30 protein-coding genes, 2 tRNA genes and 5 pseudogenes (1 of these 37 cut by a window edge) are annotated in these 57,671 nt (G+C 32.2%); 18 read left to right on the forward strand and 19 right to left on the reverse strand.

Features of this window, described 5'->3' with window-relative positions:
- The 4 genes and pseudogenes from HSX44_RS00165 to ruvA all read right to left on the reverse strand — a co-directional run.
- Positions 1-170, reverse strand: a 170-nt coding sequence (locus HSX44_RS00165; RefSeq protein WP_275602389.1) for a DNA-3-methyladenine glycosylase, incomplete at its 3' end; no start/stop codon positions are given.
- A 22-nt stretch (positions 171-192) separates the two neighbouring features.
- Complete coding sequence (locus tag HSX44_RS00170) at positions 193-1,008, reverse strand: hypothetical protein (protein ID WP_275601785.1); 816 nt, start codon at positions 1,006-1,008, stop codon at positions 193-195.
- Positions 1,009-1,305: 297 nt separating this feature from the next.
- Positions 1,306-2,082, reverse strand: a pseudogene (locus HSX44_RS00175) (AAA family ATPase).
- Positions 2,079-2,601, reverse strand: a pseudogene (ruvA, locus tag HSX44_RS00180) (Holliday junction branch migration protein RuvA). Before ruvA ends, HSX44_RS00175 begins: the two co-directional pseudogenes overlap by 4 nt.
- 857 nt (positions 2,602-3,458) lie before the next feature.
- Here ruvA and uvrA point away from each other — a divergent pair.
- Both uvrA and HSX44_RS00190 read left to right on the forward strand, forming a co-directional pair.
- Complete coding sequence (gene uvrA / locus HSX44_RS00185) at positions 3,459-6,284, forward strand: excinuclease ABC subunit UvrA (protein WP_275601786.1); 2,826 nt, start codon at positions 3,459-3,461, stop codon at positions 6,282-6,284.
- Positions 6,285-6,756: 472 nt separating this feature from the next.
- A complete protein-coding gene (locus HSX44_RS00190) occupies positions 6,757-6,912 on the forward strand; it encodes a hypothetical protein (RefSeq protein WP_275601787.1) in 156 nt (51 codons plus the stop codon).
- A 1,499-nt stretch (positions 6,913-8,411) separates the two neighbouring features.
- Here the strand turns inward: HSX44_RS00190 and plsY are convergent.
- Positions 8,412-8,990 carry a glycerol-3-phosphate 1-O-acyltransferase PlsY gene (gene plsY / locus HSX44_RS00195; RefSeq protein WP_275601788.1) on the reverse strand — a complete coding sequence of 193 codons (579 nt, stop codon included), beginning with the start codon at positions 8,988-8,990 and terminating at the stop codon, positions 8,412-8,414.
- A 138-nt stretch (positions 8,991-9,128) separates the two neighbouring features.
- Entirely contained in the window at positions 9,129-10,595 is a 1,467-nt protein-coding gene (locus HSX44_RS00200; RefSeq protein ID WP_275601789.1) for an alanine/glycine:cation symporter family protein, read from the reverse strand.
- A 521-nt stretch (positions 10,596-11,116) separates the two neighbouring features.
- Here HSX44_RS00200 and HSX44_RS00205 point away from each other — a divergent pair.
- Entirely contained in the window at positions 11,117-11,293 is a 177-nt protein-coding gene (locus HSX44_RS00205) for a hypothetical protein (protein ID WP_275601790.1), read from the forward strand.
- 554 nt (positions 11,294-11,847) lie between these two features.
- Here the strand turns inward: HSX44_RS00205 and HSX44_RS00210 are convergent.
- Positions 11,848-12,618 (reverse strand): CDP-alcohol phosphatidyltransferase family protein, encoded by a 771-nt coding sequence (locus HSX44_RS00210; RefSeq protein ID WP_275601791.1) that lies wholly within the window; start codon positions 12,616-12,618, stop codon positions 11,848-11,850.
- The gene (locus HSX44_RS00215) at positions 12,615-13,307 is read right to left on the reverse strand and encodes a phosphatidylserine decarboxylase (protein ID WP_275601792.1); all 693 of its coding nucleotides are present in this window, start codon (positions 13,305-13,307) and stop codon (positions 12,615-12,617) included. The genes HSX44_RS00210 and HSX44_RS00215 overlap by 4 nt, the downstream gene beginning before the upstream one ends.
- A gap of 2,639 nt (positions 13,308-15,946) precedes the next feature.
- Between HSX44_RS00215 and HSX44_RS00220 the strand changes: the two genes are divergently transcribed.
- The 5 genes from HSX44_RS00220 to HSX44_RS00245 all read left to right on the forward strand — a co-directional run bounded on the left by HSX44_RS00220 (position 15,947) and on the right by HSX44_RS00245 (position 26,407).
- Positions 15,947-16,666: a triosephosphate isomerase gene (locus HSX44_RS00220; protein ID WP_275601793.1), complete on the forward strand. Its 720-nt coding sequence runs from the start codon at positions 15,947-15,949 to the stop codon at positions 16,664-16,666.
- Positions 16,667-19,662: 2,996 nt separating this feature from the next.
- Positions 19,663-20,988, forward strand: coding sequence for a cbb3-type cytochrome c oxidase subunit I (locus tag HSX44_RS00230; RefSeq protein ID WP_275601794.1), 1,326 nt, complete (start codon positions 19,663-19,665; stop codon positions 20,986-20,988).
- A gap of 444 nt (positions 20,989-21,432) precedes the next feature.
- Positions 21,433-21,933, forward strand: a complete 501-nt coding sequence (nuoE, locus tag HSX44_RS00235) for an NADH-quinone oxidoreductase subunit NuoE (RefSeq protein ID WP_275601795.1) — start codon at positions 21,433-21,435, stop codon at positions 21,931-21,933.
- Positions 21,934-23,151, forward strand: a complete 1,218-nt coding sequence (gene tgt / locus HSX44_RS00240; RefSeq protein ID WP_275601796.1) for a tRNA guanosine(34) transglycosylase Tgt — start codon at positions 21,934-21,936, stop codon at positions 23,149-23,151.
- Positions 23,152-24,910: 1,759 nt separating this feature from the next.
- Positions 24,911-26,407 (forward strand): proton-conducting transporter transmembrane domain-containing protein, encoded by a 1,497-nt coding sequence (locus tag HSX44_RS00245; RefSeq protein ID WP_275602390.1) that lies wholly within the window; start codon positions 24,911-24,913, stop codon positions 26,405-26,407.
- 32 nt (positions 26,408-26,439) lie between these two features.
- Here HSX44_RS00245 and HSX44_RS00250 read toward each other — a convergent pair whose 3' ends face one another.
- Positions 26,440-27,345: an FKBP-type peptidyl-prolyl cis-trans isomerase gene (locus HSX44_RS00250; protein WP_275601797.1), complete on the reverse strand. Its 906-nt coding sequence runs from the start codon at positions 27,343-27,345 to the stop codon at positions 26,440-26,442.
- A complete protein-coding gene (locus tag HSX44_RS00255) occupies positions 27,338-28,069 on the reverse strand; it encodes a polyprenyl synthetase family protein (RefSeq protein WP_338063360.1) in 732 nt (243 codons plus the stop codon). The genes HSX44_RS00250 and HSX44_RS00255 overlap by 8 nt, the downstream gene beginning before the upstream one ends.
- 151 nt (positions 28,070-28,220) lie before the next feature.
- On the opposite strand from HSX44_RS00255, the gene HSX44_RS00260 reads away from it, so the two are divergent.
- From HSX44_RS00260 to HSX44_RS00270, 3 genes are all read left to right on the forward strand, one after another.
- Positions 28,221-28,493, forward strand: a complete 273-nt coding sequence (locus HSX44_RS00260; RefSeq protein ID WP_275601799.1) for an acyl carrier protein — start codon at positions 28,221-28,223, stop codon at positions 28,491-28,493.
- Positions 28,490-29,755, forward strand: coding sequence for a beta-ketoacyl-ACP synthase II (fabF, locus tag HSX44_RS00265; RefSeq protein WP_275601800.1), 1,266 nt, complete (start codon positions 28,490-28,492; stop codon positions 29,753-29,755). Before HSX44_RS00260 ends, fabF begins: the two co-directional genes overlap by 4 nt.
- Positions 29,756-30,061: 306 nt before the next feature.
- Entirely contained in the window at positions 30,062-30,991 is a 930-nt protein-coding gene (locus HSX44_RS00270; protein WP_275601801.1) for an AEC family transporter, read from the forward strand.
- A gap of 62 nt (positions 30,992-31,053) precedes the next feature.
- Here the strand turns inward: HSX44_RS00270 and gatA are convergent, their stop codons facing one another.
- The gene (gene gatA, locus HSX44_RS00275) at positions 31,054-32,529 is read right to left on the reverse strand and encodes an Asp-tRNA(Asn)/Glu-tRNA(Gln) amidotransferase subunit GatA (protein WP_275601802.1); all 1,476 of its coding nucleotides are present in this window, start codon (positions 32,527-32,529) and stop codon (positions 31,054-31,056) included.
- A gap of 512 nt (positions 32,530-33,041) precedes the next feature.
- On the opposite strand from gatA, the gene HSX44_RS00280 reads away from it, so the two are divergent.
- Positions 33,042-33,113 (forward strand) — tRNA-Glu (locus HSX44_RS00280).
- Between the two features lie 115 nt (positions 33,114-33,228).
- Here the strand turns inward: HSX44_RS00280 and rnc are convergent.
- The 6 genes and pseudogenes from rnc to HSX44_RS00315 all read right to left on the reverse strand — a co-directional run bounded on the left by rnc (position 33,229) and on the right by HSX44_RS00315 (position 39,233).
- Complete coding sequence (gene rnc / locus HSX44_RS00285) at positions 33,229-33,936, reverse strand: ribonuclease III (RefSeq protein WP_275601803.1); 708 nt, start codon at positions 33,934-33,936, stop codon at positions 33,229-33,231.
- Between the two features lie 81 nt (positions 33,937-34,017).
- Positions 34,018-35,096 (reverse strand): annotated as a pseudogene (locus HSX44_RS00290) (quinone-dependent dihydroorotate dehydrogenase).
- 828 nt (positions 35,097-35,924) lie between these two features.
- Positions 35,925-35,996: transfer RNA gene (locus HSX44_RS00295), tRNA-Cys, on the reverse strand.
- Positions 35,997-36,001: 5 nt separating this feature from the next.
- The gene (locus HSX44_RS00300; protein ID WP_275601805.1) at positions 36,002-36,898 is read right to left on the reverse strand and encodes a class I fructose-bisphosphate aldolase; all 897 of its coding nucleotides are present in this window, start codon (positions 36,896-36,898) and stop codon (positions 36,002-36,004) included.
- A gap of 125 nt (positions 36,899-37,023) precedes the next feature.
- Positions 37,024-37,221 carry a hypothetical protein gene (locus tag HSX44_RS00305; RefSeq protein ID WP_275601806.1) on the reverse strand — a complete coding sequence of 66 codons (198 nt, stop codon included), beginning with the start codon at positions 37,219-37,221 and terminating at the stop codon, positions 37,024-37,026.
- A 1,682-nt stretch (positions 37,222-38,903) separates the two neighbouring features.
- Positions 38,904-39,233 carry a hypothetical protein gene (locus tag HSX44_RS00315; RefSeq protein WP_275601807.1) on the reverse strand — a complete coding sequence of 110 codons (330 nt, stop codon included), beginning with the start codon at positions 39,231-39,233 and terminating at the stop codon, positions 38,904-38,906.
- Between the two features lie 1,505 nt (positions 39,234-40,738).
- On the opposite strand from HSX44_RS00315, the gene priA reads away from it, so the two are divergent.
- Both priA and sdhA read left to right on the forward strand, forming a co-directional pair.
- Positions 40,739-43,021 (forward strand): replication restart helicase PriA, encoded by a 2,283-nt coding sequence (gene priA / locus HSX44_RS00320; RefSeq protein WP_275601808.1) that lies wholly within the window; start codon positions 40,739-40,741, stop codon positions 43,019-43,021.
- A gap of 993 nt (positions 43,022-44,014) precedes the next feature.
- Positions 44,015-45,820, forward strand: coding sequence for a succinate dehydrogenase flavoprotein subunit (gene sdhA, locus HSX44_RS00325; protein WP_275601809.1), 1,806 nt, complete (start codon positions 44,015-44,017; stop codon positions 45,818-45,820).
- On the opposite strand, the gene HSX44_RS00330 is transcribed toward sdhA, so the two are convergent.
- A complete protein-coding gene (locus HSX44_RS00330; RefSeq protein WP_275601810.1) occupies positions 45,792-48,098 on the reverse strand; it encodes an ankyrin repeat domain-containing protein in 2,307 nt (768 codons plus the stop codon). The genes sdhA and HSX44_RS00330 overlap by 29 nt on opposite strands.
- Positions 48,099-48,481: 383 nt before the next feature.
- Here HSX44_RS00330 and HSX44_RS00335 point away from each other — a divergent pair.
- Positions 48,482-49,814, forward strand: a pseudogene (locus HSX44_RS00335) (dihydroorotase).
- Between the two features lie 189 nt (positions 49,815-50,003).
- Here the strand turns inward: HSX44_RS00335 and gltX are convergent.
- Entirely contained in the window at positions 50,004-51,335 is a 1,332-nt protein-coding gene (gene gltX / locus HSX44_RS00340; RefSeq protein WP_275601811.1) for a glutamate--tRNA ligase, read from the reverse strand.
- A gap of 787 nt (positions 51,336-52,122) precedes the next feature.
- On the opposite strand from gltX, the gene miaB reads away from it, so the two are divergent.
- The 3 genes and pseudogenes from miaB to HSX44_RS00355 all read left to right on the forward strand — a co-directional run.
- Positions 52,123-53,451 carry a tRNA (N6-isopentenyl adenosine(37)-C2)-methylthiotransferase MiaB gene (gene miaB, locus HSX44_RS00345; RefSeq protein ID WP_275601812.1) on the forward strand — a complete coding sequence of 443 codons (1,329 nt, stop codon included), beginning with the start codon at positions 52,123-52,125 and terminating at the stop codon, positions 53,449-53,451.
- A gap of 487 nt (positions 53,452-53,938) precedes the next feature.
- Complete coding sequence (locus HSX44_RS00350) at positions 53,939-57,217, forward strand: class I tRNA ligase family protein (protein ID WP_275601813.1); 3,279 nt, start codon at positions 53,939-53,941, stop codon at positions 57,215-57,217.
- 59 nt (positions 57,218-57,276) lie between these two features.
- Positions 57,277-57,671 (forward strand): annotated as a pseudogene (locus tag HSX44_RS00355) (hypothetical protein) (it continues 2,345 nt past the right edge of the window).

Raw genomic sequence — 57,671 nt, forward strand, 5'->3', positions numbered from 1 at the left:
GTATAGCCTTGTGCTGCGTGACAAGCTGGATCGTCCGTTCCTATATAGGCTTCAACTTCAGTTATTATCCCACTAAAGCTGGAAAACTTTAATGTTTTTCCTAACAACTCTCCGGCAACAATTAAAGTTGGCTGTTCATAGAAATTTCTTGGTAGTATTATATTATTCATTATAATGTTTTTGTTTCCCTATTTAATTAAGAGGGTATATACATCTCTGGGAAACAGGAGCTTGATGTTCTTGTGGTTTATCTATACCTGTCACATTTGTTGAAGGATGTTGCAAAACTTTGATTAATTCAGAGCTTTTTTGTTGTAATTGTGATGCTAATGCTTCATGTAAAAATTTTGCTTCACATTTCTTGCCTATTTTTACTTCTTTATTTGCACGTAATTGTTCTTCAGTAATGCCATTATCTTTGATAAGCTTTATGGAGCCATCGTCGTTAATGTTAATTTTAATGTTACATTCTTTTTCTCCGGCATACCATTTTATAGTCATTTGATATGATCCATTAATTACTTCATAAACTCTTTTTCCATTATCATTAATATAGCAACATGCTCCTCTTGTCTTTTTTTGATTAGGGTAGCAAAATGTGATTGTTTTTACATTGTATTTTCTACATATGTTGCCACTTAGAAGTTTGGTTACATTTACTTCTTTTTCACTATCATTTAACACAACTCTTATAGAAGGGTAAACGATATCGTTTTCCCTTTTCGCTTCTTTGAGTCTTATAGATTCTATAGTGTTATTTACTATATTTTTGGATATCTCCTTTTTGATTTGTTCAGATATTTTGCCTGTAATATCTCTGCCATTATACTTATTTTTACCACGAGCGAAGGGTTTTGAGTTTGTGATATTGGTGGAAAGGTTATTTTGTAATGAAAAAAACTTATTCCATGCTTCGTCATCATCAAGAGTGATACTATGCTCGCCTTTATCTAATATTGATTTAGGTATATTTTGATTGCTCGAATTACCAGAAAGTTCTTCTTTCACAGTTATATCAGGATTATCATCTCCCCTTACTTTCTTATTCAGAAAAATAAGATGCTCCTCTTGTTTTTTTNNTTGTTTGGTTTTAAATCTGTCTCATTAAAAGAAGGTTCTTCTACCATAAGTGCATAAGGACTTTCGACTTTGCCCTTAATTGTAGAACAGATAGCTTTCCAAAGTTTTCTAATCTTGTCTAACATATACTCCTCCATTAATATTGACATATAACTAGTATAAGAGCATATATCAGTTAGTCAATATTTAAGCTGTTTAATCTTGAAGGCTAAAATACTTTTCTGCTTAGTTAGTTAGAACATGTTCCCATGGTATGCACTTTATAAAAGTGATTTTTATCAAATAAAGCTCTATCATTTCTTTAATATACCGCTATTTTCAGATAACGCAGTGGGTATGGTGTTAATTTCAATGCTTCTGGAATATTACCTTAAATAATTCATATCTAATTTATTTAGTCTCATTTTATCTATGCTTAATTTTTGATAGCGCGGAGTGAGAAATTTCGTGAGTATTTTTTTATCATCTTTCATTTCGACGAAATTTTTTGTTCTTCTGAGTAATCTCAAAGCAATTCTGGAGTGCCACGTACACGATAAGCAATTTCCTGTATTGTACCCTTCCTGATTTCATCAGGAAGAACTCTTGCGCCTCTTTATTATAATGTTAACTAGCTTTTCAAAAGGATGAATTCGAGATGCAAAAGGATGCCAAAACGTTCTTTCAACGATGCGGAAAGTAGTCTAAGGCGTGTTATTGCTCCAATCAACATAAAATGGTGGTAGGTCTATTTTTAGAGTGCGCAAGGTGAAAAGTTGCACGAAAGCTGACTCTTAATTTTTTAGAAACAATTTATGCTAAAGTTGTTTTTCCAATTCCTGGGGAGACCATACAATAGAATGTGATCCAAAGCTTCAGTTCTTGTCTGTGTGTAGCATTTATAAACACTCTTAAATTTTGTATTAATTCTTTTTGTTAGACAAAATCATTAAGCCGCTTGGCTCTAATATTTAAATTCCGTATACCTTCAGTATATTCTTTATTAAATAGTATTATTTTTATAATGTTGAAAGTTCCTTAAGCGCCATACAAATAATGTCCTTGATATTCAGGTTTAGGGATTTGTCTTGTGTTTTTTATTATATCGTAGGCTTTCNTTTTTTTTATATCCAAGATCTATCAAAGCTGAAACGTAATCTTCTTTAATCGGATGAAAGTTATTGTTATTTATTTTCGATTTATTCACTTTGCTACTCAGTTTAGTAATAATTTGATTTATGAGCTTCAAACCGAGTTCACTTATTTTGAGTGCAACTTTCTCCTCGCTCATAATTGCTAAAACATCTGTTTTGGAGTTAATTTGCTCAAAATTATGTTGCAGTTCTATAGCTAACACAGCTTATATTACAACTAGCAAACTTGCTGCTCCTCTTTGCTTATAAAAGCATATAGCTGAATAATGTTCTCTCTATTATTCACATAGTTTCAATAAACAATTTGATTTTACCTTCAATGGAAGCCTTTATTTAAGGCTTTAGATGAAAGCTACTATATAGCAACATCCTTTGCATTCAATATTATATGGTTGCTCTAAATTTTATCGACTGTTCCATTTAAATTTCCTATCATTTTTAGTCTGTCTAGAGTTTAGTTTAAAAACTTCTGGATACTAGGTCAAGTTTTGGTCCCAGGAAGTCCAATTCTTGTTTTATTATTTTAGTATTCTTCCTTGTTATTTAGTTATTTAAGTGTCCTTTCAATATTATTTTAATTTTTTATGATATCATCTCCTGGTTTTTTATGGTTGTCATTCTAATGTCTATGTGGTGTTATGAAAGTATCTGACGTTAAGATCTAGAAAACTTGATTTTAACTAAATGGCTTGTATAATAAAGACTAGATTCTAATGTCACACATAAAATAACACTTCTCTAGGTTACTCAGGTAATACTTTGCTTGCTAGTTTAGTGATTGCTTTAATTTTTAAGAAATTTACTAAACAGAAAAAAGGCAAGGGACCATGATAAATAATTGTTTACTTTCTCAAATTGATGTTCTACGCTATGCTGTGCTTAAAAAACTTTATAAGCACTCTCAATTTAAGAAGTTAAGAATTTAGATAAAATTAATAAAGATATAGGCACACATAGTACGAGAAATTAAACATAAGACATCAACTATATAGAATCACCAATCGTTTTAACCTTACATGGGTTGAAGACAATTAAACATCCTCAGTATTGTAAGAAGAGAGCTAAAAAGTTTGTTAAATGTTTTTTTATTTCTGTGGCTGGAAAAGTCTGAATGCATTAGCTATTTGTGTGATATTTTTCTTGTAAGCCTATATTCATATTATTTTCCATAATAATTAAAAATTTGTAAAAAGTTACTGTAAATTCATGTATTTNGAGGCTATAATACTTAAAAATGCTTGGTTTATGGAAAATTTTATTAGAGTTAAGGGTGCGAGAGAACATAATCTACAAGGTATAGATGTTGATATACCAAAAAATAATCTAGTTGTTATAACTGGACTAAGTGGTTCTGGTAAATCCAGCCTTGCATTTGACACAATTTATGCAGAGGGTCAACGCCGCTACATTGAAAGCCTATCAACCTACGCACGTCAATTTCTTAACGTAAAAGATAAACCAGATGTTGAGTCAATTACAGGCCTCTCTCCAACAATATCCATTGATCAGAAATCGATCTCAAAAAATCCAAGATCAACAGTTGGGACCATTACTGAAATTTATGACTATCTGCGCTTAATATATTCCAGAATAGGAGTTCCTTACTCACCTGTAACTGGATTACCGATAAGGAAACAGACTATGTCTCAAATTGTAGATACTATAGTGGCGCTACCTTTGGAAACTGAAGTATATATACTTGCTCCTATTGTACGTGGTAGAAAGGGGGAACATCTTAAAGAGATATTGGAAATTAAAAGGCAAGGTTATGTAAGACTAAAAATAGATGGCAAAATATATGATATAAATAACTTACCAAAGCTTGACAAGGGCAGAAGACATGATATCTTTGTGGTTACAGATAAGATATTAATATCAGATGATATAGGAAATCGATTGCCAAGCAGTATAGAGTCAGCATTGAGGCTTGGTCACGGGTTAATGTATGCAGAGATAATAGGCTTGCCTAACAATCATGATTCCAATTATAAAAGTGGTCATATCCTAACNTTTTCTGAGAGTTTTGCATGTCCGGAATCCGGCTTCACTCTTGAAGAAATAGAACCAAGATTCTTTTCTTTCAACAGTCCTTACGGTGCATGTGGATCATGTAATGGGCTTGGTAAGAAACTAAGTATTGATGTAAAGCTAATAGTGCCGGATGAAACACTTTCAATATCTGAAGGCGCTTTAAAGCCAGTAGGGTCAGTATTCCATCAAATGCACGTAAATTATGGGTTTATAAAAAATGCAATACTATCATTGGCTGAAAATTTTAAATTTAGTCTTGATCTTCCATGGAAGGACATGGATCGAAAAGTAAAAGATATGGTACTCTTTGGTTCTAGAGAAATGAAATTTCAAGGTTTGGTCAATATATTGGAAAATCAAATAGATTATGATGAAACACTTATTGAGCGATATTGTTCTGTTACTCACTGTAAAGAATGTAATGGCTACAGATTAAGAGAAGAAGCACTTACAGTGAAAATTGATGAAAAACACATAGGTGAAATATCTAAGCTTGACATTGATGAATCTCTTAAATGGTTTGGAGATTTGCCAAATAAACTTACGGAACAACAGAAGCAAATCTCAATTAGAATACTAAATGAAATAGTTAAGAGATTAACATTTTTAAAGAATGTAGGATTGAATTATCTTACACTTGATCGTGAGTCCAGCACTCTCTCTGGTGGTGAGAGCCAAAGAATTAGGCTTGCTTCACAAATAGGTTCTGGTTTAACAGGTGTGCTGTATGTGCTTGATGAACCTTCGATAGGTCTTCATCAGTGTGATAATTATCGATTAATTGCTACACTCAAAAACTTGAGAGATATAGGCAATACTGTAATTGTTGTTGAGCATGATGAAGATACAATAATGGCTGCTGATTATGTAATCGATCTTGGTTCTGGAGCTGGTGTAAATGGAGGAAGAATTGTTGCAGAAGGAACACCAGGTCAGGTGCGAAAAAGCTTAGAAAGCGTAACAGGACAATATTTAAGCAGAAAGAAACAGATTTTGATTCCGAAGAAGAGGAGAAAACAAACAACTCAGTTTATAAGGGTAATTAATGCGTATGAGAACAATTTAAAGAATATAAGCGTTGAGTTTCCTATAGGGAATTTTATTTGTGTTACTGGGATATCAGGGGGAGGAAAATCAAGTTTAGTTGTAGAAATACTATATAAATACTCAGCATATAAAATATATCGTTCATCTGCAAAGTATGGTAAGTGTGATAAAATAGAAGGCCTTGAGTATATAGATAAAGTTATAGAAGTCGACCAATCACCAATCGGTAAGATTCCTGCATCAAATCCAGCAACATATATAGGTATTTTTACTCATATAAGGAATTGGTTTGCAGGTCTTCCAGAATCAAGAGCACGAGGTTACAGTATAGGCCGATTTTCATTTAATATTAAGGGAGGAAGGTGCGAAGCGTGTAAAGGTGATGGATATTTAAAGATAGAAATGCATTTTCTACCGGATGTTTATGTAAAGTGTGAGCAATGTAAAGGTCAACGGTATAACCGGGAAACATTAGAGATTACCTATAAAGGTAAATCAATTTCTGATGTGCTTGATATGACAATAGATCAAGCTTGTGATTTTTTTGGAAATCTTCCAATGATAAAAGAAAAGTTAGTTTCTTTGCAGGAAATAGGGCTTGGCTATGTAAAACTCGGGCAACCATCAACAACGTTGTCTGGGGGAGAAGCACAGCGAATAAAGCTATCTAAAGAGCTGTCAAAACGATTTACTGGTAAGACATTATATATTCTCGATGAGCCAACAACTGGATTGCACTTTGAAGATGTAAATAACTTATTGAAAGTGCTTCATAAATTAGTCGATTTAGAAAACACTGTTATAGTTATAGAGCATAATTTACACGTTATAAAAACTGCAGATTATATAGTAGATATTGGACCAGAAGGCGGAATAAAAGGTGGAAAAGTGGTTGCTACAGGCACTCCGGAAAGTATAATAGATATACCAGAGAGTATTACAGGTAGATATCTTAAGCCATACTTACTCAACGGTATAAAATCATCACAATAACTGCAGTATGTGAGACGGTGAGATAGATGTTCATGATAAAGAAATGTGAAATTTTTTTGTCAACTTACCTGCTATTTATGGTGAAGTACTAGCAAAAAGTTGGTGAAAGTGATAATCAATACAGTTTAGATAAAAGATTGCTTGATGTTTTAAATGAGTTAGTGACCGACATGCATCATTAGGTAATTTTAATTATGCTAAATATATAATTCCTTTTCTAAAGACAGGATCTGATTCAAATGTGCAAGATCGGAGTGAAGGTTTCAGTTGAAATATATTACTAAAAATAAGTGCTTTTGGTCTATTCAGGACGCTTTTTTCACTAATCTAAAGTCAGAAAATGGTTACATTACCTGTAGCAATTAGGTACTTTATGATGATCTAATGTATGGCTCTGATAGTAATGGCAAGGTGATTTTTGATAGATTAAGTAATTTTAGCTTAGAAGATGAGGATTTGAACTGTAGTTCAAGTGGATTATCTTTTTCTAAAAAACTCACTTTCGGTGGAGCTAAAAATAGCATTAATTACAATAGATAAGAAGTCTGAGAAAAGTGTTTTAGGAAACATTGAGAAAAAGGTAAAGGATTTCTTAAAGAAAAGAAACAAGACTGAGTTTATATTGTAGTTATTGTGGAAAAACTTTAATTAATTAATATTAAAAGAAATGGAAAGAGCTATTATTCAGCTTTATATAAATTTATTCTCTTCAAGCCGTAATGCTTAATGTGTTCTATTATGTTGATAAAAGTGGTGGTGACGAATGTAAGGCTTTAGGCTAGATCATAAAGGGAGCATGAGTAATCTGTTGTTAAAGAGTGGAATATGATAAGGATTTTTCTTCAGTGATATCAAGCTTACAAAACGAGTATTATAACTTTGATTGTTTAAATAACCTTAGTAAACAATGTTAGAGTAGAGAAGAAGAACTAAAAGTATAGTATATAAAGGTATTGTAAGTAGAGAATAAACTCAAGAAGGGAGCTAAAAAAAGTAGAAATAGATAATGGGTATTTTTATGTAAAATACCTATAAGATAGTACTATTAAACCTATGAAAATTTTGAACAATAAAGAAGCTTAAGATTTAAATATAAGAATTAGCCTACTTTAAATAGAGAAAAGTGTAGTAAAAATTGAAAATAAGAAAGGGAAAAAGAAATTATATGATGTCTTGCATAAGTTGGTATTGAGATATCTTTTATTAAATTAGGAAAGATAATAAAAAAATAAAGGTAGAAGTTAGTGATAAAAACAAAGCAAAGTTTAGTAAGTTNAAAAATAGATCAAGTTTAAGTAAAAGCTGTTTCTTAGAAGAAGAAGGTGTTTTAGAGGTGCCCGTAGTTAAGAGTGTTAAGAAAAGTGGCTATATATTTAGCTATAAAGTTTGCAAAAGTATAGGTGATTCTATTACTTTTATAAGTAAAGTTTTCTCAAGATTATTTCAAGAGACAAGTGGAATGTTATCAAGGATATAAAATTACATCTATGGCTAAACTAGTAATAAGAATTCACTTAAATTTACTTTTATTCCTGATTAAGGAAATGCAGTTACCTGATTAATTGAGGTATTTGTAACTCTGATATCTAGCAGCTGACAAGAACTCGGTATAATGTTTTTATTACAAGTGTTAAAGGCAAGGGATATATAGTAGTTATTCTGTCAAAATTTATTAGAAAAGGGTAGAGGTTTACAGTGAGCATATCTGTAAAAAGAGTCGTTTAGTTAAGTGTTTTTTCGGTAAAATCGAATATATTTTTTCTAGATTTAGTAAAACTGTTGAGGTTTTTATGGATTTTCTTGTTGTTATGCTTTTGTTTGGCTTCTCTAAAATTTTGTCCATATGTCCTATGGGCTTTCTACCATTTGATAGATAGTAGTTCATTTACAAATTTTTCTTCTATAAATTTACAGAAATCATCAACTAAGCAAAAATAGCTTCATTGTATCTTTAATTTATGGATAACTTATTTAAATTTGGTTTCTCAATATTAACTAGGTTTATCTTGTTTTCTATCTTTTCTATTCTTTTTTAATCTAGGGTTTAGGTCTCTAATACTTATTATGTCATTTTAACCTATTTTGCACCACATAATCCTTTCTGCATTAGCTATAGAATATAGATGTTTACTGTTTAAAAAACTTGTATTCCTTGCTTTGTAGAAGATTTGCGATGTTTTTGTGGTGCTTTAAGAAAATTAATATTGCTACAATTAATAGTACAAAAAATAGCTCTCTTTGAAAAAAGAAAGTTGCTATAACAGCTACTGTAATAGAAGTTAAAGAAGCAAGGGAAGAATATCGAAGAGTAGAAAATGCTACTAGCCAAATAAGTACGAACAGCAGCGCCACACGGTTATTAAGTGCTATTAAAATTCCTAAAGTTGTTGCAACTCCCTTTCCTCCATTGAACTTTAGCCAGATAGGGAACATATGTCCTAGAACTGCTAAGATTGCAGATGTATATATAATAATGCCATTATTGAAAAATTGTTGCGCTGCGTAAACTGCAATAAACCCTTTCAAAGAGTCCAGAAACAATGCCAGAGCAGCAAGCTCTTTATTTCCTGTTCTTGCAATATTTGTAGCACCAATATTTCCAGAACCTACTTCTCTTAAATTTATTCCTTTTATCTTTGTAATAATTGAACTAAATGGTATTGAACCCAATACATATGATGATATAAGGACTATATATTTCTCCATTACGCTTACATCTTTGGTGCTATCCTTAATACGTAGTAAGTACTAAACTTCAGAAAAAATAAGTATAGATTCAAGCACCAAGTACTGAAGTGATAGCGGCTTGTGTTTACCTGATATGGCTGCATACTAAAGAGGAACCTAATTAATTTTATTATCCTTTAATCTTTTTAGGTAATATTGAGCTTCATCGTTAATCTGATTACTGAATAGTATAAGTGCTGTCATATTAATAAGAGCTAAACAAGAGAATAAAGTTCCACCAATATTGGCAATAGTCATTATATCTTTAGAAAGACCAGAGAAAAACGCCACAATTATTACCGCTATGCGGTATATTACTATACTTTTTGTACCAAACAAATATAGCCATCCCATTTCACAGCAATACACAAAAGAAATTATTGAAGAAAATGCAAATAAAGGTGCAGCTATAGTTAAGAGTATAGGAAACCAAAAAGAAACTGTTTCAAATGCTTTTTGAGTAATCAGTATTCCCTCACCAACGCCGGTTTGGTATGCACCTGTTATTACTATTGTTATTCCTGTTAAACAACAAATTAACATTGTATCAAAACATGGTTCTATCATTGCAACTAATCCAGTTCTAACTGGTTCCTCATCTTTAGCCGCTGCATGCGTAATTGAGGCAGAGCCAATACCTGCTTCACTAGCAAAAATTGCTCTTTGAATTCCGCTAACAAATGCTCCTACTACTCCTCCACCAGCGGCATTGAAGTCTATCATATTAGAAAATAATATTTTAAGTGCATTACCAAGATTGTTAATATTAAATGCAATAATTGTGATACAACTGAAAATATATATAAGCGACATGACGGGCACTAATGCAGAGGATACTATAGCTATTCTTCTAATTCCACCGATAATTACCAAAGCAAGCAACACAGAAATTATGGAAGAGATTAACCAGAGGTGACTATCTACCCAATTTGAATGGCCAGACAATATTGAAACCATCTGGTTAGTTTGAAATGCTACACTTCCACCAAGACCAGATAATACGAAAAATACTGCGTATACTGCAGCTAAGATAATACCGAGTTTCTTAAATCCAAATTCCTCCAGTCCGTTTCTAATATATTGAAATGGACCACTAAATAACTGTTTCTGACCTTCTGTTCTATGTCTGAACGCTAAAGTTACTTCAGCAAACTTCGCTGACATGCCGAAAAGACCTGTAATCATCATCCAAGGCACTGCTCCTGGTCCTCCAGTTGAAATTGCAATTGCAACGCCAGCAACAGTTCCAAGCCCTACTGTACTTGAGAGTGCAGTTATAAATGCCTGAAAATGCGTAATGTGACCATCGTGGTGATCTGTGTCATACTTCCCACATAGGATAGCAAATGCATGCTTAAACATTTTTATATTGAGAAATTTAAAACGTAATGTTAGAAACACGTAACTGAAGGCCACTAGGAAAATTGTAAATGGTATGTAGAAAATTTTAAAAAACAATACTTTATTCATGAAGTTATTTACTCCGTCTAATACAGCATCGTAGCTTTTATAAAGACCCGAAGTAGCATATGCGTCATTAAATAATAGGCAAAATAGTACTACATACAGTAACCTATAAATCATGTTTAATACCTCTTAGAATTGTAATAAGAATCTATTATTGTATTTATGGCTTTCCTTCTTAGGAGATATATTGTAATAGCATTTGGAACCATAAAGCACATAAACAAATCATTGCCTAGATAAGATATAAGTTTTGTACCTTTTGATATACACTGAAACTACTGCAAAAATTTGAAGTAACACTAGTACTTTTTATTACCAAATAAGTGCTATTTTATGTAGCAATAATAAGCTATTGTTGTGGGGAATGCAAAAGAAAACATTATTAGTGAAGGAACTGACTTGTTAAATAAAGGTAAGACTGTTGGAAACGCTGAGTTAACAACGCGATATTACCCCTTGTCATGGTGCTATTGAATACCAGTATATTATCATATACAACTGAATGTGTTATACTGTTGTTCCGGTGCCTGCTTTATTAGTAAATAATAACTTCTCACGTACTATTAATCTATTTAATACTTTGCCTCTATAGCTAATTTGTTAGAGATATTTTGGAATGTTGTAGAGTAAAATATTCAATGAATTATCTCCGTCTACATAGGTTAAATACGCAAGCATACCTGTATACAGAATTATCAATAGTGGGTAGTAAAACTATTGAATTAAAAGCAATTTGTTTTGCTTTCCTCAGTATTACAATTAGAACAAGCGTCAAATATGATAAAAGACATGTTGTGTTTGAAGAGGGCATTTAGTTTGTTTGAAGTAGTATATCATATGAAATCATTGCAGTAAGTAGGTTAATTAAATAGGTAAATGCAGGTAATTTACCAGTTTTTATAAATCTAATTTTTGCAAGTTCATATTTTATGTTATAAAGAGATTTGCCAGTTTTAAATTTTCAGAACGATAAGTGAATACAAGCACTACTTTGGCAAACCTTGTAGCATACTAAGCATTACGATGACTATTATCTAAAAATTGCACGTGAGTTTATTGCACAACAATCGCAACTTCTTGGTATTATTCTAAGTCCTAAGACCAACTGTTTCCGAAATTGCTGCTACAAATACCTATGAATGATTATATGTTGTTATAATTATACATTTTAGGTNTTAGATAGCGTCTGTATTCCATGCTTAACTGAGCTAAAGTTAGTAAAATTAAATTAGACATAAAAGAATCCAGTTGCAATTACTTAAATAAGTAAAACGGAACTAAGATATCTTTGTATACAGAAATGAACTCAAAAGTTTACTTATTTTTGAATTATGCTCTACCACTTACTGCTTTTTATTGTAATTTACAGCTAGCGAGCTTTATAGGTATAATATATATAAAATCCAGTACTTATTGGAATGGTAAGTGCGTACACCATGCCTAAAATTGGTAAAGTAACCCAAGGCTTGCTGACAAAAAATACAATAAACACTCCAAAAAGCGATACAAATATATAAGATAAGTTTCTGGGAATATAAATATATTTTGCGGAAAAAGTTGGAATATGACTGACTGAGAAAAATGAGATAGCAAAAAAGTAACAAGCAGTGTTCCTTATGTTGAAAAACTGCTCTATAAGAAGTAAATGTTCACTTTCTTGAGAGTGAAAGGTACCAATTATTGGTAACAAGGAAAGTAAAGCACATATTGGTGCTGGTACTCCAGAAAAGAAAAACTTTTCCCAGTCAAATTGCTCTACGTTTAATGATATATTAAACCTTGCAAGTCTTATCGAGATGCAGATTACATATATCATTACCAATATCCATCCTATAACTTTGATTTCTTTTAATTTCCAAAAGTATAAAAGAAATGCAGGTGCTGCACCGAAGTTCAGAAAATCCGCAAAGGAATCAAGTTGTGCTCCAAAATTGCTAGTTAATTTTAAGATTCTGGCTATTTTGCCATCCATTCCATCTATAATTGCTGCAATGATGATAAAAATTACTGCAAACTCCCACTGTTCATTAAATGTGAATTTAAGTGAAGTAAGACCAGAACATAGACCTAATAAAGTTATAAAATTTGGAAATAATTTAGCAACAGGCAGAAAACTATTGTTATTACCATTATTGTTCATATAATATCAAAAGTAAGCTTTTCTTGAGTATTTTTCTTATTTAAATTTGCTATAATTGTTTCACCACTGATAACAGTTTGTCCTTTTGAGACTCTTATTTCTGCATCAACAGGTACATAGATATTTACTCTACTTCCAAACCTTATAATTCCAAACCTTTCACCTGCTTTTACAGCCTGGAGAACTTTTAGGTTACAAACGATACGGCGTGCAACTAGCCCAGCTATTTGTTCTACAATAATTTCTTTTTCCTTTTCGTATTCGATTACAATAACTTGTTTTTCATTTTCATTGCTAGATCTATTACTTGTTGCAAACATAAATTTGCCTTTTTTGTAGTGCACTTCTTTTACTGTACCAGATATTGGTATGCGATTCACATGTACATCCAAAATGCTCAAGAATATACTAATAAGTATGAATTTTTTCCCCTCTTCATTTTCCGTTGGTAAAGGATAACTTGCTTCTTCGATTTTTGAAATTACACCATCGGCAGGACTTAGTATAAGATCTCTATTGCTTGGCACGACCCTTGTTGGATCACGAAAGAAGTAGATGCATAGTAATGTTGGAAATAAGCATGTAATACCACCCCCCCAAGATAAAGAGAATGCTATACACGTCACTATAAAAGAAATTGCTATAAATAAGTAACCTTCTCTGTTTATATTAGGTAACCAAAAGCACATAACCTTACTAGCAATAATCTGTTATTAACAATTTATCACTTATCGCTTCTAATGGAAAGTCTTTTTTAACCGCTTCAAGAAAAAAACTCTTGATCGATGTAAAAGTTAAGTAGTTTTTTGACAAAGGTTTTACTCTAAGTTAGGTTTCTTTTGGACGCAAGAAGTAAGGAGAAGTATAGAGGATAAAACTTTAGAAAGGGATTGTCAGAATAAATGGACTTTTGTTTAGAGGATATGGGCNAAACAAGAGTAAAAAGGCATGTGTTGTATGAATTTGTCGGTGATTTTATTATATAAAAATAGTATAAGTAAACGAATATTCTATGAGTAGAATAATAAATATAAAACAGTAGAATGAAAAAAAGCTTCTTGCTAAAAAAAAGAAAGCTAAGGTAACAGAGTAAGAAAGCAGAAATTGGAATAGGAAATTCAGTTATAAGGACGAAAGAAGGGTATAAATAGATAACGAAATTTGTACTTAAAAAGTGGTATAATGGAACACATGTTAGCGGTAGTATATATAATTTTTTTAAAGCTCTAATATAGAGTATAAGAGAAAGTAAAAAAGAAAAATAATTAGAGAAATAGCTTTTAGTAAAAAAAGGTGAAGGTTAGCATTATATTTTTATTTGAGTAAAAATATGATGGTAAATAGAGACAAAATTAAGCATTTATAAATAGACAATATAAGCTGCATAGTGTAGAGGAAGTTGTAAAAGGATACTTATATAGTGTTGAGGTATTTTAATTACATAAAACAAAATTACAGCATATGCTTGATGAAGTAATGACGAGTAGTAGTTCAAAACTTGTATTAGAAGTAATATGAATGAGCATCCTTTTGAAAGAATGTTGATTTAAATGAAGACAAAGTATTGATATGTAAAGTCATATAGGTTGCAAGAAAATAATAAGATGGAGCTCTTTTGAAGAACATTAAACAATGATTTGACTGAGGGTATGTCATTTAAGACTTTTAAAGAATTTAAGAATAAGCTACTTAATTTATTATAATGAGTACATTAAGATCTTAATGATCTTGTGATTGAATTTTTTGTAAAATTTTTGTCAATGGATTAATTGTTCTTTATAAGATGGTTTATCGAAACTGAAAAAAGGTAGAGAACCGTATTNTGAGTATGGCTAAAAAACATGTTATAGTTTCAGAAGTCTATTTTTCTTATTGGATTTTATAAAATATTAAGAAGTGATTACATTTTTTCTAAGTTTAGCCTACCTATTTTAACAATTGTGCTTGTTTAGTTTTTTTTTATTACATCTCTGAATAGAGATGTTTTTTTTAAAAAGTAATGTGCTTAGTATCTAGAAAAGTCTGCATGGATATTCTTCATAACAATATTTTTTCTTAAGGAAAGCAGTTGTCTCATTATAAGAATATAGCACCTGATCAACATTTACTTATAAATTTTCTAAAGAATTGTGAATTAGTTTTCTCTGAAAAGAATGTGGTAACACTTATCTTACATAGTTTCACGGAATCTTATACACATACCATTTATTTATGTGGAATTGGCTTTGTACTAAAATGGTTAATGTTTCTAGTTCCAAATATAGCTGATAAAATATGGTTTTTAGGCTTGCTACAATATTTTATACTTCTAATCAGTTAGAGTTTATAATAATGAAATTTTATGCTCATTGAAAAGTGAAATGACTCTGTCGTCGAGAAAATCTATAGCCATATAATAGCTGTTTTGTTTATATACAATTTGGTAAGTTTAAGTTATGAATAAGTATCAATAAATGTCTGCTGATAAATTGGTCGAGTGCACTTGGTATTACCTGCATGAAGTATCTTGATTGCTAAATATTTTGAATATTTTATCTCAATTTTCCTTATGCTTCTTTTTGTACTTTAGTTATTTCTAGAATAGCAAATTGTCTTCTGTTAAGTTTTTAAAAAGCTCACCTTGAACTGTTTTTGCTTTAAGTGCTTTTTGATTTTTTTGTAAAAGTTTCAAGATTATACTTATTTCCATATTAACCTTATCCCATCAGGAGATATTAAAATACCTCTTTTTTTAGTTTCTTATCTGTACTTAGCTTATCCATACACCAAAAAACTCTCTACTGCTATCATTGTCCTTTCTATATTTTTCAATACCTTATTTGCAAGCGTAGTGACTTTCTTTTTTTCATATAGGCTTCTTTTCCTTTTTTGTATAGCTCATTATGCTAATGAAATGTCTTCTTATGAGAATCCATAAAAGAGCTCTGTAAATTCATACTCTTTTCTAATTGTTTACTCTATGATGTTGGTACTTATTTCTCTTGCAATCACCGGTAGTTTTGGATAATGGGAAGCTCTGTTAAAATAACTGTTTAAAGAGTGGAGACAGAGGCTGAATGGGTTACAAGTTGGATAAGTGGAATTCAGGAAAGCTCCAATGAAAGAAAAATTTAGTAAAAGTGAGTAATGGTAAAAAATTTTTTGTTGACTTAATTCTATTTAATAGACTTGATTTGTTTTTGTTACTTTATATAACTAAGTATATGCCTTTAATTATAAGTAAAGGTAATGAGGTTACACCTTACGTATAGTCAATTTCGTTAAATTAACAATTAAGCATGAGGAAAGTTAGCTTTAATATTGTTCGTTATCTATATAAGTAAAGTTGATGTCTTTCTTAATTGTAGCAAATTGGAAAATGAATGGAACGCGGTCTTTGTTTGTTGACTTTATAAATAAACTTAACAATAAGAGCAATGGAATTACCTCTAAGATCGTGGTTTGTCCACCTTTTACATCATTGCCAGATGCCATAGAGCTAAGCGATAATATTAATATAGGAGCACAGAATTGCCATCATAAAAAATATGGATCTTACACAGGTGAGGTTAGTGCAAGGATGTTAAAAGAATTAGAATGTACTTATGTAATACTTGGACATTCTGAAAGAATCAACGAAACAGATAGTGAAATAAAACTTAAGTCAGAAATAGCAATAGAGTCTGGTCTACACCCAATTATTTGTGTAGGTGAAAATGCAGAAAATTATAAGAGTAGGAGAACAAAGGAAGTAATAGTATATCAATGCAAAAACCGCTTATTAACACATAGTGAATATACTGTAGCATACGAACCGTTGTGGGCAATAGGTACAGGGTATGTACCAAGCAATGATGAAATTGCTGAGGTAATAGAGGTAATAAAATCCTGTATTGGTGAAAAACAGGTTATATATGGTGGTTCAGTTAGTTTGGAAAATATAGGAAGTTTGCTTAGGATCTCAAATTTATCAGGAGTTTTAATTGGTAGTGCAAGCCTAGATTTTGATTACTTTTATAAAATTATACAACAAGTTGAAGAAACCTACAATTCTGAAATCAGTAATTAGGAAATCTGTATACATACTAACAGATTTAAGGAGTACAAAATAGCAGCATTAATAATTGCAGCGGGAGGAGCAATAAATGCAAAATAGTGCAGTTTCTAAGCAGTGTATANNACTACAGGTAAACCTATTTTATCTCATACAGTCAGAAAATTCTTAGCTAACCAGGATATAGATTATGTAATAGTGGTCATTAACGAAAATTATGAAAATTTCTATAAGAAAGCTATATCATCAATTATAGATACTAAATTCTGAGCCCAGTATATGGGTGAGAAATTAGGTAAAACTCAGTTAAATTGGGACTTGAGAGTTTGCAAAAGAAATGAACCATGATTTTGTCATTATGGTAATAGAAGTATATTCGCGATGGTGATGCGATAATACATGCAATATTTGATGCAATATTGGGAACGCTAGAATATGATGATATAGGGGTTTTCCTTCTAATTTTGCTAGTTGGAAAGATTGTGACTCATCTTATTTCCTATAAGCTTTGCTGCTACAAGGGCTAAAGAAAGAGGATCGTGTATCTAATTTAAACAATTACTATAGTTTGTGAAGAGCCTAAAATATTGCCTTATATTGATTGTAAATTTGTAAATATAAAAACAACAGCTGCAGAAAAGTTGGGTTCTATTGAAAGAAGTGAAAGAATAGCAGTGGCATGCTTCCATATTATTGGACAAGTTAGCGTCTTGTGTTAATTTTCCCTTAACGCTTATGACCATATCTATTAAGTAGAACCACTTAAGGTAGTTTAAAACCTGCTCCTAAAAATTAATTTAAAAAAAAATCCTCTTTCATCTTCAATGAAAGTTCTCACGAACATTGCTCTGTCTATTGCTGTAGCATATAATCAAGTTTTGGATCGAGGAATTTTATAAAGCCATAAAAAATTAATTTTAAAAATGTTAGTAATGATACAATATTTTCGCAAGTACTCAATCCTCTTATATCTAAATTTTAAGTCTTGGATGTGTTGATCAAAGAAAATGACCTCTTCCACACAGGTCTAAGATTATGTCTTAGTCCAGCTTCATTTGATAAATCCACTACACAGTTTATGGACGTAGTAGACATTATCCAAATTAAAATGTCTTACTTTTACTTTTTAGTATACTTTTTTTAGCGCTATACATATTCACTTTTCATTTCTCTTTTTATTTGGTAAAAATCTTCAATTTATGCATCCTATAGAGTTTTATACATTCCATCTTTATCAAGAAATTTTTAGTTCATGCAGTTTTCTATAATCTTGTCATATAATTAAGTAATTAAGTACTGAAATGAGGTCTATATGCAAAAACATAGATAGGAGATGTGTTATTACTATGATAAACTTCATCTTACATATGATTCATATAGAAATTTTTGGATATTATTTTCACTTGCAGAATTGAGTTGTGATGTTGTCTAATCTAGAATTAATATAGGTGCAATTAAAAAAATTGCTCTTACAATTGTAATGCGTTGCCTCTACCAATCCAAAAATTTTACACCTCTTCTCTCAACAAGTGACTCGTAACCTTGAGGCAATTTTAAAATAAATCCATCGGCGTGTGGACATTTAATAGCCTCTACAACTTCATCATCACTAGCCTATATTTTGTCATAATGAGTATTTTTAACAGAGTTATATGAAAAAGTGATGAATCTTGTGGAATCGTTTTTGCTCTTTTGTGTAAAGAACTCTGGGTTATGTTGGAAATATCTTGCCGTTAATTGAAATTTTCTAGACTTTACATCGTAAAACCTGAGAGGTTAGGTTTACAGAATGTTGATTTGCCTTTGCCCGAATAATCAACAGGTTCTACTTTTTGGTCAGATTCAATTATCATGAGCTTGTTTCTAAATATTAGTATTGCATTATTCATAATGGAAATGAATTTTATCAAAAGTAATTTTGTTTTTTTTAATGGCTAGACCTATAATATTTGGCTGATCTTAAATTTTATGAGTGGAAGTAATTGTTCTTAGAGCTTGAGTAATTCTTACTTCCGATTGGAAAATCATAAAAAGTTTTTTGCTATCATCCAAAGGGAATTAGCTATTGCTATGTTAATTATCAAATAAAGGAAAAAAGTATTCGGTAGTCATTGATCCTTAACTCTTTCTCTAGTTAGAAAATAATAAATTAAGTATTTGTACAGTTATAAATGAGAAGGCATAGAAAGTGAAAATTGGCATGCCTAGCTATTAAGGTCCTCTGTTTTGCTTTAATAATTTTGCTATGAGGATCCATAAAGATGGTTTTTCCTGGTATCTATTTGAAAATTATCTTATAAAGATNNTATTTAAGAATACATCTATCATTTTGCCAGTAAGTACTTGAGCCAAGTTCTAATTATGTATCTGTAAAATAAAGCTGATATTTGCTTACAAAAAAATAAACTTTGATATAAAGTACTAGCATGCGGCTTAAAGCTATTAGTTATAATTTGTACAATATTTAGAACATAGTTTATCAAATTGTTAACCTTATTAATAAAACTGCTATAGGAGTTATTTTTATAGTAACTATTACCTTGCTTTAATAATATAGTAATACTTAATTCAACAATATTTTTACGAAGGTGTAACCTATCTTAATTTCAAAAATAGTTGTGTAATTTGATAATTCATTTAAGTGAGCATGATATTAGTATATATAGAATATGAAGGGAATTGCTGTTTTATGAAAAGAGTTAACTACATTTGATGTTATAAAGCACAATCTACAATAATTTTTATTATTAAATATGCTAAGCATGGGCTGCTAAAAGGAAATATCTACGGCCCAGACTAATGCTAATAGCAACGCTATTGTAGTATTAACCAAAGGTGGATACGGTATTTTCATGATGAAAGATACAACCTACTTTGTTGTGATATTATTTGTATTTCACTTAAATTATTAGTGGAACGAACTGATATAGAGTTATATTAATCATCGAAAAATTACTCTATATTAATGTTATAGTACCTTATCGATCAAAAAATAAAAAGGGGAAATAGCTGTGCTTATACAAGATAACATTCCACTTTGCAAACGATGGATATTTTTGGCAGTATGCGCTCTTGCTTGTTCTGGGCTACTGTCGATAATTATTGTTTTCCTGCGGTTGCCTTTTGTTTTCTCTCTCATTCCCTCTGCACAATATATCTTTGATAATGCACTAGTGATACATGTGAATCTATCAATTTTGGTATGGATGTGCTCTATAATATCTTTACTTTTTATTATAAATTTACAAAACACTAATAATTGGCTTAGCTTTTTATGGGTTCTATCAAGCCTTTCCATGCTACTGATATTTGTATCAGCATTTGTTCCAGGTACTGAAGTTATTAAGAGCAACTATATTCCCATATTACAAAACAAATTATTTTTGTTTGGGCTTAGTTTGTTTATTATCAGCATATTGATAAATGCAGCTTTTACCTGTATGTTAAACAGGCAAGTCTCATGCTTTTTCATTGGGCAAGTTGGGCTAGTTATTATATTTGTATCGTCGTTCCTTTGCTTTGTTCTAGCTCACAAAAACATGCCTGTAGANTTATATCACTCAGATAAAAATTTATTTTACGAATATCTCTTTTGGGGAAGTGGACATTTGCTGCAATTTGCTTTTACTCAAGGAATGTTTTTAGTTTATTTGATAATGTTGAGTTCCAATGTCAATCTAGCTTCAAACAATAAAATTGCTATTTTGCCACTATTTATAAATATGATCTTGGCTGTATGTGGACCATTTATATATTCTATTTACTCGGTGAATAGTGTTGAATTGATGCAGTTTTTTACTTGGCATATGAGAACTGCTGGAGCAATTTTGCCGTTTTTTTTGACAATATTAGTGTGTCGTAGTATAAAAAGCTTACTTAATGATAAGAACAGTTATTTATTACACTCATTTGTGTTGTTCACTTATGGAGGCATACTTGGAGTACTAACTGTTGAAGGAAATGTTACCATTCCTGCTCATTATCACGGTTCTGTAATTGGCATCACTATAGCTTTTATGAATTTTGTTTATTGGTTATTACCAAAACTGAACTGTAAAGAGGTAGAAAACTTTGTGGTAAAATTGCAAATTTATGCTTATGGCTTTGGACATTTTCTTCATATTACTGGTCTTGTTTGGCTTGGTGGATACAGTGCCTTAAGAAAAGTTGCGGGTTTGCCAAGTATTTCATCAATATTAGCACGTACCTGCTTTATCGCAGGTGGAGCTATATCAGTTATTGGTGGAGTGTTGTTTGTAGTAATTGTGCTTTTATCTCTGTTTAAAGGCAGAGCGTGTAGCTGTGCTTCTTGGAATAACTATAGAAAAATTCTTTAACAAATCTCTTGCTAACTCTATTATTATACTGATAAAGGTATTGAATTATCTTCAACCTTTGCAGGTCAAGTGATGGAGGTATTACGAAGTTAGTGTCTTATATTTTATTTTTTGTACTATATGGCTTTATGTCTTTACTAGATTTTAGTTTTTATCTATACAAGCTGAAGTGCACTTATAGAATGTTAAAAACAGTGAGAACATCAATTTATAGGATTAGAGAATAATAAATAACTGTCTACATGAGGATTTCTTCTGCCTTTTTCTGCTTATTAAAGCTTTTGATATTTCATTATTAAGTGAATTTAAGAACAGCTGAATCGCAGTGTTGTAGAAAATACGATATTTAAAATATCTACTTCTTTCTAGGTTATACAAGAAGTTTAATTGCAATTATTGATCATTCAAATATATAATCTGTTGAGACTTATGTAATCTTTATAGATGAAAGNAAAAGAAAGGCAATTTAGTTTTACATCAGAAAATCTTGAGAAGGCAAAAAAGTTTATAGAGATGTACCCAAAAGGGAGAGAAGGTAGTGCTGTTATGCCTTTGCTATACCTGATTCAAGAACAATGTGGATGGGTTCCTAGATCTGCAATGTGCTACATTGCTGATATGCTTTGTATTCCACATATTCGTGTGTACGAGGTAGCAAATTTTTATACTATGTATAATTTAAAACCAGTGGGTAAATATCTTGTACAAATTTGCAGAACAACTCCTTGCTGGTTATGCAGTAGTGAAGAAGTTCTGGATACCTTTAAAAAGAAACTAGGAATTGATGTTGGTGAGACCACTAAAGACAATCTGTTTACTTTAAAGGAAGTTGAATGTCTTGGTGCATGTGTTAGTGCTCCTGTTGTACAGATCAATAATGATTTTTATGAAAATCTTACTCCTCAAAAAGTAGAGAACATTGTAGTAGAACTTTCAAATAAGTAGATGAAAGGAAAGTTTTCATTTAAAATAACTAAGCAATCAGGTTCTGCAAGAGTTGGTATTATTGAAACTCCAAGTGGAAATATAGAAACACCGGCATTTATATTTTGTGCGACAAAGGCTGCAATTAAAGTTTCAGACATAGAAAGAGTCAGCGAAGCTGGCACTCAAGTAATACTGTCTAACACATATCACCTAATGCTTCAACCAGGAGAGGATACTGTAGAAAAACTTGGTGGGTTGCACAAGATGATAGGATGGAACGGGCCGATACTAACTGATTCTGGTGGATACCAGATATTTAGCTTAGGACACGGATCAGTTTCAGAAGAAATAAAGGGAATAAGAAAAAAACAAAAAACTCTAGTCAAAGTTGATGAGTATGGAGCAGTTTTTCGTTCTTACATCAATGGTAAAAGTTATTGTTTAACTCCTGAAAAGTCTATTCAAATTCAACAAAAGTTAGGTGCAGATTTAATCTTAGTTTTGGATGAATGTACCCCGTTTCACGTTAGCAAAGAATATACACAAAAATCAATGCTTATGAGCCATAAATGGGCTGAGCGTTCTTTGAATGAGTTTAAAAGAAATAATAATGGTAAACAAGCACTATATGGAATTAGTCAAGGCGGAGTGTATCAAGATTTGCGTAGAGAGAATTGTGATTTTATTAATGATTTACCATTTTTTGGTCAAGCAATAGGTGGATCTCTTGGTCAGAGTAAGGAGCAAATGCATGATGTAGTTTCTTTTACTATGGAACATTTAAAAAGAACGAGACCTACTCATTTGCTTGGTATTGGTGGAATTGTGGATATCTTTCATGCAGTAGGGCTTGGAATCGATACGTTTGATTGTGTACATCCTACTCGTTTAGCAAGACATGGTGGTGCGCTTATTAAAGTGAAAAATAGGAATTCTATTATTTCGAAGTGCAAAGAGCATATTAATTTACGAAATCAACAATTTAAACTGGATAATGGTCCAATTGCAAGTGACTGTTTATGTTTCACTTGCAGAAAGCATTCAAGAGCTTATATATACCATTTGTTAAAAGCTAAAGAACTGCTAGCCTACACTCTTATTACTATTCACAATATTTTCTTTATGAATGAACTGATGAAATCAATAAGACAAGCGATATTGAATGATAGACTAAATCAGGAAAGGAGTAACTGGGTTAGTGAAATACCGTCATTTTGTAACCTTGTTTCTTCTTAAGTTTTTTCTTCATGCTGTTAGCTTTTTTTTCTTATTATTGATTTTGAAATTGTTATAATAGATAATTAACCTGTTAGGTATTGGCTTTTTTATTCTTGACTGATGAAATTATGAGGTGAAGATATGGCTAAAGGAGATGATACTTTATTAATATTGAATTTTGGTAATACTGTTACTAATGGATGCATGTATAGTTGTTTCACTAGTAAATGGAGAGAGATTATGATTTAAAAAGTGGAGTATCTAATAATGACATAGGAGGGTTTTTAAAGGATGAAGGTGAAATAAAAAAAGGCTGAAACCTGTACTGTAATCTGCTACTTTTAAGTAGAGTAAAGGTCAATATTGTATTGTCATATGGTACCCAAATATGCTATGAAAGAGAATAACTGAAGATTATTTAAATTTGTTTAAGGAGCAAGCAGTTGGTATTTTTATGTTTAGTGATTTCTAAGAGAATTATTATATTATGTTTTCAAAAAAACTCATAGAACAACAGAGTTAAGTTAGAGAAGATTTACGCTATCTATAAGGTAATTGTGAAACATAAAAACAAGCATGAAGTTACTAAAGATCTGTTTTGGTTAATAATAGTGTAGAAGTATAAAGAAAATTAATAGAATTATTAAATTAGTAAGTAAAAGAGAGGAATGGCTTGAAAAAAGTAGGCTGAGTATTAAATAAAGAAATACAAAAGGTGAAATTTGAAGGGTGGCAGGCACTATGAATGAAAATGGTAAAATGGTAAGAGGTGTTAATTATCTAAAAAGTACAAGAATTTATTAATGCAACCTATGTAAGAACCTATATACTGAAATTTTAGGTATTCATAGTCATTGTTAAAAAAGTTATTACTATTATTTCTTATTAAGAAATAAGGAATCAAGTACTGGTATAGTTGTTGATGATTAGGAATAAAAAAAGGATGTTAAAAGTATATTATTGTCTGAAGGATAAATAAGGCTAATGCACTCAAAACATTATGCAGTGGTACTTGACCTGTCAAGCAAATAAAATCTACCTGAGGAATTATCACTAAGTGGAAAATGAATACGTATTCTAAATTATTTCTCTTAGCACAAGTTCAAGGTAACTAAGGGTTTTTTAGAGATTGTTATTCAAAAAATAATAGATACTACTTGTAATTTCTTCGAAAGAAAATAATAACGAAAATCGAAAAGCAAGGCAATAGTGTAATAGAGGAAAAGTGAAGTTACTGTCAAAGGAAATAAACCAATGTAAATTTCTAAAATAAAAGTATGCTATTGACGCCGTAGGTCTGGTTATGAAAAAGAAGGTAAAAGATCAAAGATCTTATAAGTAGTTATAAAGGCAACCAGCTGGAACAAAAGGTATTAATGTTGTTGAGACGTAATTTATAAAAAAATAGGTGTGAATTTTAACTCTATAGGAGGAAGCTATAAAGAAAAATATAAATTTAAGCAGAAGACTATTACTAGTAGTGCTTCTAAAAGCCATATGAAAAAGTGAAGATAGGGATAAAGCTAAAGCTATTGAAAAATAGTTGATGATTTGATAGCACATTGTTTAATTTTACAATGTGTAAGATATATATGACAAATTAGAAAAACTTATCTAGGTTGGGTTAAGTTATATAAGAGAGTAGTTGGTACCCGTCTCTTATTTCATCCGTATGATAAATATCATAATATATAAAACTAATTTACTAAAAAAGTGGCACTTTTCTGTAATTTGAGTATAATTCTAGCTTTGCCTAAGCAGAAAGATGAATCATTTAATGGACTATATTTTAACATCTCTTTCCCTACCGCTTTTTATTACTGAAAATTATTTGTTAATTACTGCATTGATTCCGATGCTTGGTGCAGTAATTATCTTTTTTGCTGGTAGATGGCCTAGAATAAGTAACAGTATTACTGTTGTCTCTTCTGTACTTCTATTTACGTATACGTGTCTATGCACTTTATATTGGGCATATAGTGATTATTTTCAATTTATCCTCATTGATTTTGGTAATAATTTACATATTAGTTTAAAACTAGAGTCTACAGGAATAATATTTAGTTTATTAATATCATTTTTATGGATATTAACCAGTATATATGCAGTATGCTATATGAAGAGTAACTATCCTGGTAGTAATCACTCAAGTTTCTTATGTTTTTTTTCAGTCTCGATTAGCTGTGCGATGTTTATTGCTTTTTCCGGAGATTTGCTTACTACATTTGTTTTTTATGAGCTTTTAACTATCAGTACCTACCCTCTTGTTACCTATAATGCCACAAATGAATCAGTGATAGCTGGACGCTATTATTTTGGCGTACTGTTTTTTTCTTCCTTAGTACTATTTTTTCCAGTTCTTGGTTTCTTATACAGTGAATTTCATACTTTAGACTTTGTCAGCGATGGAATATTTAAATTTGACACTTCACTCATTACTTTTACTGCAGTATGTTTTACTATGCTGATTTATGGAATAGGTAAAGCTGCACTAATGCCAATGCATTTTTGGTTGCCCAAAGCAATGGTTGCACCAACTCCCGTGAGCGCTCTGCTGCATGCCGTTGTTGTTGTGAAGTCCGGAGCTTTTATCATTATAAAAGTTATATTGTGTGTTTTCGGTATCGGTAATCTGCAACGCTTTGCACAACAAAATTGGTTTGCTGGAGGATGGCTGCCATATGTTGCGGGATTTACCATTGTTGCTGCCTCGCTGATTGCACTTAAGCAGAAAGAATTAAAAAAATTGCTTGCTTACTCTACCGTTTCTCAGTTATCATATATTATACTATCCGCTTCAATTCTTAGCGACTTCAGTGCAAAGGTTGCGATTTTTCAGTTAGTTTGTCATGCGTTTGCAAAAATCACTTTATTTTTTGTTGCAGGTAGCATAATAACGAAAACAGGTGAGAAATATGTGGATAGAATTCATGGCATAGGACGTAGTATGCCAATTGCCATGATAGCGTTTACTATAGGTGCGTTATCTATGATAGGGGTGCCACCTGCTCCAACTTTTTGGGGTAAATTTCTCATTTTCCAAGCTGTCTCTGACTCCGGTGACTTATCACTTATTATATTTGTGATTCTTCTGTTGATTGTAAGCACTATACTCAATGCTATGTACTTTTTGCCAATAATTTACAATGCTTTTTTCTTAAAACCTTCCCAAAGGTTTTTCATTAAAAAAACACCTATTTTTCTAGTTTTACCACCGGTTATTACTGCGATATGTACTTTTGTTATTTTCTTTAGTTATCAAGTAATATTTTAAAGTATCTGTCTTTTTGCTTTAGAACTTTAATTCTACTGTGAGTTGGTATCTAGATTTAGATTAATTATCGAAATATGTTCTTTGTCGAAACCTATATCTTTGATTGACATGCTATCAGTAATATTTAAGAGTTCTGGTGGAGAAATGATAGTTCTTTTATTAAAACCTCTCATTCCTATAACTCCAAGCTCTATGGCAAGTGGTACTTTTTTATCACCAACCTTCAACTGTGTTGTTTGATTTTTGATTATATATTTACCATCATGCCTCATTACGCTATATTTAATCGATATTTCGTCACCGCACTTTACTTGTTTTCCAGTTTTGTCAATTAGATCATCAAAAATCATCATATTATTTACTAGATCTGGATATCTATCTTTTACTTCAAGTAGTTTGACATAATAAGAACTAATGCTTGCTTCGGTATTATTAGTAGTACTGTTTACAGTAACTACACGTTCTCCTCCTTCCTTCATACCTATTGTTCCTAAACTTAACTCTTTCCAGTTGTTTTGACCTATTTTAAAAGTGACATTAGAGACTTGATTCAAAAGTGGTATTGCTAGATTGTTAGATATTTTATACACTTGTAATAGGACTTCCTGACCGCATAAAGCTTTGCTGCCGTTGCCTTCTGTGATTTCATAAAAGCTTATCATATTTTCCTCTCTTTTTTGCTGTGTTATTTCTTCTAAATATTCTGTTATTCCATACTTTTTAATATAACGGTCAAATGCTGATTCAAGTATTGGTTTCACTAAATAGTATGCTATCGTCTGCACTAAGCTATCATGCGTAGTACTTATCTCATAAAGCTTGTCCTTTTTTTCTGGTTTGCCTTTATTTATGTGTACTATAATAAATACAAAAGCGGAAGTTAAGGTAAAAATTATTATCATGGAAACAATTAACTGTAATACAATTTTTTTAGCCATCTTTTTTTGCTTGATTCAATAAGTCATATAGGTATGACCAGTGTTTACCTCGGAGTTTGTTTAGATTGTTTAAAGCTTGTTCGTAGTTTTCAGTATCATCTTCAGCTTGAAAGATGAGCCCAAGATTTATCCTATAGTTATATAATGCTCTACGTTGTTTATCCGGTGTATCTCCTACTGTAGCACCCATTTCACATGGAGCTGCAAGTAGTTTTGCGGTTTTCATCAGATGAATTTTTTTTATTTTGCCAAAGTCTTTATCAGAATCTAAAACTTGCTCTCTTACCATTCCTTTAGTTCCTATCATCTGAGATGGTGATTTTATGATTTCATAGTGCTTATTACTATCCTCATTTGGTGAAGATAATATTTCAGAAGCGAGAGTAAGAGGTGCATCTTCAGCAACAAGCACTGCTGTTGCTTCGTCAAATTTCTTATAGCAGCAGCTTAGCTGATTTTTGCTATTATTATTGCTATTGTCTATATATGGCAAATCATCCTGAATCAGGGAGTCGGTGTGAACACATTTAACTGCTACGGCAATTGATATTGCTTCTAAATTGAACACTTGTGACAAAACTGTAATTAAAAGTGGACGTATCATGTGTTTTGTGGGAGCGAAAAGTACGTAGCGTATTGCTAATATAAGCTTGTTTTGGCTACCTTTAGATAAAATTTTATCTATTTCTGCGATAAGTAAACTTTTTATTAACTTGTCTAACATTTTTGAATTTATTAGTTTTTTAGCGTATGATACTAAAATATGCCTTAGCTGGGGCAGTAAAAAGCTTTGTGATAGTTTATCAATCATAAAAGGTATTGCAAACATAAAGATTTTTTATAACATCAAAGGATAGGTTATTTTTTGGTAAAAAATGGATAGCGAACTAGCAAAAAGTACTAGAGAAGACATAGAAGAAAAAGTAAAAAAGATTGTGTTAGAACACATTAGTAAAGATGTAGAGAAGTTTGATAGTTCTTCGAAACTTTCGGAGCATGGAGCAGATAGTTTAGATGCAGTTGAGATAATTATGGCAGCAGAAGAAGAGTTTGGAATAGAAATTCCTGATGAAGATGCTCAAATAATGGAAACTATGGAGCAAATAGTTGATTATGTAGTAAAAAANCAAATAGTTAGTGGTAAATGAACAGAAGAGTAATAGTTACTGGTGTTGGCTTAATTACTCCACTGGCAACAGATGTTAGAAATACTTGGCTTAAGTTAATAGATGGTAAGTCTGGTGTAAGAGTGATCAGCAGGTTTAATGCTTCTGATCTTGCTTGTAAAGTTGCAGGACAAGTTCCCTTACAACATGATAATATTGATCACTGCTTTAATTCATTAGATTATATTTCTAAAAAAGACCTAAAAAGGACAGATCGTTTTATTCACTATGGTATTGCTGCTGCTGTTCAGGCAGTAGACGATTCACTAATTTTAGAAAGCCAGAATATTAATCGGGAACGTATTGGTGTTACTGTTGGTTCCGGTATAGGTGGCCTTCCATCAATTCAAGAAAATGTAATTACTATGCAGGAAAAAGGACCTAGACGTGTTAGTCCATTTTTTGTTCCTGCAAGTTTAATAAATTTGATATCTGGTCATATCTCTATTAAATATAAATTTATGGGCCCAAACGATTCAGCAGTAACTGCATGTGCGACAGGTGCACATGCAATAATAAACTCAGCAAGAACTATAAAACTTGGCGAAGCAGATGTAATGATTGCAGGTGGATCAGAAAGTGCTCTGTGTAGAGTGGGAATTGCGGGTTTTGCATCTATGAAGGCATTATCAACTAAATTTAATGATAAACCTGAAGAAGCTTCAAGACCATGGGATAAAGAACGTGATGGATTTGTTATGGGTGAAGGAGCAGGTGTATTAGTTTTAGAAGAATATGAACATGCAAGGAAAAGAGAAGCAAAAGTATATGCTGAATTGGTTGGATATGGACTAACAGGGGATGCACATCATATCACATCGCCACATTTAGAAGGAAGGGGTGCATTTAAAGCAATGCAAATTGCCTTAAAGAGTGCGCAAATTAACCCAAATCAAATTGGATATATTAATGCACATGGCACTTCAACACCACTTGGAGATAAAATTGAAGTGATAGCAATAAAACAGTTATTTGGTGAACATGCCTATAAAGTACCGGTTTCTTCCACTAAGTCTTCTATAGGGCACTTACTTGGCGCTGCAGGGAGCGTTGAAGCAATATTTAGCATCCTTGCATTAAATAACGGAATTATTCCACCAACTTTAAATTTACATAAGCCTTCAGAAGGATGTGATTTAAATTTTGTACCATTTAAGGCTCAAGAACACAAAATTCAATATGTACTTTCTAATTCATTTGGCTTTGGCGGCACTAACGCATCACTTATCTTTGGACAAGTATAATTCAATTTTTTACTGGAATTGTTTATAGCTAAAATATACAAACATAGAGTTCTCTTATTTTATAGAGTAGTTATTTTTTATAAATTTTCTATCTTATACCATCTAAAAGTGCATAGTGAAGTTTAGGTGGAAATAAATTTTACTTTTCAGTAAGCTTATTGTTATTGAAAGATATTCAAGAAGCTTTTTTAGTCGATTGTAACCTAGATAAGTTGAGGAATAAATTTTATTTACTTTTACAATATCTTAAGATCTAATGTCACTTTATCAGTAAAAATATCAAAAAGGATTGTAATTTAGGCTAATATGTTTTTTACCCTTTTTCTTAAAATATTGCCTGTTTATATTACAATACTGATTGGTTGTTTGGCAGGGAAATACCTTAAAGTTGATAAAAATACTATATCTCAAATACTTTTTTATATAGCTAATCCAATAGTGATTCTATATGGAGTATCTCATACAGAGGTTAATTTAAAGGTAATTTCTTTGCCGATTTTAATATGGTTCATAGGTAGTACTATGTCCTTATCGGTTTATTATCTTTCTTCTTTTCTATTTAAAGATAACACGAAAAATATATTAGCATTTAGCTCAGGCAGTACAAGCATGGGTTATTTTGGCTTGCCAATTGCTATGACTTTATTTGATGAAGATTCAGTGTCTGTATATGTTGTCTGTTATATAGGAATGGCGCTGTTTGAAAATAGCTTAGGATTTTATATAGCTGCAAATGGTATATATACTGCGAAAGAATGTATGTTAAGATTGTTCAAGCTTCCTTCATCTTATGCGATGATTTTAGGCTTTTTTTTAAGTATATGCAATGTGCAAATACCTGCTTTTTTGATAGATGTTATGATGAATATTAGAAGTACATTTATTACATTAGGAATGGTGCTGTTTGGAGTGAGTATTGTACAAATTACAAATTTTAAAATAGATTGGAAGCTTGCTTTAACCACTATTACAGCAAAGTACGTGTTCTGGCCATTATTTGTTTTAGGAATTGTTATGATAGACAAACATATTATAGGTATATACGACGAGAGTATATATAAAGCACTGATGTTGCTAGCTATTATTCCAGTTTCCGGATCTAGTGTGGTACTTGCTAATATTTTAAATTATCAACCAGATAGAGCTACTTTATTACTTCTCATAAGTACCACAGTGGGACTGTTTTACGTTCCACTAATGATATCATTATTTTTTGCTAAACTTATTCCTTTTTGATTAGAAACTTGGACAGTGTAATGTTATATGTACACTGGCTACTTATTGAATATGGTCTTATATTAAACTAAGCTACGTAGTTCAATTATCCTACCACAATTTTGCTCGATTACATTTGCTACATTCAATATTCCCGCTTCATCATAATAGTTTCCAATTACTTGTAAAGCAAGTGGTAGCCCTTCACTAGAAAGTCCAACAGGAATAGAAATAGCAGGTAGGCCAGCTAGACTTGCTGGTACAGTAAAAACATCATTGATGCACATAATTATTGGATCTGGCTTTTCATTTAAGCCAAAAGCTTCTGTTGGAGCCGATGGAACAAGTATGTAATCTACTTTCTCGAATGCTTTTATAAAATCATTCCTGATTAATGCTCTAATACATTGTGCTTTTTCATAATATTCATTATAATGACCTGAAGAAAGTGCGTAAGCACCGATGAGGATTCTTCTTTTTACTTCTTTCCCAAAACCTTCTGCTCTTGTTAGTGAGTACATTTCTTCAAGGGTATCAGCATTAGCTCTGAATCCGTAATGCACACCATCGTAGCGAGCAAGATTAGATGAAGCTTCAGCAGAGCAGATTAAATAGTAGACTGGTATTGCATATTTAGTGTATGGCAAGGCAATATCAACGACTTCAGCACCGCTTTCTTTTAAATTGGAAGAAACTTTTTCCCAATAATGGACGATTTCTTCTGAAATTCCATCCATTCTATATTCTTTTGGTATACCAATGCTTTTACCCTTAATATCACCACTTATAAGGCTAGAAAACTTAGGTACTAGCCTTTCGCTTGATGTTGAGTCTTTATTATCATAGCCACAAATTGTTTCCAGCATTAATGCTGAGTCAGAGACAGAACGGGTTATAACTCCTGCTTGATCTAAAGAACTTGCAAATGCGATCATGCCAAAACGTGAACACCTCCCATAGGTTGGTTTTATTCCAACTACTCCACAATAAGCTGCTGGTTGGCGTACAGATCCACCGGTGTCACTTCCGAGTGCTCCAGCGCATAAGAATCCGGCAACTGCTGATGCAGATCCGCCAGATGATCCACCAGGTACAACCTTTTCTCCATCACTTTTCCTAGTCCAAACATTTTCAACAGGACCAAACCAGCTGTTTGTGTTTGCAGAGCCCATAGCAAATTCATCCATGTTAAGCTTACCGAGCATGGCTGCTCCGCTTTTTAAAAGCAATTTAGATACTGTAGATTCGTAAGTAGGAACGAAGTTTTCTAGCATTTTTGAACATGCTGTTGTTTTTATTCCTTTTGTGCAGAATAAATCTTTGACCCCAACTGGTATGCCCATGAGTGGTGGAGTTATATCGTCTTTCTGTTTTGAAAAATGTTCATCTGCTGCTTTAGCGGCTTTTATTGCTATTTCTGGAGTTTTTGTTACAAATGCATTTAGTTTCTCATCTTCAATTGCATTGATATGTACCTCTGTAAGTTCAACAGCGGAAAAATCTTTTCGATTGAGCCCATCACGCATCTCTGTAATGCTTAACTTTCTTAGTTCATTCATTAATATTCAATTTTTAGCAAAACATTAATTATAACAACAATAGGATAAATGGTCTATACATTTGTAGTTATAGCTAGAAATGTAATTAAGGTAACTTGGATTACCAAAATGAGTTTATAATTAAAGTTGATAGCATACTTTTGAAGTATCATTTTAATGTATATCATATGAATATTGTGGTTTGATAGTTCCACATCAGAACACAGTGTTCCAAGCTTCTTAGAATTGGAATAATATAGTGTTTGTTGTTAAAATTTAGAATTTATTAGCCATTTTTATTTTAATATAATTAAATCCACTAATGTAAATAGTGAATTACTATTCTTAAGTTTGACTAAATTGATTGTAGAAGAAAGAATTTTCAATAGGTTTTATAATCTTAGCTATAAGTTAACTTACTATGCAACAAAGCAAGGTTAGCTTGTAAAAGTAGTCTTTACTCTTTGTTTTGCTATAAAACAATTGAATTGACTTTATATGAGTAATCAATATAACTTAGTCAATTGCATATTGACTCTTTCGTCTAGTGGTTAGGACATCACTCTTTCACGGTGGTAACACGGGTTCAAATCCCGTAAGAGTCACATTGGGCTAACTAGTATGGTGGGTGTCATATCTAGAAGCAATGAAATGCTTTATTTNTTGACCAGAAAGCTTTTATTTCTTGTTTTTGGCTTCTTTGATATTTAGGTTGATTGCTTAAGTTAAATTGGTTTTCTTACTATTATTAATTTTTTCTATCATTAACTCAGCAGCTTTTTGTTCGGCAACCTTTTTGCTAGAAGCACATGCAGAAACTCTGCCATGATTTTTTATGTAAACTGATATAGTAAATTCTGGATTGTGTGCTGGTCCAGTCTGTTTTTTAAGTTCATACTTTGGTAAGGGTAGTTTATTTTTCTGTGTCCATTCTTGTAGAGAGGTTTTAGGGTCTTGAGGAGGGTTGAGCATATATTTAGCTAGCTTTTCCCAATGTTGGGTGATAAATCTTTCAACATTTCTAAATCCNCCGTCAATATAAATCGCACCTATTAGTGCTTCAAGTGCGTTTTCTAAATTTTTTAGGTTGCATTTTCCTCCATTACATCGCTCACTGTTATCCATGATAATAAAATCACCCAATTTTATCACTTTGGCAACATTAGCAATAGTACTACCACAGACTAAGTCCGTTTTTCGTTTTGCCAACCTTCCTTCTTTTTCTTTAGGAAAGAGTTTAAATAGTATGGTAGACACAACCATATTTAGAATACTGTCACCTAGAAACTCTAGTCTTTCGTAATTTTCAATTTGATTTTTGCTGTTTCGTTTATTTAAGCTTGGATGAGTTAATGCTTCTTTTAGAATAGAATAGTTTTTAAACCTATAGTTAATAATTTCGGATATAGTATCGTTTAAGTTTTGCATGTTTGTTATCTTGGAAAGAAACACTTCCTATTTTATACCTTTATATCAGAAAATCAGTTTTATTCTATTAAAATAAAGTTGCTAAAACTCACAATCACAACCCACTGCCTCACTGATGTTACTAAGTCCATCTCTTCTTATTAGCTCTGCAAGCTCCAGATTGATTTTATTCACGATTTGAGGTCCGTGATATATGAGAGCAGTATATAGTTGTACTAAAGATGCTCCTGCCTTTATTTTTTTGTATGCATCAATACCACTTGAAATCCCTCCGCATCCTATCAATAACATTTTGCCTTTGGTAAGTTTATACATATCACTCAATAACTCAGTTGAAAGTTTGAACAACGGCCTGCCACTCAGTCCACCACTCTCATTATAATGAAAGTACAGATTATCTCGACTAACTGTAGTGTTGCTTACTACCAAGCCATCAATTTTATGTTCTAACGCAAGCTCAGCAATGTTTTCTTTCGTTTGTTGGTCTATATCTGGTGAGATTTTTAGCATTATAGGAGTAGATTTAGAACTGTTAATTGACTGCCTGGTTAGAGTTATGGATTTCAGTAATTCTGATAATTCTTGTTTATTGTGCAAGTTGCGTAAATTGGGTGTGTTTGGAGATGAAATGTTCAGCACTATATAGTTGCTTTTTCCATGTACCATCTTTATTAGGTCAACATAATCACTGATTTTGTTTTGTGATATGCTATTTTTCCCTATATTGATTCCAAAAATATAATTATTAAACCTAATTTTATTTATTTGTTTGAGAAAGTAACCTATTCCTTTATTGTTAAATCCCAATCTATTGATTATTCCTTCATCTTGGGTTAACCGGAAGATTCTCGGCTTTTTGTTTCCATATTGGGGGTATTTAGTTACAGTTCCAGCTTCAATAAACCCAAAACCAAATGAGAGCATGGAGCTTATAACTTCCGCATTCTTGTCAAAACCTGCAGCAAGACCTACAGGGCTCTTAAGTTTATTATCAAAGAAGTTTACGTTTAAAGACTCAGGTAGGTGTTCTATGGGTTTTTTGTAAGGTATCTTTTTTAGAATCATGATTACCAAGGAATGGGCAATTTCAGGTGGTAACAAAAGCAGTAAGTTATGTAGTGTCATTCTATAGTGATACTCTTCAGCTTATTTTCTATCATAAAATACTGTGGAAGCATAGCCGTAATTTTTAAAAAGGCGTTCTCATTGATTTTATTTGTAAATAATGGGTAAAAGCTTTTTTCACGAAGTTTATTATTGCTATTATCTTATTCTTCTTCTTATTTCGATAGTGAGAGACTTCAAAAAATTTGGCTCTGAGCACTTAAGTTGTTCAGTATGCTTTAATTGAGATTATGAGGCGGTATAGCTTGGTATTAAAATTTCTGAATTTAATAGAAACACTGGCTATCTTTTTGGAAACCAAGGCTTGGTGTTTAAGAAAGTAATTATGTTATAAAAGGTGTGATTTCTGGTTGTAAAATCATGGCGGATTATTTTTCTTAAGCAGTGTTGATATGTTATAGTTTTCTTAATGGTGCGAGATAGTTACTTTAGGAAGTAAAGNAAAAACATTATAGTATGAGCAGGGGAGACATACTTTTTGAATTGCCTGTAAATGGCGTTGATTAATGAAAAATTAACCGTTTAAAGTAGTTGTTGCTAATGCTTTGCAAAATAGTAAATGCGCTGAAATTATTGAATTTAGGTCATATAGTAAAGCTTTTGAGCAAGCAATTTCTCTGTTGAAAATAGTGGTGTAGTTAGTGCAACGAGTAAGTATATTATCTTACATTTTGGGAACTTATAATGGGTGTAATACAGGATTTGGTAGTTACAACTAAAACTGGGGCAAGATTGTTAACTTGCTAAAGGAATTGAGATTTTGAACTCAATACATAACCAGGTAGACTTAGGTTTGTTAAGGTAAGTTAGTTACTAAAAATACTGTTAAATTAAGTAGTTTTTCAAGATATAGAAAACGAGAAAGGCCAGGACCGGAATTGAACCGGTATAAAAGGATTTGCAATCCTCCGCATAAGCCATTCTGCCACCTAGCCGATTTTTATGCGTAGATATCCATTATATCTTTTAGCATAGATAAAGCCTCTTCTCTTTTTCTTTGAAAAGAGTTGCGACCAATGATTGAACCATTACCACCACCATGCTTAATTTCCTTTGCCTCATTATATATATCATTTGCTGATTTTGACTCACCACCAGAAAAAACTATTATTCTTTTTCCTGCAAAGCAAGATTTTCTGACATATTTAATCCTTTTAGATAAGGAATCAATATTTTCAACCTTTATTTTTTCTTTTTCTAAGTGGATAGTTGGAAGTTTTACTTTTATTATGTTGGCACCAAGCAAAGCTGCTACGTGTGCAGCATAGGAAATAACGTCAACTGCTGTTTCACCTTCTTTGGAAATTCCTTCACCGCGTGGATAAGACCATAGTACTACTGCGAGTCCACAAGATTTAGCCTCAGATATGATTTCACAGGCTTCTTCTATCATATCAAAGCACTTAGCAGAACCGGGATATATGGTGAATCCAACAGCTGTACAGCCTAAACGCAGTGCATCTTTTACNGAAGCAGTGATCGCCTGATCAGAAGTTAAACTTTTAGAATGTAAAGAGTTCGAGCTATTGAGTTTTAGGATAAGTGGCAGCATTCCGGCATAAGTTGAAACACCAGCTTCAATCATACCAAGCGGGGCGGCGTATGCGTTGACTCCTGAATCAATTGCAAGTTGAAAATGATAATGCGGATCATAAGCATTAGGGTTAACTTCAAAGCTTTTGATTGGTCCGTGCTCAAACCCTTGGTCTACAGGGAGAATTACTAATCTACCAGTTCCGCCAAGTTTTCCATGCATGAGAATACGGATGAGGTTTGCTTTTACCCCAGGGTTTTCACTTTCGTAGTAACTTAGAATTTGTTTTACTTTGTCACTCATTGTTACTATAACTCAAATTAATTTTAAATTATAACAAGGGTAAAGCTTAGTACAAGAGTTTTATAAACGATATTAAAAGTAATTTTATTTACTTGTTTATTCATATAAATCCTTGATTTTCTCCTTTAATTAATTACTAATTCAGTATCTTTCTTAATTAAGTAATTTTTTATTTCTTCTCCAATCGGTTTTTTTATTAAATTTGCTCCCATTTCCTTACTGTAGCCAGTTTGTACAAGGCAAAATTTTACTTCTTCCTTCATTGAGCAGATTATGTCTTTTTGCATGAGCTGTGTTTTTAGTTCATGAGCGAATTTATCCATAATATGCAGGATTATATCTATATTTAAGTCAGAGAAAGAAATAACAACATCGAGACGATTATGGAATTCGTTACTAAAAACCTGCCTCTATTGCTTTTTTGCTATCACCAATGTTAAAATCCTTATATCTAAAACTAATGGAGTTTTTACTGCGTTCAAATGTCTCTATGTTGGTTATCGTAATTAAAATTATATTAGTAAAGTTAAAACTTTATGCCTGTAGGTGCTTATAATACAATTATAATCTATAATTTATAGTAATATATTAATAAACATTGCTTGTGAGCTTTCTCGATTTCATTAGGAAGTATGACATTATATTGACTGTTAGATACATTTTCTGTAAANAATCTACCTTGGTTATAACTTATAATATATCCATAGGGAAACCAATTATTCTAGATATTGAATAAGATACTTTATATTTGGACATGTCAAAATGTACAAGATTCATATTCATATTTTTGCTAGCTGTTTTCATAAGTTCAGTTTTACCTATACTTGTTGGTCTGTAAAGAGATAATTAGTTAAAGGTTTATTATAATTTTTCAGCTCGAATTTAGCAATTTTAATGAAATTAACAAGAGGTTCTATCGCTTACCCTTGACCAAAAATTATCCTTCTCGAGATTCTCTTTTAGAGGTTTGACTTTTGTATGTTATCAAATTCAGATCTATAAAATATGTTTGTGATCCTAGTGATAGTTTCTTGATATCTTTGCTGTTTGCAATTTTTCGTCTGTTTTCTTTTGTAAATTGTAATATGCCTATGCTTCATCAGGTAATGTCTACACCACTAATATATTTATATGAAAGTTTAATTGCAGACTTAATGGCGTGTTTTGTATAATATACTACTACTTTCATAGTAGGGCTTTGTACGGTTTAGTATTTTTATTGTCTTGTTAACAAAAGATTCTTTCATATTAATCTTTTGAAACCTTCTTACTAATGCCTTGTCCTTTTTAAAACTATTGTTGTATTCTCTGTATGTAGTTGTACCTATACGATGCAATATGTGTACAGGTTTGAATGGATTACCAGTAACATCAAGAAAGTTACCACTTGTTGAACCTGCTTCAATAATAGTGTGTGTATTTCATCGATGAAAAGGATGCACCAGGTTTTATCTTGATTGTTTTTATTATAGATTTTATTTTCTCTTTAAAGTCTCCTCTATAGAGAGTTCTTGCAAGGAATGAACCTAAATCTAAAGCATAAATTATGCTGGACTTCAGCGTATTGGAGGCACTACCTAGTGCTAAATCTTCTTCAACTATTATAGTTTTGCCAATACCTAGTCCATGAAATATAGAAAATTATTTTTTATGTTTTAATAAGATTTCTATAGTACGTTCTAATTCATAACCACGAACGATAACATAGTCTATTTTTCTTACTTCTTTGCATAATCATTTAAATTTTTACAATAACTTTGTAGAGCTTTTTCATCTTTATAATAGCTTACCTTTATTTACTATAGTAGAGATATCGTTATTTTTATTAAATTTTTCTTTATGATTAGTAGTGTGTTCATATATATCATTTGAACATTTTATATTAGATATGTGATAAACCAAATTAGAATTCTTTGTATTTTATTTCTGCAATAGATTTTCAGTATATAGGTCTGTTCAGATAAATTTCTACTAGAATATTTACTATTTATTTTTTCTTTCTAGGCTACAAGCTTATATTACGACTATATGTATTTATGCGTTGAAATAATGAATCAGGCCTAGTTTTATTGATGATCATTTCAAAAGTGTCTTCTAGAGGACCTTTTATGTTATTACCATAATAGCAATAGCTATTAATTTTGACACTATATCTTGATAGAATATTGTTTATATTGATGATTTCATCAATTTTGATGCTTAAATGGACATAATTTGCAATCACATCTTTAGTTAACGCTAACAGTAAATGTTCTATTTGTGTGTACTTAAAATTGAAAATCAGAAGTAATCGGCAATATTCTATATAAACTGCCTTTAAATTTTTATAAATCATCTTTTGCTTTAGAAAATGGGAATTTATATATAATTGATAGCATGCAATTATTAAAAAAAACTGAGTCCAGTTTGTTGTAGATAAGCTTTTTGTAGTATGTCACTTCTGTAGCGGCTTCGGTATGAAAGTTGTTTATTGTTATGTTTGTAAGATACCATATATACTATACATACCTAATGTTGTACCTGTGATTTTCTAAAAATACAACTGTTGTAATTACTTTGATAGGAGTGATTTTAGATACGATTCTCATTGTGTCTAGTGTGTACCTGCAGCATCTAATAGTAATTAGGTCTGTTTTATTCATTACCTTGCAGAGGTTTCTAAAGACTGTTTTTACGAGAATTATACATTTTATTGTTTTTACTGCGAAATAGTTGCTGAGTGCTTTGTTTTTTTGTTTCAATTTATTATTTCTATTTGTGTGTGTTTTTTTGAAATGTGTTGAATGTGAAGTTACTTTACTTATGAATATCTATAAGCTCCTATTTACTAGTTATTTTTGTTATGTGGAAATTAAAACGGATAATCGTGCAGCGATATTGTTTATAGTGAGTTATTCTTAAGTCCGCTTATCATTGCAGTTGATGGTTTAAATTGCTACCCACTTTTGATTGAAATGATTTGGTAAATATTACAATACGGTAACCTAAATCATCAATTATTGTTTTTAAAGTTAGGTTTAGATTTTGGTAGTAAGTTATAATGATAGTAGGTACTTCGGGTTTATCTTTTCTGTTTTTTATATATCGAACTCGAACTGATTAGAGAAACTGAAAGATAATTCACCTTGAAATGCTTCTTTGAAGTTACNNACACTATTATTCCAATTTTCTATGACCACTGGAAAGTGGATAACCTTTTGTATGTTTTCTACATATTTCTTTATTACTCTAAAATACTCTGCTTTTCCTATAATATTTTTGTTTACATTTTTCTGGTCTTGACTGAGATGCTCCTCACTGAAAGTCATAATAATCATAATTGTAGCAATTTTATTTTCATCTCAGAATAGTCAGATATATTAAGCAAATATATCTTTCAAGTTGATATACCATTTTGGTTTATTTTATTTAGATAACAGAAAATTGAGCTGTGCTTGTTTTCATATATTAATTTGCCTGCAATAACAGATATTCTTCTTACTTTCATTTTTTGATAGTAATTTAGCCATATATAAAAGCAAATACTGAGCATCCAAGCAATTGGTACTGCGTGTAACAAGAATTCTCTTATTAATCATATTGCTACGTATATTTAATCTGGTTTTGAAGTATTTTCTTCAAATTCTCATTCATTTCAAATAATTGTTTTTTCGGTTTGCTTAATTTTCTGTTCTGCATAAAATTTTTATGAAGTTCAGAAAGTTCTATTGATTTCTATATATGAGTTTCTTGTATGTTTTTATCATCTTAGCTAAACAAACTTACATAACATTAGTTGAAATTAATTTGCTCATAAAAATTAAGCAAAAGCTCTCAAAATAGTGCTAAAATTAGGTTGCTATGATAAGAACGGTTGACGTACTGCTACCACTTCCAATTGACCAGTTATTTTCATATGCAATTAAGGAAAATACTGAAATTTTAATTGGGGATTATGTAGTAGTGCCATTTGGCAAGAAACGCTTAATCGGCATAGTTTGGAAATATGGCGGCAAAGGCAATCGAGAATTGAAATTTATTGAGCAAAAGATTGATTTACCAAACATTAGACCAAAATTGATTGAATTTGCAGAGTGGGTTGCACGATATAATTTAATACCTATCGGTATGCTTGCCAAAATGATAATGGGGAGAGTGTTAAAAGTGGACCAAGTAAACAAATTGGTTTGTTCTGAGCAGAAACAGGAAATAAGTAATATAAGCTGCCGATTAAGTGCCGAGCAGCAAACAGCTAGTGATAAAATAATAAGCAACTTGAATGGGTATTCAGTAACTTTACTTGATGGTGAAACCGGATCTGGAAAAACAGAAGTTTATCTCTCTGTAGTTGCGCAATTGATTAAGAGTTATAGTAGTCCATCTACCGTTCTAGGTGCTGCTCAGACTTTGTCATTTCAGTGTGCAGACGTTGGAATTCAGGAAAGAAAATTAGTGTCAAGTATGCAATTGTATGAATGTTATAATATAAGGTTGCTTTCTAACAAAAATGATGTTACTTCAATATCAAGATGCTGTAATCTAGAAAGCTTCATTGTAAATGAGCATGCTAGGCAGTTATATAATAAAGACTGGGTTCTAGTGCCTGATACTAGGATGACGTCAGAAAATGTTGAAATGACATCTGGAGAACGTAATGCACAAGTTTTAATTCTTCTACCTGAAATTATTTTAACTTCGCAATTGATAAATCGTATCTGCAATCAAGTATCAAGAAATTTAGCTCAGTGGCATTCAGAGCTCACTCCAAAAACTCGTCGCAATAGTTGGCTTAATATAGCGAGTGGAAATGTGCAGGTAATTGTAGGGACGAGGTCAGCACTTTTTTTGCCTTATAAGAATCTAAGATTAATTATTGTTGATGAAGAGCATGATTCATCTTTTAAACAGGAGCAAGGAACTATATACAATGCTCGAGATATGGCAATAGTCTTAGCTAAAATTGAAAATATTCCAATAATTTTATCGTCAGCAACTCCATTGCTTGAAACCATTCATCATGTTAAAAATGGTAATTATAATTATGTAAGGTTAGCTAAGCGGTTTGGTGATGCAGAATTGCCACTGATTAGAGTAGTAGACATGAGAAATAATAAGCAGTGGATTTCCAATCAGCTTTTTGAGGGCATAGAACGAGCCATAAAAAGAAATCAGCAGGTTATGCTTTTTTTAAATCGCCGAGGGTATGCTCAGCTTGCAGTTTGTAAAAAGTGCGGATACAAGATTTCCTGCTTAAATTGTTCTGTTTGGCTTACGTATTACAAAAAAAAGAATGTTCTTTTATGTCATCATTGCTCTTATCAATTAATGCTTCCAGAAAAATGTCCTAATTGCGAAAGTGAACAGCCATTGTTTCTTTATGGTGTAGGGATTGAAAGATTGCTTGAGGAAATAGTAAAATTAATACCAAACGCAAAAACTGTGATCGTAAGTAGTGATCAGAAGTCAGTGAGTAATGTTATTGACTTAGTATTGAAGGAAGAAGTGAATGTTATAATCGGTACACAGATAATTGCTAAGGGACACAATTTTCCTAAATTAACTTTAGTTGGGGTAATAAATGCAGATTTAAGTCNTGAGAATTCTGATCTAAGAGCAGCAGAAAAAATGTATCAGTTATTGCACCAAGTTGCAGGAAGATCTGGAAGGTTTAACGAAAAAGGAATGGTGATAGTGCAGACAAATAATCCTGAAAGTTTGATAATAAAAGCATTGCAGCATCAAAAAAGGGACTTATTTTATGAACTTGAACTTGAGTTGAGATCTAAAGCTCAAATGCCACCATTTAGCAGATTGATAGCACTTATAGTTTGTGGTAAAGATCAGATTGCAACACAAAAAGCAGCAAGCAAAATAGCCAGCTTTTTGCATAATCAATGTTTAACTACTGCTTCTTCTTTATTGCCATTTCAGTGCGTGATACCGGAAAAAGAGTTTGAAATTCTTGGTCCATCGCCAGCAGCAGTAAATTTCTTAAATAAGAAGTATCGGTATAGGATCTTACTAAAGATACATAATAAACATTGTTTATCCGTACAAAAGAAGCTGAAATATTGGATTCAAAGCTGTAACTTAAATTTAAGTACCACAGTTACAGTAGATGTTGATCCTGTAAGTTTTTTTTAACAGATTTGTTACAAAATGTTGATCAAAATTGGATAATGTTTCCTTTAGTCTGCAGTTAGTTCTATAATATTCATAGAAACTTCATAAGATATATTAATTTTTTAGCTAAATTCTTGAATTTTAACAGAATTTATTATGTTATTGATGTGATCAGAATAAGGGTACGTATGATTAAGTTAATTGTAAAAATTTGTTAGGCTAGTAACGAGAAAAGTATTGGTTTAATAATAAACTTTATTGATAATGATGAAATAGAGTTTGTTACTTGTTATAGATTTTAATGGGTAAGTGGTTCACATATAAGAAATATGTGCTATATTTTCAGCGCTTTATAACACGAAGATATCAAGAGAAGTGGTAGTACACAAAATTTTGCTTCATTTTATGTAAAATCCTGATAAATAACCACTAGAAGATGTGATGAAGTATTTAAAATAAGCAATAAATGGTTATGTAAATAGCTTAATGAGGGAATTGGGATTAAGGACTTTATACTTACATAAACTTTTAGAATAAGAAAGGCTAAGTTCTATTGGGTTATTTAGCTCGAGGAAAAGCAAGAGCCACATTTGTGGTAGTATGGACAGACTAAGCTAAATTAGAGAAGGAAAAAGATGGATGTAGTGGTAGTGGTGGTTGATTGGTATTGTACTCAGTTTTTTCTTAGTGTTGGATTGGCTATGTATTTCTTTAGTNNNGCTTATGAACAGGTTAAAACACATGGAATGTGTTTGTTGCATGATTCTAAGTTTTTTTCATAGGCATATAAAACTAAGTAATTTGGTGACGAAAGTTTTGCAAAAGAACCCAGTGGCACGAAGACCTTGATATAACATATGCTAGTTACAATAAATTAAGTACCTAAATAACTCGTTTTCTAAGTTCTGCAGTGGTCTCAACTCTCAATTAATTTTATCTACGGATACTAGAAAACTAATATAGATTTTTTCTGCTCCTGTGATATTATAAGTCTGTAGTTATGAATGAGCAAATATGAATAAGTTAGCGTACGTGATTATAGAACATGAGTATGACGTAGTGGTAGTAGGTGCAGGTGGAGCAGGACTCAGAACAGCACTTGAAATCGCTGCCACTAATTTTTCAGTTGCTTGCATCTCTAAAATCTTTCCTACGCGCAGTCATACAGTTGCAGCGCAGGGTGGAATCAGTGCAGCTTTAGGGAATATTGCTGAGGACGATTGGCGCTGGCATGCGTATGATACAATAAAAGGATCAGATTGGCTTGGTGATCAAGATGCAATAGAATATATGTGTAAAAATGCTGCTAGGGCTGTTATTGAACTTGAAAATTTTGGTGTGCCTTTTTCTCGTACGGAAAAAGGCACAATATACCAGCGTTCTTTTGGAGGGATGACAACTCATTTTGGTAAAGGAAAATCAGCTCAGCGTACTTGTGCAGCAGCAGATAAAACTGGGCATGCAATTCTTCACACTCTATATCAGCAGTGTCTTAAGTTTAATGTTAAATTTTTTGTTGAATACTTTGTGATTGATTTAATCATGGATAATAAAACTGGAATGTGCTGTGGAGTTTTTGCCTGGTCACTATGCGATGGTACACTGCATAAGTTTCGTGCACATGCGGTGGTGATAGCAACAGGTGGATATGGGCGTATTTACTTTTCTGCAACAAGTGCACACACCTGCACAGGTGATGGTAATGGTATGGTAGTGAGAGCCGGATTGCCACTTGAAGATATGGAGTTTGTGCAATTTCATCCAACAGGAATATATGGCTCAGGATGCTTGATGACAGAAGGATGTCGAGGAGAAGGTGGGTACCTTATTAATTCTCAAGGTGAGAGGTTCATGGAGCGCTACGCTTCTAAGGCAAAGGACTTAGCTTCTCGCGATGTGGTAAGTCGTGCAATAACAATTGAAATTAGAGAGGGAAGAGGAGTTGGACCAAAGAAAGATCACATATATTTAGTTATAGCACACCTTGATCCAGAAGTAATAAAACTGAGGCTTCCAGGAATTAGCGAAACCGCAAAGGCTTTTGCAGGAGTTGATGTTACCAAAGATCCAATACCGGTTATTCCAACTGTTCACTATAATATGGGTGGTATTCCAACTAATTATCATGGAGAAGTGATCACGTTGAAGAAAGGTAAGGAGGAAATAGTAGAAGGATTATTTGCAATTGGAGAAGCAGCATGTGTTTCTGTACACGGTGCAAATCGACTTGGTTCTAACTCACTTCTCGATCTTATAGTTTTTGGTAGAGCTACAGCGCTAAGAGCAAAGGAAAAATTAAAGCTCAATACACCACATAGAAAATTGCACTCAGATTGTACAGATTGGATAGTAGATAGGTTCAACAAGATGAGATTTGCTTCTGGAGGGCTTAGAGTAGCGAAAATACGCAATAAAATGCAGAACACTATGCAAAGATATGCATCTATATTTCGCGTTGCTAAAGTTTTAGAAGAAGGTAAGAAAGCTATAAAAGAAGTAGCAAAAATGATGCTTGATATTGTAATTGAAGATCGCAGTATGATATGGAACAGCGATTTAGTTGAAGCACTAGAACTTGCTAATATGGTTCCACAAGCAGTTATTACTATGGAATGCGCAGCTAACCGCGAAGAAAGCAGAGGTGCTCATGCTCGTGAGGATTTTCCTAAACGTGATGACAAAAATTGGATGAAGCACACTATGGCATGGCTTGAAGAAGAGGAAGGCGAAATTAATGTGAAAATTGATTATAAAAAAGTTGCTGAAAAAACTTTGAGTGATGAGATTGACTTCATAGCGCCAGAAGAGAGGATTTATTAAATTGATTGTTGGATTCTAATAGTTCCTTGGTAAATTGGGATATTGATATGCCTTCTATTTTAAAACTAGGTGGGCTTTCAATATATTTTGACTTCTCTTGTAGTTCTTGTGTTTTTTGTTCTTCTAAACCATTAAGCATATTTTCTATTCTTTTGGAAGAATTATTGTATTGTATATCATTTTTTGGTATCTTACCTTGAGGTATAATTTGTTTTTCTCCAGTAAATTTCCTTTTAGCTTTTTTAAATTTTTCATAAATGTTTTCTAAATTCAAACAGATTAGGTAACAAATTCCTATAGCTGCTATAGTAGATGATGTAGTAGTAATTGTAATACTTCCCTGAGCAGCACTGAATACTACTGCACAGGTTAGAGCAGCAAATATAAGTGTTATCATTACTTTATAGGCAACATTGTTAACACGCTTCACAATATCACGTGCTTTAAATTTCTTACCAAAATTAAGTTTTAAGTTAGTTCTCATGTTATCTGGAATAAGTAATTTACCTATTGACTTCTCTATTCCTTTTATAGTTTGATAATACTCTCTATTCCATAATAGTTTAGGCAATATTAATTGTTTTTGGTCAGCGCCATTTTGCAGTAATTTTACACAGAACTTGATTGTGTTATCACGATTTCTAGGATTGGGAAGATTATGTCTACTTTTTACTGCCTTAGAAATTAACGCTACTTGTATCGGTGTTTGTTTTTTACCATTACTAGCGTTGATAGCTTGACTTAGCTTATTCTCAGGTATATTTGTGCTTTTTACTACTAAATCCAAGCATACAACCTTTTGTTCTCCTTTAAGTGAAGCAATATAGTGTAGAGCATTCCTTTTATTACTATCTTTAATAGTGATGTCAGCACCATTTTCTAATAGTAGTTTTAAGGCTTTATATCTTTTAGTGTTCTCAAAACTTGTCAGTGAAGATTTTTCACTCTTTTTTTGTATGTACTGGAGTAGTTTATGAAAAGGTGTTTGCCCTTCTTGATTCTTTCTATTATTTATGGCATCGATAAATTGTTCTTTTTGACCTACTTTTAGTAATATATTGAGGAATTCGAGCTTTTGTTCTTTTTTCAATTTTGAAATTATTAGATGTAGGGCGTTGTTGCCATTTGTGTCTTTAAAGCTAATATCCAACCCTTTTTGTAACAGTTCTTTAAAAAGTTTTTTATCGTAATTATTAATTGCTGAATGTAATAAATAATTACTATTAATATTTACACTATTTATAGTACGTATTATAATATCTTTAATTTTTTTTTCTATATCAGGTTTTTGCTCTGATTTAGGTTGTTTTATTAATTCTGTTAATTTTTCTAAGAAATTACGATAGTATGCCTTTTGCTTTTCTTTTAAGCCTTGTAATTCTTCTGTAGATAATTCTAAATTACTATAGTTAGTTTTATGTTTTAACAATTTTGCGAAGAACTTAAGCGTGTTATTGTTATTCTGGACTATATTGGATTCATGTTTTTCTTCTGTTATCTTGTTGATTAATATCTTCTGAATAGGAGTCTTTCCATCATCTTTGCTACAAATGAACTGTGCTGAGTTCTCTCTGCTGCTGACCGTTTTAATTAGGGTACCTAGGAACTTAAGTTTCTGTTTTCTTTTTAAGAATGCAATGAAGTATAAAGTATTCTTTTCTTCCTTATCTTTTATGCTGCTAATATCCATACAATTTTTTAGATTTTTTTTAAATTTTTTATCATTTTGATTTTTAATTGCTTTCAATAATTGAGTACTATTACTTACTATTATGTTGTTTGTTTCTACTTTATGATCATCTTCAATATCGCTGCCGTAGCCACTTTCTAGTTCACTATTTTCACTATTCTTGTGATTGTTTTGCTTGTGGGTAGCAGTACTATTAAAGCAATGTTTGCTATTGCAAGTAATTTCAGAAATTACTTGTCTTATTTTCTCCTTTTTTATAGGGTCTAGTTCTTTCGATATTTTTCTATTTAATGCTAGAAGAAAGCTCCGGATATAGTATATATAATATTTTTCTTGTTCTCTAAGTGATTCTCTTAATCTAGTCAATACTTCAGGGCTAGCACCTTTTTTGATTAGCCTTTTGCCCTTCTTGATAGTTCTATCTTGACTTCTTGGTTTTTCGCGGTTGTACTCTTCTTTTTTTACCTTTCTCTCTATAGCACTATATGATAGCTTGTCTTTTTTTTCCTGCTCTCGCCTTTCATTTTTATCTATGTATTCTTCTAATTTATTCGTATTAGTAATTAGTATATTTATGTCTATACCCATGTAAATCCTCAATATCAAAGCTATTTAGTTATCAGTACGGAAGCTTATTTTGTTGAAAATAATAACAAAAAGTTAAGTTAAATTAGCTAAATGTTGTATGTATAATCAAAATAAGGTAGAAAAGTAGAAAATTAGTTTTTATTAGAAGATTTGTCATCGTAGCTATAAACCCCATTTTAATGTTCACTGCTATTTTAACCTTTTAATCTTAAAAAAGAATGAACCCAGCTAAGGTGGGTTTCAAAATTACTTTAGCTTAAGTTGTTTTCAAAAAGGTCAAAAAGATAAAGATAAGACTTTATCCATATAGCTTATATTTTAATTTGATTGTGTTTTATTAAAAAAAACTTTAAATTTAATGAATAATTAATATGTGTAAACCTATGACTGAAACTTGGAGTTTATTGCAAGTAGGGCAGAAGGAAAATTATAAAGTAGCATATACAAATGCTCGTATTATTGACCCAGAGACTAAACTTGATATAAAAGGCTCACTGCTAACTGAAGGGAGTAAGATAGTTGATTTTGGTGAATCATTGCTTTTAGGTGGAATTCCAAGTGGAATTGACGAGATGGTAGACTGCAAAGGACTTGTTCTAATGCCAGGTCTTATTGATGTTCATGTACATTTTCGTGAACCAGGCCAAGAGCATAAAGAAACTATATATACAGGTAGCAAATCTGCAGCTGCGGGAGGTGTGACAACTGTAGTTTGTCAGCCTAATACTGTTCCAGCAATAGATAGTGTTGTTTTGGCTAAGTATTTGAAATGTAGAGCGCTTGAAACTTCACATGTAAACGTTGAATTCTACGCTAAAATTACCACTTCGGAGGAAAGGTTAACTGAAATGGCACTTTTAAAAGAAGCAGGTGCAGTTGGATTTACTNGACGATGGTATGCCAGTTATGAATCCAATGGTTATGAGACAAGCACTGCTTTATTCAAGTATGCTGAACGTTCCTATTGCTCAACATGCAGAAGATCTAAATTTATCGGCAGGTGGAGCGATCAATGCAGGTAAGATTTCTGAGGAATTGGGAGTAAAGGGAATTTTAAGTACGTCAGAATCGATCATGGTAAGTCGTGATATACTGCTCATGAAAGATATGGAAAACGTGCACTATCACGTTTTGCATATCTCCTCAAAGGATTCGCTTGATGTAATTAAACGTGCAAAAGATTTAGGGTTAAATGTCACGTGTGAGGTGACTCCTCATCACTTCACTTTAACTGAGGATATAGTAAAACAACATGGAACAATCGCAAAAGTGAACCCCCCACTTCGTACTGAAGAAGATCGTTTGGCTATGGTCGAAGGTTTAAAAACAGGTGTGATTGATTGTATTGCAACTGATCACGCACCTCATGATCGTGATTCTAAAGATTTACCGCTAGAAAACGCTGCANTTGGCATTGTTGGCCTTGAAACAATTCTTCCCCTTTCACTTGAACTTTATCACAGTGGGCAAATGAGTTTGTTTGATGTATTAGCAAAGCTTACATATAAGCCTGCGAATATAATACATGTACCACGCGGTCGTATACAAAAGAACCTCGCTGCAGACTTAATTTTAGTTGACCTGAATCATGAATGGGAAATTAAGATTGATAGTTTTGCTAGTAAATCAAAAAATTCTCCTTTCGATAGACGCAAGGTAAAAGGGTACACGGTGCGCACTATTGTATCCGGCAAAACCGTATATTCACACGAATGATTTTTTTCACAGAAAGCTTACTTGTATAGCTATATAAAACTTTCATTTTTATGTTAATTTATAACTTTTTTGAGCTTGATAATTTTATTGTGAGTATTAAATGCTGTGTAAAAACACTGACTCTNTNACNATATGATCCTTAGATATCATTCTAGGATTCCGTATACTTTCTTTTCATAGTTTTTGCTACTACTTATCCTTTACTTTTTTTAATCTTGCAACGATCCTTTCTCTACCAATAAAAACTAACAACTTAGCAAGTTCAGGACCTGTTTTTGTGCCTGTTAAAGCTAAGCGAAGCTGCATAAATAAGTCTTTTGTTTTTGTATCGACTACCTTTCGAATAGCTTTAACCCATTCTGATAATGTGTTTTCATTACAATCACCTTGCGGCAATACATTGAGCGCAATTTTTATAATCTCCTTATCAAAAATCACAGGTTCTATATCGGATTTGCATATTTGCCACCACTTTGCTACTTCCGAAAACTTTTCTATATTGCTTCTTATAAAATACCAAAACTCCGAAGAGTTTACTCTGATTTGATTTAGACGCTCTTTCACCGCTTTAAATGGCATCTTCTGCAGAGCTTTGCTATTTAGCTTATATACTTCACTCAGACTAAATTGGGTAGATGCTGAGCTGAATTTTTTAATGTCAAATGAGTCAATCAAAGATTGCATATCAACATGAACCTTAATAGGATCTGATGTTCCAAGCTTTGCTAAATAGCTAACGAGCGTAATTGGTTCAATTTCACTTTTTTTGATAAGTCTGATGTCCAATCCACCTTTTCGCTTTGATATCTTGTTATCATTAAAATGTAGCAGAGAAAGGTGAGCAAACGTTGGAGCTTTTGTTTTTAATGCTAGTATTATTTGTATTTGCGCTACAGTGTTAGGTATATGATCTTCCCCACGTATGATATGGGTTATATTAAAATCAATGTCATCGATGACAGAGGGTAGCATATATGTATAAATTCCGTCTTCTCTTCTTACTATAGGATCACTGATGTGACTGGTTGCAATATTTATTTTACCTTTAATTTCATCGTCCCATTTAACGATTTCATTTCTATCCAACTTAAATCTAAAATATGGTTTTCTTCCTTCTTGCTCATAACTAGCTCTCTCCTGCTCAGTTAGAAATAGTGCACTTCTATCGTAAATGGGAGGAAGTCCACGTTTTAGTTGCAGTTTGCGTTTAATGTCTAACTCCTTTCTTGTTTCATAGCATGTATAAATATGCCCTTCTTTTACTAACTGCAAAAACACCTCGTTGTAGCGCTCAAAGCGCTCTGATTGCTTAAAGTTTAAATCCCAATCTATATTAACCCATTGCAAGTCTTGTATGATGCTATTTATATACTTGATATCTGAACGCTGGAAGTCAGTATCGTCAAAACGAAGCAGAAATTTTCCGTTTTGACTGCGTGTATACATCCAGCAGATAAGTGCAGTGCGAATATTCCCTACATGAAGATAGCCAGTTGGGCTTGGGGCGAATCTTGTTAGCATTTATATCTCTAGCTTTTTTCAATTTTATATAAATATGCAACTAAAGCAAGAAAAGCAATTTAAGTTTGTGTAAATACTTTGTTTACTAAAAGAGTTTAAGTAGCTAATAGAGATACGAAGCAAAACTATTTAATAGACTTTGCAGTCTTCTTATTGTGATAGTGAAGGTATTTCAATTATCTTTAACTTGTACAAGGTAAGTGATGGAAATATTACGTATCTTGTGTCTTACGTTTAACTTTTTGTACTATATGTGCTTTATATCTTTATAAATTTTACCTAAATTTCTGAGTTTTTGTCTATGCAGGCTGGGAATACACTTATAAAATGTTTAATATTTTTCAAAAACACCTATACTAAAAAATAGATAGTGCTAAAGTTTCTCTTGTCTTTTTTTTACTTAGTAGATTTCTTAGATATTAAGGCAATTCGTGTGCAACCATTTGTTTTTACAATAAATGGTGTTATTTCAGCACGTGATGCTAAAATCTATATTTCTTTTTTCTGGATTTTAGTGTTGAGCTACTTGAATAGTAACTATAAATTCTGTTATCTAAATGCTTGACAAGTGACTTAGTTTTTAGTATAATTCCTTCTTATATGAAGGTTGTAGTGGAAATGATGTTGTGTTAGTATCAATATTGAAGTTGAGTTTTCATTGTGTAACCGCTTGTTAAATCTCTAGCGTTAGTTGCTTAGTGGTGGCTTTTTTGATGCCTTAAATAGCAGTGCTTACGCGGTTGCACTTCATATATCAGAGTATGTGCAGACTTGCAAGAAGTGTGAGATGAAAGGTTTGTATATCAAGACTTACGGCTGTCAGATGAATGTTTATGACTCCGTTTTAATAGAAAATATGATTAAGCCTTTAGGGTTCAACGTTGTTAGCGATGTAGGAAAGGCTGATTTAGTAATACTAAATACTTGTTACATTAGAGAAAAAGCGGTAGAAAAGCTTTATTCAGAGCTTGGGAAGATTTATTCATCGCGAAAGAATAAGGAAGTTATTATAGTGGTAGCTGGGTGTGTAGCACAAGCAGAAGGAAAAGAAGTGTTCAGGAGAGCTCCGTTCGTGTATGCTGTTGTTGGTCCACAGAGTATTGCTACCTTACCAGAGCTGATAGTTAAGGCAAGTAGAGATAAAAACCATGTAGTAAACACTGATTTTCCTGAAATTGCAAAATTTGATAAATTGCCAGGTGAATGCTATGGTAATAGTCAAGGATCTTCCGCATTTCTTTCCATACAAGAGGGTTGTGATAAGTTTTGTACGTTTTGTGTAGTACCTTATACTCGTGGGGTTGAATATTCACGACCAGCGAATGAAATATTTCGTGAAGCGCTGAAATTAGTTGCAAATGGAACGAAGGAAATCAATTTGCTCGGTCAAAATGTTAATGCTTATCGTGGAGAATTCGAAGGGGATGTGTGGGATTTAGGGAAATTGATTAGTTGTATCGCCAAGATTGAAAAGCTAGAAAGAATCCGCTATACGACTTCTCACCCAAGAGATGTGCATGAATCCCTTTACTTGGCGCATGCAGAAGAACCAAAACTCATGCCATTTATTCACCTGCCTGTGCAGTCAGGTTCAAATAAAATATTGCGTGCAATGAATAGGAAGTATACTGTAGAGGAGTATTTAGAAATAATAAATAGGTTTCGCAAGTTGAAACCTGAAATTGAATTTTCTTCTGATTTTATTGTTGGTTTTCCTGGAGAGACTGAAAGAGATTTTGAGGAAACTATAAAGTTAGTGGAAAAAGTAGGGTATGCTCAAGCTTATAGCTTTAAATATAGTCCAAGACCAGGTACGCCAGGAGCAGAAAAGGAAGATCAAGTGCCAGAAGAAGTTAAAACAGAACGTCTTCTTTGTTTACGGAAGTTAATTAATAAGCAACAGCTTGAGTTTAACCAGAGCATGGTAGGTAAAGCTATACCTGTTTTATTTAGTGATAAAAAAGGTAAACACCAAAACCAAATTATTGGTAAAAGCCCATATATGCAATCAGTGTGTGTGAGTGATCCTGAAGGTAAATATAGAGATAAAATAGTAAATGTGAAAGTACTGGAAGCTTGGCAGAATAGTTTATTAGGAGTAGGTTTTAGTGATTAGTTCTATTAGCCATTTGTTGGAAAATTATTCTTTTGCTTGAAGGAAAGAACTGCTCTAAAATAAGAGAGGTACTTTTTTTCGTTTACCTCTAGTCAATTATTTTTGGATACTATAGTAATTGTAATTCTTTGTTATGCCAATATATGAAGCTTCATATAGGGTACTTTTAGGTTATTATTAATTTTTTTCTTTTTGCATTTATGATATGTTCCCTGGATTTCTCTGGAATTATTGTTCTCATAAAAATGTAAATTCTAAGTTAGATTTTTCATGCTGATGCTTTTATTAGCATTATGAAATTCCTGATAAGATTGTCTTTTGTTATTACTTTTAGGTATAATTATTTCCTTAAATTTAAATAAATATATTTGGTATATTAATATTTATCAATAAATTAACTCTTATAGAGATATGATTTGCATTTTTTTTGGATTTGTAATTTTTTGTAAAGCTCTATACTCTTTAAGCTTTATTTGGTAAAACGAGCATGAAGCATTATCCTGGTACAACTAGTAGCCCTAATTTTTCTTTATTAGAAAACGCAATCATAAAATTTTGGCAGGAGAACAAAATTTTTGAGAGATCGGTTGAAGAACGTTCTAAGGATAATTGTTTTGTCTTTTATGATGGACCTCCATTTGCAAATGGACTCCCCCATTATGGACATTTACTTACTGGTTTTATAAAGGATGCATTTGCAAAATATCAAACTATGCTGCAAAAGAGAGTTGAACGTAGATTTGGTTGGGATTGCCATGGGCTACCAGCTGAGATAGGTGCAGAAAAGGAACTTGGAATATCCGGCAGAACTGAAGTGGAAAAATTCGGTATTGAGAAATTCAATAACCATTGTCGTGCTTCTGTGATGAAATTTTCCTTAAAATGGAAGAGGTACGTAAATAGGCAAGCAAGGTGGGTAGATTTTTGTAATGGCTATAAAACCATGGATAAATCGTTCATGGAGTCGGTTATGTGGGCGTTTAAGCAGCTTTATGATAGAGGTTTAGTGTATGAATCAGTACGCGTTGTTCCATATAGCTGGGCATGTGAAACTCCATTATCCAATTTTGAAACAAGGCTTGATAACTCTTACAAAGAAAGGACTAGCAAGGCTGTCACTGTTGCATTTGAGCTTTTGGAGAATCCACAGCAATTGAAGCAAAAATGTAAGTTGCTTGCTTGGACTACAACTCCTTGGACGTTACCAAGTAACTTAGCTTTAGCAATAGGGAAAGATATTGAATATTGTGCGGTATTAGTTCGTTCCTTAGTGTCATTCCAGGATGTGACACTGGAATCTACTTCTGGATTTCAGTGTCGAGGTGCTAAGACTATGGAAGACACTATGATGACAATAGAGAGTAATAAAGGAAATTTAGTGGGTGATGAGATATATATCTTTGCTAAAAGCTACTTAGAAAGATTTATCGATTATTGTGAAAAAAATAATATTACATATAAAAACTGTAATATAAAGCTTAAAGCAAATGATCTTGTAGGTCTTTCTTATAAACCACTGTTTGATTACTTTAAGGGTACAAAAAATGCGTTTCGCATTTTTATTNCNGCTGATTATGTTATAGGAGAAGATGGTACTGGTGTTGTGCACACTGCTCCTGGATTTGGTGAAGAAGACTTTTACCTTTGCCAGGGTCATAATATTCCAGCCGTTTGTCCAATTGATGATAGTGGTAAATTTACTGTTGAAGTTCCAGATTTAGCTGGAGTTCATGTTTTTGATGCCAGCGATATGGTAATAAGGAAATTGAAAGAACAAGGAAACTGGTTCAAAACTGAGCAATATATTCACAATTATCCACACTGCTGGAGAACTGATACTCCTTTAATCTATCGTGCTATGCCCTCTTGGTATGTTGCTGTGACAAAGTTTAAGAGGAGGATGATGGAGCTAAACAAAAGAGTTAATTGGATACCAAATCATATAAGAGATGGTCAATTTGGAAAATGGCTTGAAGGAGCACATGATTGGTCAATTTCACGTAATCGGTTTTGGGGTACACCAATTCCTGTATGGAAATCGGATGATGCAAGGTATCCAAGAGTGGATGTGTATGGTTCAATAGCAGAACTGGAGCGAGATTTTAATGTTAAAATAGATGATTTACACAGACCATTTGTCGATTCTTTAACAAGACCAAATCCTGATGATCCAACGAAAAAGTCAGTTATGCGCCGTATATCCGACGTGTTTGACTGCTGGTTTGAGTCTGGCTCAATGCCGTTTGCACAAGTCCACTATCCGTTTGAAAATGAGAAATGGTTTAGAGATAATTTCCCTGCAGATTTTATAACCGAATATATAGCGCAAACAAGAGGGTGGTTCTATACGCTTTTTGTGTTATCCACTGCTTTGTTTGACAGCGAACCATTTAAGAATTGCATATGTCACGGTGTAGTTCTGGATATAAAAGGACAGAAATTATCTAAGCGTTTGAATAATTATGTAGACCCAATGGAGGTTTTTGATAGGTATGGTTCTGATGCGCTGCGTTTTCTTATGCTGTCTAATTCCATTGTCTGTGGTGGTGATTTACTACTTGATAAAGAAGGAAACTTGATACGAGATGTCTTAAGAAACGTGATAAAACCTATTTGGAGTAGTTATCACTTCTTTACTATGTATGCGAATGCAGATGAAATTAAAGCTGAAGTTTGTAAAGATTATCAAAGTACTATCGATTGTTACATGATCTCTAAGTGTTTTGAAGCTATAGAAAGCATCCAAATTTCTATGAACAACTATAATTCTCAAGGAGCTTGCAAAGTTCTGATAGATTTTTTTGAAGTGCTAAATAACTGGTATATTCGTCGCAATCGTAGGCGTTTTTGGAAAAGTGGTCTAGATCAGAATAAAATTGATGCTTATAATGTCTTATATACGGTTTTTTATTATATATTAAAAGCCGCGGCTCCTTTATTGCCGTTTATAACAGAGACTATATGGCAGGGGCTTAGGTATAAAGAAACATCTGTTCATTTAGCTGATTTTCCACAGTTAGAGAAGTATGATAGTAAATTTATTATCAAAATGGATTTGGTAAGAGAGGTGTGCAATGCTGCACTTTCTATCAGAAATACTTTTAATATACGTATCAGGCAACCACTTAGCAGCATGATAATTTATCATCAATTTTTTTGTAGTTTTTTTGAAGATAATTATCAGGAGATGATAAAGGATGAGGTGAATATAAAGAGCTTAGAATTAGTAAATAGGCTTGAAGATATTGCATCATTAGAGTTAAAACTAAATTTTTCACTACTTGGAAAGAAGATTCCAAACAAAATCAAGAAGCTAGTTCAATATGTTAAAGAGGGAAAATGGAGGCAGATTGAAGGTGAACAAATATTTTTAGGAGATAAGTTAGAAAACTATGTTATAAGAAAAGGTGAGTATGAACTGTTACTAAAAGTAAATAGAAAATATTCTGCTGTATTTGATAACAACAAAGGGGTTGTTATCTTAAACACTGAACTAAATGATGAATTAATTCTAGAAGGACTTGCGAGAGATGTAGTGAGGCTTATTCAGGAAACTAGAAAACAAGCTGGTTTTCATATATCTGATAGAATTAGAGTAATAGTCAAAACAAAGGATGAGGGAATTAAAAAAGCGGTAGATACATGGAGTGGGTATATAAAAGAGCAAACTCTTGCCTCATCTTTAGAGGTTAGTGTAGAAATAGAAGCCGATTTCTATTTTAAGGAATATCAAAATTTAATAGTTGGTGTCAGATTAAATTATTAAGTAGTTGAAAATTATCATTATTTATGCAACACTTAAGTTGCTTCGAATGAGGTTACGGTATGAATATAGCTGTTAAAGTTGATAACTTAAATGACTATAATGGCGGTAGTTTAGATAAAAAAGAGTCTGTTGTTACTTTAGGAGAGCAGGGTAATTTGAAGAAGAAGGATAATGTTATTGATTTTAGTATCCCGCTGAGTATATTTCATTATAAAGGTTATAACTCTGATTTTTTTACTTCTTGGTATAATGTATCAAGTGAAATATTTAAAGAAATAAGCAGTGCTTGCCCAGAAAAACGAATATTAAATTTAGCTTTGTCGGTTTTGATGCTTCCTTATGTTGCTTCTGTTGCATTAGTATTGGTCATGTATAACAGATTTAAGGTAGACGATAAAACACAGGTCAGTTTTAGGAAGAATAAAACAAAAAAAAGTGAAATAAGTAAAAGTGT

Origin of the sequence: Wolbachia endosymbiont of Onchocerca gibsoni (genome assembly GCF_029169405.1) — a bacterium.
GTDB lineage: Bacteria > Pseudomonadota > Alphaproteobacteria > Rickettsiales > Anaplasmataceae > Wolbachia.

What these genes read in the sequence shown, in the direction of transcription:
- HSX44_RS00205 (WP_275601790.1), top strand. Translation starts at nt 11,117, where the DNA reads ATGAATTATCTCCGTCTACATAGGTTAAATACGCAAGCATACCTGTAT.
- HSX44_RS00245 (WP_275602390.1), top strand. Translation starts at nt 24,911, where the DNA reads ATGGACTATATTTTAACATCTCTTTCCCTACCGCTTTTTATTACTGAA.
- HSX44_RS00250 (WP_275601797.1), bottom strand. Translation starts at nt 27,345, where the DNA reads ATGGCTAAAAAAATTGTATTACAGTTAATTGTTTCCATGATAATAATT.
- HSX44_RS00330 (WP_275601810.1), bottom strand. Translation starts at nt 48,098, where the DNA reads ATGGGTATAGACATAAATATACTAATTACTAATACGAATAAATTAGAA.
- HSX44_RS00305 (WP_275601806.1), bottom strand. Translation starts at nt 37,221, where the DNA reads ATGGATAAATTCGCTCATGAACTAAAAACACAGCTCATGCAAAAAGAC.
- HSX44_RS00210 (WP_275601791.1), bottom strand. Translation starts at nt 12,618, where the DNA reads ATGAACAATAATGGTAATAACAATAGTTTTCTGCCTGTTGCTAAATTA.
- sdhA (WP_275601809.1), top strand. Translation starts at nt 44,015, where the DNA reads ATGAATAAGTTAGCGTACGTGATTATAGAACATGAGTATGACGTAGTG.
- HSX44_RS00255 (WP_338063360.1), bottom strand. Translation starts at nt 28,069, where the DNA reads ATGTTAGACAAGTTAATAAAAAGTTTACTTATCGCAGAAATAGATAAA.
- HSX44_RS00220 (WP_275601793.1), top strand. Translation starts at nt 15,947, where the DNA reads ATGTCTTTCTTAATTGTAGCAAATTGGAAAATGAATGGAACGCGGTCT.
- HSX44_RS00200 (WP_275601789.1), bottom strand. Translation starts at nt 10,595, where the DNA reads ATGATTTATAGGTTACTGTATGTAGTACTATTTTGCCTATTATTTAAT.
- HSX44_RS00270 (WP_275601801.1), top strand. Translation starts at nt 30,062, where the DNA reads ATGTTTTTTACCCTTTTTCTTAAAATATTGCCTGTTTATATTACAATA.
- gltX (WP_275601811.1), bottom strand. Translation starts at nt 51,335, where the DNA reads ATGCTAACAAGATTCGCCCCAAGCCCAACTGGCTATCTTCATGTAGGG.
- miaB (WP_275601812.1), top strand. Translation starts at nt 52,123, where the DNA reads ATGAAAGGTTTGTATATCAAGACTTACGGCTGTCAGATGAATGTTTAT.
- HSX44_RS00315 (WP_275601807.1), bottom strand. Translation starts at nt 39,233, where the DNA reads ATGATTTATAAAAATTTAAAGGCAGTTTATATAGAATATTGCCGATTA.
- fabF (WP_275601800.1), top strand. Translation starts at nt 28,490, where the DNA reads ATGAACAGAAGAGTAATAGTTACTGGTGTTGGCTTAATTACTCCACTG.
- gatA (WP_275601802.1), bottom strand. Translation starts at nt 32,529, where the DNA reads ATGAATGAACTAAGAAAGTTAAGCATTACAGAGATGCGTGATGGGCTC.
- tgt (WP_275601796.1), top strand. Translation starts at nt 21,934, where the DNA reads ATGAAAGGAAAGTTTTCATTTAAAATAACTAAGCAATCAGGTTCTGCA.
- HSX44_RS00215 (WP_275601792.1), bottom strand. Translation starts at nt 13,307, where the DNA reads ATGTGCTTTTGGTTACCTAATATAAACAGAGAAGGTTACTTATTTATA.
- plsY (WP_275601788.1), bottom strand. Translation starts at nt 8,990, where the DNA reads ATGGAGAAATATATAGTCCTTATATCATCATATGTATTGGGTTCAATA.